The sequence below is a fragment of the Streptomyces sp. MUM 203J genome, assembly GCF_022414595.1.
Taxonomy (GTDB): domain Bacteria; phylum Actinomycetota; class Actinomycetes; order Streptomycetales; family Streptomycetaceae; genus Streptomyces.
The window spans coordinates 1-54,468 of sequence record NZ_JADWYO010000029.1 but is presented as its reverse complement, the minus strand read 5'-3'; the positions used below and the strand labels follow the sequence as shown (position 1 = coordinate 54,468).

The 54,468-nt window shown below is 69.8% G+C and carries 59 protein-coding genes and 3 tRNA genes (1 of these 62 only partly in view); 48 read left to right on the top strand and 14 right to left on the bottom strand.

Annotated elements, in window-relative coordinates; translation table 11 throughout:
* Both I3F58_RS16730 and I3F58_RS16725 read right to left on the bottom strand, forming a co-directional pair.
* Positions 1-237, bottom strand: partial view of an NAD(P)H-binding protein gene (locus I3F58_RS16730; RefSeq protein WP_240109411.1) — the 5' portion only. The gene continues 420 nt to the left of window position 1, outside the view; only the first 237 of its 657 coding nucleotides appear in the window; its start codon is at positions 235-237; the stop codon falls past the left edge of the window.
* 34 nt (positions 238-271) lie between these two features.
* On the bottom strand, positions 272-1,504 hold the full coding sequence (locus tag I3F58_RS16725) for an amidohydrolase family protein (protein ID WP_240109410.1): 1,233 nt from the start codon (positions 1,502-1,504) through the stop codon (positions 272-274).
* A 215-nt stretch (positions 1,505-1,719) separates the two neighbouring features.
* On the opposite strand from I3F58_RS16725, the gene I3F58_RS16720 reads away from it, so the two are divergent.
* The 6 genes from I3F58_RS16720 (at position 1,720) to I3F58_RS16695 (ending at position 4,278) form a co-directional block, all read left to right on the top strand.
* Positions 1,720-1,792, top strand: a tRNA-Thr gene (locus tag I3F58_RS16720).
* Positions 1,793-1,841: 49 nt separating this feature from the next.
* A tRNA-Met gene (locus I3F58_RS16715) sits at positions 1,842-1,914 on the top strand.
* Between the two features lie 89 nt (positions 1,915-2,003).
* Positions 2,004-2,168: a 50S ribosomal protein L33 gene (rpmG, locus tag I3F58_RS16710; protein WP_003948671.1), complete on the top strand. Its 165-nt coding sequence runs from the start codon at positions 2,004-2,006 to the stop codon at positions 2,166-2,168.
* 106 nt (positions 2,169-2,274) lie between these two features.
* Positions 2,275-2,727: a MaoC family dehydratase N-terminal domain-containing protein gene (locus I3F58_RS16705; RefSeq protein ID WP_240109409.1), complete on the top strand. Its 453-nt coding sequence runs from the start codon at positions 2,275-2,277 to the stop codon at positions 2,725-2,727.
* Positions 2,728-2,735: 8 nt separating this feature from the next.
* Entirely contained in the window at positions 2,736-3,164 is a 429-nt protein-coding gene (locus I3F58_RS16700) for a MaoC family dehydratase (RefSeq protein WP_240109408.1), read from the top strand.
* A gap of 58 nt (positions 3,165-3,222) precedes the next feature.
* Complete coding sequence (locus I3F58_RS16695; RefSeq protein WP_240109407.1) at positions 3,223-4,278, top strand: UDP-N-acetylmuramate dehydrogenase; 1,056 nt, start codon at positions 3,223-3,225, stop codon at positions 4,276-4,278.
* Here the strand turns inward: I3F58_RS16695 and I3F58_RS16690 are convergent.
* Positions 4,275-5,309 (bottom strand): adenosine deaminase, encoded by a 1,035-nt coding sequence (locus I3F58_RS16690; protein WP_240109406.1) that lies wholly within the window; start codon positions 5,307-5,309, stop codon positions 4,275-4,277. The two genes, I3F58_RS16695 and I3F58_RS16690, sit on opposite strands and share 4 nt — an antisense overlap.
* 127 nt (positions 5,310-5,436) lie before the next feature.
* The gene (locus tag I3F58_RS16685) at positions 5,437-6,669 is read right to left on the bottom strand and encodes a pyridoxal phosphate-dependent aminotransferase (protein ID WP_240109405.1); all 1,233 of its coding nucleotides are present in this window, start codon (positions 6,667-6,669) and stop codon (positions 5,437-5,439) included.
* A gap of 237 nt (positions 6,670-6,906) precedes the next feature.
* Here I3F58_RS16685 and I3F58_RS16680 point away from each other — a divergent pair.
* The 9 genes from I3F58_RS16680 to I3F58_RS16640 all read left to right on the top strand — a co-directional run bounded on the left by I3F58_RS16680 (position 6,907) and on the right by I3F58_RS16640 (position 19,183).
* Positions 6,907-6,979: transfer RNA gene (locus I3F58_RS16680), tRNA-Trp, on the top strand.
* A 102-nt stretch (positions 6,980-7,081) separates the two neighbouring features.
* A complete protein-coding gene (secE, locus tag I3F58_RS16675) occupies positions 7,082-7,369 on the top strand; it encodes a preprotein translocase subunit SecE (RefSeq protein ID WP_240109404.1) in 288 nt (95 codons plus the stop codon).
* A gap of 75 nt (positions 7,370-7,444) precedes the next feature.
* A complete protein-coding gene (nusG, locus tag I3F58_RS16670) occupies positions 7,445-8,281 on the top strand; it encodes a transcription termination/antitermination protein NusG (RefSeq protein ID WP_374207986.1) in 837 nt (278 codons plus the stop codon).
* Positions 8,282-8,460: 179 nt separating this feature from the next.
* Positions 8,461-8,895 carry a 50S ribosomal protein L11 gene (gene rplK, locus I3F58_RS16665; RefSeq protein WP_240109402.1) on the top strand — a complete coding sequence of 145 codons (435 nt, stop codon included), beginning with the start codon at positions 8,461-8,463 and terminating at the stop codon, positions 8,893-8,895.
* A 108-nt stretch (positions 8,896-9,003) separates the two neighbouring features.
* Complete coding sequence (gene rplA, locus I3F58_RS16660; RefSeq protein WP_240109401.1) at positions 9,004-9,726, top strand: 50S ribosomal protein L1; 723 nt, start codon at positions 9,004-9,006, stop codon at positions 9,724-9,726.
* A 406-nt stretch (positions 9,727-10,132) separates the two neighbouring features.
* Complete coding sequence (gene rplJ / locus I3F58_RS16655) at positions 10,133-10,660, top strand: 50S ribosomal protein L10 (RefSeq protein WP_240109400.1); 528 nt, start codon at positions 10,133-10,135, stop codon at positions 10,658-10,660.
* Positions 10,661-10,775: 115 nt separating this feature from the next.
* A complete protein-coding gene (gene rplL, locus I3F58_RS16650; RefSeq protein ID WP_240109399.1) occupies positions 10,776-11,165 on the top strand; it encodes a 50S ribosomal protein L7/L12 in 390 nt (129 codons plus the stop codon).
* A gap of 535 nt (positions 11,166-11,700) precedes the next feature.
* On the top strand, positions 11,701-15,186 hold the full coding sequence (gene rpoB, locus I3F58_RS16645; RefSeq protein WP_240109398.1) for a DNA-directed RNA polymerase subunit beta: 3,486 nt from the start codon (positions 11,701-11,703) through the stop codon (positions 15,184-15,186).
* Positions 15,187-15,283: 97 nt separating this feature from the next.
* Entirely contained in the window at positions 15,284-19,183 is a 3,900-nt protein-coding gene (locus I3F58_RS16640) for a DNA-directed RNA polymerase subunit beta' (RefSeq protein ID WP_240109397.1), read from the top strand.
* Positions 19,184-19,249: 66 nt separating this feature from the next.
* On the opposite strand, the gene I3F58_RS16635 is transcribed toward I3F58_RS16640, so the two are convergent.
* Both I3F58_RS16635 and I3F58_RS16630 read right to left on the bottom strand, forming a co-directional pair.
* The gene (locus tag I3F58_RS16635; RefSeq protein ID WP_240109396.1) at positions 19,250-20,722 is read right to left on the bottom strand and encodes a PQQ-binding-like beta-propeller repeat protein; all 1,473 of its coding nucleotides are present in this window, start codon (positions 20,720-20,722) and stop codon (positions 19,250-19,252) included.
* Positions 20,723-20,800: 78 nt separating this feature from the next.
* A complete protein-coding gene (locus I3F58_RS16630; protein WP_240109395.1) occupies positions 20,801-21,073 on the bottom strand; it encodes a hypothetical protein in 273 nt (90 codons plus the stop codon).
* A 448-nt stretch (positions 21,074-21,521) separates the two neighbouring features.
* Between I3F58_RS16630 and rpsL the strand changes: the two genes are divergently transcribed.
* From rpsL to tuf, 4 genes are all read left to right on the top strand, one after another.
* Positions 21,522-21,893 carry a 30S ribosomal protein S12 gene (gene rpsL / locus I3F58_RS16625; RefSeq protein WP_240109394.1) on the top strand — a complete coding sequence of 124 codons (372 nt, stop codon included), beginning with the start codon at positions 21,522-21,524 and terminating at the stop codon, positions 21,891-21,893.
* 2 nt (positions 21,894-21,895) lie between these two features.
* On the top strand, positions 21,896-22,366 hold the full coding sequence (gene rpsG, locus I3F58_RS16620; RefSeq protein ID WP_023587042.1) for a 30S ribosomal protein S7: 471 nt from the start codon (positions 21,896-21,898) through the stop codon (positions 22,364-22,366).
* Positions 22,367-22,405: 39 nt separating this feature from the next.
* Entirely contained in the window at positions 22,406-24,532 is a 2,127-nt protein-coding gene (gene fusA / locus I3F58_RS16615; protein WP_240109393.1) for an elongation factor G, read from the top strand.
* A gap of 159 nt (positions 24,533-24,691) precedes the next feature.
* Positions 24,692-25,885, top strand: coding sequence for an elongation factor Tu (gene tuf / locus I3F58_RS16610; protein WP_240109392.1), 1,194 nt, complete (start codon positions 24,692-24,694; stop codon positions 25,883-25,885).
* 92 nt (positions 25,886-25,977) lie between these two features.
* Here the strand turns inward: tuf and I3F58_RS16605 are convergent, their stop codons facing one another.
* On the bottom strand, positions 25,978-28,068 hold the full coding sequence (locus I3F58_RS16605; RefSeq protein ID WP_240109428.1) for a PIG-L family deacetylase: 2,091 nt from the start codon (positions 28,066-28,068) through the stop codon (positions 25,978-25,980).
* 247 nt (positions 28,069-28,315) lie between these two features.
* Between I3F58_RS16605 and I3F58_RS16600 the strand changes: the two genes are divergently transcribed.
* Positions 28,316-28,843: a MarR family transcriptional regulator gene (locus tag I3F58_RS16600; RefSeq protein WP_240109391.1), complete on the top strand. Its 528-nt coding sequence runs from the start codon at positions 28,316-28,318 to the stop codon at positions 28,841-28,843.
* 81 nt (positions 28,844-28,924) lie between these two features.
* On the opposite strand, the gene I3F58_RS16595 is transcribed toward I3F58_RS16600, so the two are convergent.
* The 3 genes from I3F58_RS16595 to I3F58_RS16585 are packed head-to-tail and all read right to left on the bottom strand — an operon-like array spanning position 28,925 to position 34,795.
* Complete coding sequence (locus I3F58_RS16595) at positions 28,925-32,179, bottom strand: poly(A) polymerase (RefSeq protein ID WP_240109427.1); 3,255 nt, start codon at positions 32,177-32,179, stop codon at positions 28,925-28,927.
* A 5-nt stretch (positions 32,180-32,184) separates the two neighbouring features.
* Positions 32,185-33,858 carry an RNA ligase family protein gene (locus I3F58_RS16590; RefSeq protein ID WP_240109390.1) on the bottom strand — a complete coding sequence of 558 codons (1,674 nt, stop codon included), beginning with the start codon at positions 33,856-33,858 and terminating at the stop codon, positions 32,185-32,187.
* A 13-nt stretch (positions 33,859-33,871) separates the two neighbouring features.
* Positions 33,872-34,795, bottom strand: coding sequence for an aminoglycoside phosphotransferase family protein (locus I3F58_RS16585; protein ID WP_240109389.1), 924 nt, complete (start codon positions 34,793-34,795; stop codon positions 33,872-33,874).
* Between the two features lie 105 nt (positions 34,796-34,900).
* Here I3F58_RS16585 and I3F58_RS16580 point away from each other — a divergent pair, with 105 nt between their 5' ends.
* On the top strand, positions 34,901-36,016 hold the full coding sequence (locus tag I3F58_RS16580) for a hypothetical protein (protein ID WP_240109388.1): 1,116 nt from the start codon (positions 34,901-34,903) through the stop codon (positions 36,014-36,016).
* Between the two features lie 56 nt (positions 36,017-36,072).
* On the opposite strand, the gene I3F58_RS16575 is transcribed toward I3F58_RS16580, so the two are convergent.
* Together I3F58_RS16575 and I3F58_RS16570 are read right to left on the bottom strand one after the other, a co-directional pair.
* Positions 36,073-36,318, bottom strand: a complete 246-nt coding sequence (locus I3F58_RS16575) for a hypothetical protein (RefSeq protein ID WP_308355031.1) — start codon at positions 36,316-36,318, stop codon at positions 36,073-36,075.
* 104 nt (positions 36,319-36,422) lie between these two features.
* Complete coding sequence (locus tag I3F58_RS16570; RefSeq protein WP_240109387.1) at positions 36,423-36,920, bottom strand: ATP-binding protein; 498 nt, start codon at positions 36,918-36,920, stop codon at positions 36,423-36,425.
* Between the two features lie 149 nt (positions 36,921-37,069).
* Between I3F58_RS16570 and I3F58_RS16565 the strand changes: the two genes are divergently transcribed.
* Both I3F58_RS16565 and I3F58_RS16560 read left to right on the top strand, forming a co-directional pair.
* The gene (locus I3F58_RS16565; protein WP_240109426.1) at positions 37,070-37,954 is read left to right on the top strand and encodes a helix-turn-helix transcriptional regulator; all 885 of its coding nucleotides are present in this window, start codon (positions 37,070-37,072) and stop codon (positions 37,952-37,954) included.
* Positions 37,951-38,166 (top strand): DUF397 domain-containing protein, encoded by a 216-nt coding sequence (locus I3F58_RS16560; protein WP_240109386.1) that lies wholly within the window; start codon positions 37,951-37,953, stop codon positions 38,164-38,166. Before I3F58_RS16565 ends, I3F58_RS16560 begins: the two co-directional genes overlap by 4 nt.
* A 202-nt stretch (positions 38,167-38,368) precedes the next feature.
* On the opposite strand, the gene I3F58_RS16555 is transcribed toward I3F58_RS16560, so the two are convergent.
* Positions 38,369-38,704: a YnfA family protein gene (locus I3F58_RS16555; RefSeq protein WP_240109385.1), complete on the bottom strand. Its 336-nt coding sequence runs from the start codon at positions 38,702-38,704 to the stop codon at positions 38,369-38,371.
* Between the two features lie 184 nt (positions 38,705-38,888).
* Entirely contained in the window at positions 38,889-39,509 is a 621-nt protein-coding gene (locus I3F58_RS16550; protein WP_240109384.1) for a hypothetical protein, read from the bottom strand.
* Between the two features lie 208 nt (positions 39,510-39,717).
* On the opposite strand from I3F58_RS16550, the gene I3F58_RS16545 reads away from it, so the two are divergent.
* The 25 genes from I3F58_RS16545 to map all read left to right on the top strand — a co-directional run bounded on the left by I3F58_RS16545 (position 39,718) and on the right by map (position 54,304).
* Positions 39,718-40,209, top strand: a complete 492-nt coding sequence (locus I3F58_RS16545) for a peptidylprolyl isomerase (protein WP_240109383.1) — start codon at positions 39,718-39,720, stop codon at positions 40,207-40,209.
* A 759-nt stretch (positions 40,210-40,968) separates the two neighbouring features.
* The gene (rpsJ, locus tag I3F58_RS16540) at positions 40,969-41,277 is read left to right on the top strand and encodes a 30S ribosomal protein S10 (protein WP_003948644.1); all 309 of its coding nucleotides are present in this window, start codon (positions 40,969-40,971) and stop codon (positions 41,275-41,277) included.
* Between the two features lie 13 nt (positions 41,278-41,290).
* Positions 41,291-41,935, top strand: coding sequence for a 50S ribosomal protein L3 (rplC, locus tag I3F58_RS16535; RefSeq protein ID WP_240109382.1), 645 nt, complete (start codon positions 41,291-41,293; stop codon positions 41,933-41,935).
* 8 nt (positions 41,936-41,943) lie between these two features.
* Complete coding sequence (gene rplD, locus I3F58_RS16530; protein WP_240109381.1) at positions 41,944-42,597, top strand: 50S ribosomal protein L4; 654 nt, start codon at positions 41,944-41,946, stop codon at positions 42,595-42,597.
* Complete coding sequence (gene rplW / locus I3F58_RS16525) at positions 42,597-42,920, top strand: 50S ribosomal protein L23 (RefSeq protein ID WP_240109380.1); 324 nt, start codon at positions 42,597-42,599, stop codon at positions 42,918-42,920. The genes rplD and rplW overlap by 1 nt, the downstream gene beginning before the upstream one ends.
* A gap of 41 nt (positions 42,921-42,961) precedes the next feature.
* Positions 42,962-43,798: a 50S ribosomal protein L2 gene (rplB, locus tag I3F58_RS16520; protein WP_240109379.1), complete on the top strand. Its 837-nt coding sequence runs from the start codon at positions 42,962-42,964 to the stop codon at positions 43,796-43,798.
* A gap of 12 nt (positions 43,799-43,810) precedes the next feature.
* Positions 43,811-44,092 (top strand): 30S ribosomal protein S19, encoded by a 282-nt coding sequence (gene rpsS, locus I3F58_RS16515; protein ID WP_240109378.1) that lies wholly within the window; start codon positions 43,811-43,813, stop codon positions 44,090-44,092.
* 43 nt (positions 44,093-44,135) lie between these two features.
* Positions 44,136-44,483 (top strand): 50S ribosomal protein L22, encoded by a 348-nt coding sequence (rplV, locus tag I3F58_RS16510; RefSeq protein WP_071281653.1) that lies wholly within the window; start codon positions 44,136-44,138, stop codon positions 44,481-44,483.
* Entirely contained in the window at positions 44,483-45,310 is an 828-nt protein-coding gene (gene rpsC, locus I3F58_RS16505; protein ID WP_240109377.1) for a 30S ribosomal protein S3, read from the top strand. The genes rplV and rpsC overlap by 1 nt, the downstream gene beginning before the upstream one ends.
* Before the next feature lie 5 nt (positions 45,311-45,315).
* Positions 45,316-45,735, top strand: a complete 420-nt coding sequence (rplP, locus tag I3F58_RS16500; protein ID WP_240109376.1) for a 50S ribosomal protein L16 — start codon at positions 45,316-45,318, stop codon at positions 45,733-45,735.
* Positions 45,735-45,959: a 50S ribosomal protein L29 gene (gene rpmC / locus I3F58_RS16495; protein ID WP_240109375.1), complete on the top strand. Its 225-nt coding sequence runs from the start codon at positions 45,735-45,737 to the stop codon at positions 45,957-45,959. Before rplP ends, rpmC begins: the two co-directional genes overlap by 1 nt.
* Positions 45,959-46,243: a 30S ribosomal protein S17 gene (gene rpsQ, locus I3F58_RS16490; RefSeq protein ID WP_240109374.1), complete on the top strand. Its 285-nt coding sequence runs from the start codon at positions 45,959-45,961 to the stop codon at positions 46,241-46,243. The genes rpmC and rpsQ overlap by 1 nt, the downstream gene beginning before the upstream one ends.
* A gap of 99 nt (positions 46,244-46,342) precedes the next feature.
* Positions 46,343-46,711, top strand: coding sequence for a 50S ribosomal protein L14 (gene rplN / locus I3F58_RS16485; protein ID WP_240109373.1), 369 nt, complete (start codon positions 46,343-46,345; stop codon positions 46,709-46,711).
* Positions 46,712-46,713: 2 nt separating this feature from the next.
* Complete coding sequence (gene rplX, locus I3F58_RS16480; protein ID WP_240109372.1) at positions 46,714-47,037, top strand: 50S ribosomal protein L24; 324 nt, start codon at positions 46,714-46,716, stop codon at positions 47,035-47,037.
* The gene (gene rplE / locus I3F58_RS16475; RefSeq protein ID WP_240109371.1) at positions 47,037-47,594 is read left to right on the top strand and encodes a 50S ribosomal protein L5; all 558 of its coding nucleotides are present in this window, start codon (positions 47,037-47,039) and stop codon (positions 47,592-47,594) included. Before rplX ends, rplE begins: the two co-directional genes overlap by 1 nt.
* Before the next feature lie 5 nt (positions 47,595-47,599).
* Entirely contained in the window at positions 47,600-47,785 is a 186-nt protein-coding gene (locus I3F58_RS16470; RefSeq protein ID WP_003956452.1) for a type Z 30S ribosomal protein S14, read from the top strand.
* 211 nt (positions 47,786-47,996) lie between these two features.
* Positions 47,997-48,395, top strand: a complete 399-nt coding sequence (gene rpsH, locus I3F58_RS16465; RefSeq protein ID WP_240109370.1) for a 30S ribosomal protein S8 — start codon at positions 47,997-47,999, stop codon at positions 48,393-48,395.
* Positions 48,396-48,416: 21 nt separating this feature from the next.
* Positions 48,417-48,956 (top strand): 50S ribosomal protein L6, encoded by a 540-nt coding sequence (rplF, locus tag I3F58_RS16460; protein WP_240109369.1) that lies wholly within the window; start codon positions 48,417-48,419, stop codon positions 48,954-48,956.
* 4 nt (positions 48,957-48,960) lie between these two features.
* Positions 48,961-49,344: a 50S ribosomal protein L18 gene (rplR, locus tag I3F58_RS16455; RefSeq protein WP_240109368.1), complete on the top strand. Its 384-nt coding sequence runs from the start codon at positions 48,961-48,963 to the stop codon at positions 49,342-49,344.
* Positions 49,345-49,384: 40 nt separating this feature from the next.
* Positions 49,385-49,990 (top strand): 30S ribosomal protein S5, encoded by a 606-nt coding sequence (gene rpsE, locus I3F58_RS16450; protein WP_240109367.1) that lies wholly within the window; start codon positions 49,385-49,387, stop codon positions 49,988-49,990.
* Positions 49,990-50,172 carry a 50S ribosomal protein L30 gene (rpmD, locus tag I3F58_RS16445; protein ID WP_010473936.1) on the top strand — a complete coding sequence of 61 codons (183 nt, stop codon included), beginning with the start codon at positions 49,990-49,992 and terminating at the stop codon, positions 50,170-50,172. Before rpsE ends, rpmD begins: the two co-directional genes overlap by 1 nt.
* Before the next feature lie 2 nt (positions 50,173-50,174).
* Entirely contained in the window at positions 50,175-50,630 is a 456-nt protein-coding gene (gene rplO / locus I3F58_RS16440; protein ID WP_240109366.1) for a 50S ribosomal protein L15, read from the top strand.
* A gap of 720 nt (positions 50,631-51,350) precedes the next feature.
* On the top strand, positions 51,351-52,670 hold the full coding sequence (gene secY, locus I3F58_RS16435; RefSeq protein WP_240109365.1) for a preprotein translocase subunit SecY: 1,320 nt from the start codon (positions 51,351-51,353) through the stop codon (positions 52,668-52,670).
* Positions 52,670-53,329, top strand: coding sequence for an adenylate kinase (locus I3F58_RS16430; RefSeq protein WP_240109364.1), 660 nt, complete (start codon positions 52,670-52,672; stop codon positions 53,327-53,329). The genes secY and I3F58_RS16430 overlap by 1 nt, the downstream gene beginning before the upstream one ends.
* Before the next feature lie 138 nt (positions 53,330-53,467).
* Entirely contained in the window at positions 53,468-54,304 is an 837-nt protein-coding gene (gene map / locus I3F58_RS16425; RefSeq protein ID WP_240109363.1) for a type I methionyl aminopeptidase, read from the top strand.
* Positions 54,305-54,468: the final 164 nt, after the last annotated feature.

Sequence of the window (54,468 nt, the reverse complement as noted above, 5' to 3'; positions counted from 1 at the left end):
GCCCGGGCCCGCGCCCGCCGCGAACACCGCGGCGTCGGCGCCCTGGAGCACCGCCGCCACCATCTCCACCGACGCCGACTCCAGGTCCATCACGACCGGCTCCGCGCCCGCCTCCCGCAGGTCGTCCGCCTGCTCCGGCTTGCGGATGACGCCCGCGACCTCGTGCCCGGCCGCCGCCAGCAGCCGTTCCAGGCGCAGGGCGATCCGACCGTGTCCTCCAGCGATGACAATGCGCATGCTCACGACCGTACGGCCTGCCACGCGAGAACGCTCACGGGCGCGTGTCCGGGCGTGCCTGGCGGGGGAGTTCGAGCGCCGCCGCCGAGTCGCAGTACTCGCGCACCGCGCTGGTCCGCGCCACCACCCGTCCCCGGTGGATCACGATCCTGCTGTACGCGAGGGACAGCACGCCCGGCAGCCCCTCCCCCCGCACCGCCAGCAGCTCCGCCGGGAACCCCGCCTCCACCCGCACCGCCGGCAGCCCCATCGCCTCCCGCGCCGCCGAGCCCACCGCCCCGTACGCCTCCTCCGGTGCCAGCCCGGCCTGCGAGGCCAGCAGGTACGCCGACTCCAGCGGGTCGCCCCGCCCCACCGGGTTCGCCACGTCCCGCAGCGCCCCGCTCCCCGCCGCCAGCCGCACCCCGGCCGCCCGCAGCAGGCGCGCCGGCGCCACCGCCCGCACCTCCGTCCCCCCGCACCCGCCCTGCGGCAGGCACACCACCGTCACGTCCGCCGCCGCCAACTGGTCCGCCACCCGGCTCCGGGCGTCCCCGGGCAGCCGCCCCAGCGCCCCGCACGGCCCGATCGCCACCCCCTGCCGCTGCCCGCCCGCCACCGCCGCCAGCCGCGCCAGCCGGGCCGGATCGTCCCCGTCCGTGTGCAGGTCCACCGGGCACCCGTGCTCGGCCGCCACCTCCAGCACCGCCTCCACGTACCCCGCCGGATCCGGGTCGAGGTCCGGACAGCCCCCCACCACCGCGGCGCCCATCTTCACCGCGTCCCGCAGCATCGCCAGTCCGTCCGCCCCCGCCACCCCCGTCAGCAGCCTCGGCACCGCCACCGCCGTCAGCTCCGTCAGCCCGCGCAGCGCCCGCCGCGCCTGGAGCACCGCCTCCAGCGACGCCAGCCCCTGCACGTCCCCGATCCGCACATGGGCGCGCAGCGCCGTCGCCCCGTGCCCGAGCTGGAGCAGCGCCGCCTCGGTCGCGCGGCGCTGGACGTCCTCCGGCGCGTAGGACACGGGTCCCGGCGGCTCGGCGCTGAGTGCCGTGTCCGGGTGGGCGTGCGGCTCGGCGGGGGCGGGGAGCAGCAGGTAGCCGGCCAGGTCCACCCGCGTGCCCCGCGCGTCGAGGCTGCCGGGCGTTCCGACCGCCTCGATACGGGCGCCCTTGAGTCTCACGTCGACGGTGCGGCCGTCCACGAGCCGGGCGCCGCACAGCAGCAGCGCGGTCGTGTCGGTGGTGGCGCCCTCGGGCCGCCGAGGCTGCTGGCTGTCGGAGGACATGGGGCTCCTCGCGGGAAGGGGGGAAGATCGCGGAGCGTGAGGCGAGCCTAGGCGCCGCCAGGCCGGGCTTCGAGGAGGAACGCAATAGTCGTACCGGCTCGGGCGTCCGGGGGAGGCCGGGATCCGGGCCGGGGCCGGGACCTGGATCGGGCCGGGGCCGGGCGGGAATCGGATTTGGGTGAACCGGCGCCGACCGTGTAATGTCTTCATCGCTCGCCCCAATAGCTCAGTCGGCAGAGCGTCTCCATGGTAAGGAGAAGGTCAACGGTTCGATTCCGTTTTGGGGCTCTGGTGTTGGGTGATCCTCACCTTCCGGTGAGGTGATCCGTGGCATCAAAGCGGTGTAGCTCAGTCGGTAGAGCAAGCGGCTCATAATCGCTGTGTCACCGGTTCAAGTCCGGTCACCGCTACTTTCAGTAGCCGATTGTGGGGTCGGTCCTTCGATCGGCTACTCTTTTCTGCGTTCCATCCGTCCATCCGTCCGTCAAGGAGCACTCACGTGGCTGCCACCGACGTCCGCCCGAAGATCACGCTGGCCTGCGTGGAGTGCAAGGAGCGGAACTACATCACCAAGAAGAACCGGCGCAACAACCCGGACCGTCTTGAGATGAAGAAGCACTGCCCGCGCTGCAACGCGCACACCGCGCACCGCGAAACGCGCTGAATCAGGCTCGCACACGAGGCCGTCCCCACCGGGGGCGGCCTCGTGTCGTTTCCCCGCAGATCACCGAGTACGGCTCACCGAGCAAGACCGCAGGAGGTACGCGTCCATGGCGCTCGACCAGTCCTTCGTGGGGCGGACCTACCCGCCCACCGCCCCGTACGAGGTGGGGCGGGAGAAGATCCGCGAGTTCGCGGAGGCCGTCGGGGACTCGAATCCCGCCTTCGTCGACAGGGAGGCCGCACAGGCCCTCGGCCATGCCGATGTGATCGCCCCGCCCACCTTCGTGTTCGCCATCACCTTCAAGGCCGCCGGCCAGGTCGTCCAGGACCCGCAGCTCGGGCTGGACTACAGCCGCGTCGTGCACGGCGACCAGAAGTTCGCGTACAGCCGTCCCGTACGGGCCGGGGACCGGCTCGCCGTCACCTCGACGATCGAGGCGATCAAGTCCCTCGCCGGGAACGACATCCTCGACATCCGCGGTGAGGTGCACGACGAGGCGGGCGAGCATGTCGTGACCGCGTGGACCAAGCTCGTCGCGCGCGCGGCAGAGGAGGCGTGAGACAGATCATGACCGCGAAGATCGCATTCGACGAGGTCGAGGTCGGTACGGAACTCCCGGCGCGGAGCTTCCCCGTGACGCGCGCCACGCTCGTGCAGTACGCGGGCGCCTCCGGCGACTTCAACCCGATCCACTGGAACGAGAAGTTCGCGCGGGAGGTCGGGCTGCCGGACGTCATCGCGCACGGCATGTTCACCATGGCCGAGGCGATCCGGGTCGTCACGGACTGGGTGGGCGACCCCGGCGCGGTCGTCGAGTACGGCGTGCGGTTCACCAAGCCGGTCGTCGTGCCGAACGACGACGAGGGAGCGGTGATCGAGGTCAGCGGCAAGGTCGCGGCGAAGCTCGACGACAAGCGGGTACGCGTCGACCTGACGGCCATGAGCGGCGGCCAGAAGGTGCTGGGCATGTCCCGCGCGGTGGTCCAGCTCGCCTGACCGCGGCCGCCCCGAGGGCGTGCACGCGTGCGGGCCCGCGCCCCTTAGGCTTGCACGCGTGCAGGAACTTCACGATGCTCCCCTCGCCCCGCTGACCACCTTCCGGCTCGGGGGGCCCGCCAACCGGCTGCTCACCGCCGCCACGGACGACGAGGTCGTCGCCGCCGTCCGCGAGGCCGACGCGGCGGGGGCACCGCTTCTGGTCATCGGCGGCGGGTCCAACCTGGTCATCGGGGACAAGGGCTTCGACGGCACGGCCCTGCGCATCGCCACCCGCGGTCTCACCCTCGACGGCACCCGCCTGGAGCTGGCCGCGGGCGAGGTCTGGACCGACGCGGTCGCCCGTACCGTCGAGGCCGGGCTCGCCGGAATCGAGTGCCTGGCCGGCATCCCCGGCTCGGCCGGGGCGACCCCGATCCAGAACGTGGGGGCGTACGGCCAGGAGGTCTCCTCCACCATCACCGAGGTCGTCGCCTACGACCGCCGCGCCGAGAGCGTCGTCACCCTCGCCAACGCAGACTGCGGATTCGGCTACCGGCACAGCCGGTTCAAGGCCGAGCCCGAGCGGTACGTCGTGCTGCGCGTCCGCTTCGAGCTGGAGGACGCCCAGGGCATGAGCGCGCCCGTCCGGTACCCGGAGACCGCCCGCGTGCTCGGCGTCGAGGCCGGTGACCGCGTCCCGCTCGCCACCGCCCGTGAGACCGTCCTCGGCCTGCGCGCGGGCAAGGGCATGGTCCTCGACCCCGACGACCACGACACCTGGTCCGCCGGGTCCTTCTTCACCAACCCGATCCTCACCGACAGCGCGTACGAGGAGTTCCTGGGGCGTGTGCGGGACCGGCTCGGGCCCGACGTCACCCCGCCCGCCTACCCCGCCGGGGACGGCATGACCAAGACCTCCGCCGCCTGGCTCATCGACAGGGCCGGATTCGCCAAGGGATACGGCTCCGGACCCGCGCGCATCTCCACCAAGCACACGCTCGCTCTCACCAACCGCGGCGACGCCACCGCCGAGGACCTGCTGGCCCTCGCCCGCGAGGTCGTCGCAGGCGTACGGGACGCCTTCGGCGTCACGCTCGTCAACGAGCCGGTGACCGTGGGCGTCAGCCTCTAACCGCCCGCCGGGGGCATCGCCAGCCAGTCGTCGATCCCGTCCAGCAGTTTCCGCTTCACGTCCTCCGGGGCCACCGAGCCCCGGACCGACTGCCGGGCCAGCTCCGCCAGCTCCCCGTCCGTGAAGCCGTGGTGCGTGCGGGCGATCTCGTACTGGTCCGCGAGCCGCGCTCCGAACAGCAGCGGGTCGTCCGCGCCGAGCGCCATCGGCACGCCCGCCTCGAACAGCGTCCGCAGCGGTACGTGACCGTGCTGCTCGTACACCCCGAGCGCCACGTTCGACGCCGGGCACACCTCGCAGGTCACGCCCCGCTCGGCCAGCCTGCGCAGCAGCCTCGGGTCCTCGACCGACCGCACCCCGTGGCCGATGCGGGACGCCTTCAGGTCGTCCAGGCAGTCCCGCACCGACGCGGGCCCGGTCAGCTCACCGCCGTGCGGCGCCGCCAGCAGCCCGCCCTCACGCGCGATCGCGAACGCCCGGTCGAAGTCGCGGGCCATCCCGCGCCGCTCGTCGTTCGACAGGCCGAAGCCCACCACGCCCCGGTCCGCGTACCGCACCGCCAGCCGTGCCAGCGTCCGCGCGTCCAGCGGGTGCTTCATCCGGTTCGCGGCCACCAGGACCCTGATTCCCAGGCCCGTCTCCCGCGAGGCCGTGTCCACCGCGTCCAGGATGATCTCCAGCGCCGGGATCAGCCCGCCGAGCCTCGGCGCGTACGAGGTCGGGTCGACCTGGATCTCCAGCCAGCCGGAGCCGTCCCGTACGTCCTCCTCGGCGGCCTCCCGCACCAGCCTCCGGATGTCCTCCGGGGCCCGCAGGCACGACCGGGCGATGTCGTACAGGCGCTGGAACCGGAACCAGCCCCGCTCGTCGGTCGCCCGCAGCTGCGGCGGCTCCCCGCCGGTCAGGGCCTCCGGCAGATGCACGCCGTACTTGGCGGCCAGCTCCAGGAGGGTGGCCGGACGCATCGAACCCGTGAAGTGCAGGTGGAGATGGGCCTTCGGCAGAAGTCTCAGATCGCGCACGTGCTCCATTCGGGGATCCTGCCGCACGAGGCCGCCCGACGGCAGCCCCTTTCTCCGAACGGGGAGATCTGGAACGAACATGCGAAGAGGCACCGACTCACGTGAGCCGGTGCCCCCCTGGTGTCCCGGAACCGCGTCAGTCCCGCGCCTCCGCCAGCAGCTTCTGCATCCGGCTCACGCCCTCGACCAGGTCCTCGTCGCCCAGCGCGTACGACAGCCGCAGATAGCCCGGGGTGCCGAACGCCTCACCGGGCACCACCGCGACCTCGACCTCCTCCAGGATCAGCGCGGCCAGCTCGACGCTGGTCTGCGGGCGCCTGCCCCGGATCTCCTTGCCGAGCAGGCCCTTCACGGACGGGTAGGCGTAGAACGCGCCCTCCGGTGTCGGGCAGACCACGCCGTCGATCTCGTTCAGCATCCGCACGATCGTCTGGCGGCGGCGGTCGAACGCCTCGCGCATCTTCGCGACCGCGTCCAGGTCACCCGAGACCGCCGCGAGAGCGGCGATCTGGGCCACGTTGGAGACGTTCGAGGTGGCGTGCGACTGGAGGTTCGTCGCGGCCTTCACGATGTCCTTCGGGCCGACGATCCAGCCCACCCGCCAGCCCGTCATCGCGTACGTCTTCGCCACGCCGTTCACCACGATGCACTTGTCCCGCAGCTCGGGGACCAGCGCCGGGAGCGAGGTGAAGACCGCGTCGCCGTACACCAGGTGCTCGTAGATCTCGTCCGTCAGCACCCACAGGCCGTGGTCCGCGGCCCAGCGGCCGATCGCCTCGGCGTCCTCGCGGGAGTACACCGCGCCGGTGGGGTTGGACGGGGAGACGAAGAGCACGACCTTCGTACGCTCCGTGCGGGCCGCCTCCAGCTGCTCGACGGACACCCGGTAGCCGGTCGTCTCGTCGGCCACGACCTCCACCGGGACACCGCCCGCGAGGCGGATCGACTCGGGGTACGTGGTCCAGTACGGGGCCGGGACGATGACCTCGTCGCCCGGGTCGAGGATCGCGGCGAACGCCTCGTAGATGGCCTGCTTGCCGCCGTTGGTCACGAGGATCTGGGACGGGTCCACCTCGTAGCCGGAGTCGCGGAGCGTCTTGGCGGCGATCGCCTGCTTCAGCTCCGGCAGGCCGCCGGCGGGCGTGTAGCGGTGGTACTTCGGGTTGCGGCAGGCCTCGACGGCCGCCTCGACGATGTAGTCGGGGGTCGGGAAGTCGGGCTCGCCCGCGCCGAAGCCGATCACGGGGCGGCCGGCGGCCTTGAGGGCCTTGGCCTTGGCGTCCACCGCGAGAGTCGCGGACTCGGAGATGGCGCCGATTCGGGTGGAGACCCGGCGCTCGGTGGGTGAGGACGGAGTTGCAGCGCTCATGGGTGCCATGCTTGCAGACCGGACCCCGGCCGTGTGGGGCCACCCGTCCGAGCGGGCCGCCTGTCCGGTGCGCCGCCCATGGGCACGACCGGGTCCCGGCGCGGGGCTCGCGGGCATTCTGTTCGACGTGGGGGCCATGACCACGTACACTCTCTGCTCGTTGGCCTTCACCGACCACGCCGCACGAGTACTCACGGAGCACTCCCGCGGATGCTGTAAGTTGGGGGAGAACCACAAAGGGTCGTAGCTCAATTGGTAGAGCACTGGTCTCCAAAACCAGCGGTTGGGGGTTCAAGTCCCTCCGGCCCTGCTACACACACCGCCAGGATGTGTGCGCAGGTATGTACTTCTTTGCACCGCCGTGCGGCTCCACCCGGGCGCGGCACGGCCGACCCGGAATCAGGTGAGAGACGTGACGGACGCCGTAGGCTCCATCGACATGCCTGATGCTGAGGACGAAGCACCCGAGTCGAAGAAGAAGACCCGCAAGGGCGGCAAGCGCGCCAAGAAGGGCCCGCTGGGCCGTCTCGCGCTCTTCTACCGCCAGATCGTCGCCGAGCTGCGCAAGGTCGTCTGGCCGACTCGCCATCAGCTCACCACGTACACGACTGTCGTGATCATCTTCGTGGTCATCATGATCAGTATGGTCACCGTGATCGACTTCGGCTTCACGGAAGCAGTCAAGTACGTCTTCGGCTGATTCCCGCGGAGGGCGCCCACCGGCGCCCCTTTTCGCATGTTCCACCCCATCTGTATCCAGGAAGAAGCAGCCACCGTGTCTGACCCGAACCTGAACGAGTCCGCCAAGGACGAGCTCGACATCGTCAAGGCGGCCGACGAGGACCAGGCGGAAGCTGCGGACGCCGCTGTCGACGAGACGGCCGAGGAAGCCGCGCTTCACGTCGAGGACGCCGAGGGCGTCGAGGCCGTCGTGGAGGGTGCAGGGGAGGAGGAAGCCGAGGAGGAGGCCGCCGAGGCCGAGCCCGAGGCTCCCGTCGACCCCGTCGCCGCGCTCCGCGAGGAGCTGCGCACCCTGCCGGGCGAGTGGTACGTCATCCACACCTACGCGGGCTACGAGAAGCGCGTGAAGGCGAACCTGGAGCAGCGTGCCGTCTCGCTGAACGTCGAGGACTTCATCTACCAGGCCGAGGTGCCCGAGGAAGAGATCGTCCAGATCAAGGGCGGCGAGCGCAAGAACGTCAAGCAGAACAAGCTGCCCGGCTACGTGCTGGTCCGCATGGACCTGACGAACGAGTCCTGGGGCGTCGTGCGCAACACCCCCGGTGTCACCGGCTTCGTCGGCAACGCCTACGACCCCTACCCGCTGACCCTGGACGAGATCGTCAAGATGCTCGCCCCGGAGGCGGAGGAGAAGGCCGCCCGCGAGGCCGCAGAGGCCGAGGGCAAGCCGGCGCCCGCCCGCAAGGTCGAGGTCCAGGTCCTGGACTTCGAGGTGGGCGACTCGGTCACCGTCACCGACGGTCCGTTCGCCACCCTGCAGGCCACCATCAACGAGATCAACGCCGACTCGAAGAAGGTCAAGGGCCTTGTCGAGATCTTCGGCCGCGAGACCCCGGTCGAGCTGAGCTTCGACCAGATTCAGAAGAACTGAAGCTGGTAGACGGCGCGCTCGCCCGCGTACTTCCGGACAGGTCAGAGGCTGGGGTTATCCCGCCTCTGACCTGCTCGGTTTTTGGACGTACACCGATACCCGTTATCGTTGTGCGGTATGCCTCCATCCGGATGATGCGGGTGGAAGCGGAAAACTCTCACTAGGACCCGGAGAGAGCAATGCCTCCCAAGAAGAAGAAGGTCACGGGGCTGATCAAGCTCCAGATCCAGGCCGGCGCCGCCAACCCGGCCCCGCCTGTCGGCCCGGCGCTGGGTCAGCACGGCGTCAACATCATGGAGTTCTGCAAGGCCTACAACGCCGCGACCGAGTCGCAGCGTGGCTGGGTCGTCCCGGTGGAGATCACGGTCTACGAGGACCGTTCCTTCACCTTCATCACGAAGACCCCGCCGGCCGCCAAGATGATCCTCAAGGCCGCCGGTGTGCAGAAGGGCTCCAGCGAGCCGCACAAGACCAAGGTCGGCAAGATCACGCCGGCTCAGGTCCGCGAGATCGCCACGACCAAGATGCCCGACCTGAACGCGAACGACGTCGAGGCCGCGGAGCAGATCATCCTCGGTACCGCTCGTTCCATGGGCATCACCGTCGAGGGCTGACCAGCTCCCTGAGTCACGCGGCGGTAGCCGCAGATCGAGCACAGCTCAGTGGCAGGACCAGGCGCTGGTCCGGACCACGACTCCATACCTGAAAGCACAGGAGAAGCAGTGAAGCGCAGCAAGGCTCTGCGGGCCGCGGACGCCAAGATCGACCGGGAGCGCAACTACGCTCCCCTCGAGGCCGTCCGGCTCGCCAAGGAGACCGCCAGCAGCAAGTTCGACGGCACCGTCGAGGTCGCCTTCCGCCTGGGTGTCGACCCGCGCAAGGCCGACCAGATGGTCCGCGGCACCGTGAACCTTCCGCACGGCACCGGCAAGACCGCCCGGGTCCTGGTCTTCGCGACCGGTGACCGTGCTGCGGCCGCGGAGGCCGCCGGCGCCGACATCGTCGGCTCCGACGAGCTGATCGACGAGGTCTCGAAGGGCCGTCTGGACTTCGACGCCGTCGTCGCCACCCCGGACCTCATGGGCAAGGTCGGCCGCCTCGGCCGTGTCCTCGGCCCGCGTGGTCTGATGCCGAACCCGAAGACCGGCACCGTCACCATGGACGTCGCCAAGGCCGTCACGGACATCAAGGGCGGCAAGATCGAGTTCCGTGTCGACAAGCACGCGAACCTGCACTTCATCATCGGCAAGGTCTCCTTCGACGAGGCCAAGCTGGTGGAGAACTACGGCGCGGCCCTGGAGGAGATCCTCCGTCTGAAGCCGTCCGCCGCGAAGGGCCGCTACATCAAGAAGGCGACCCTGACCACCACCATGGGCCCCGGCATCCCGCTGGACTCGAACCGCACCCGTAACCTCCTCGTCGAGGAGGACCCGGCCGCGGTCTGAGCCTGAGGCTCCGTCTGGTCGGACACCGGCTCCCACGCCTCTGAGGAGGCGTGGGAGCCGGTTCTCGTTGTCCGGTGAGGCCGCCGGGTGCCACCGGGGCGCCGCGGGTGCTGTGCGGCCCCTGGGCCGGTCCGGGATCGATTTGCCTGATGCGCGACCCGTCCCGTACGCTTCCACGGAAGCCAAAGACCGCTGGTCGCTGCTGTGCCCGTTTCGGGCGTGGCCGCCGAAGGATCCGCTAGCTGCGGACGGCCCGCGCAGGTGTTCATGGAAGTTTCTCCTGGGACGTTTTCGCGTTCTGGTCGAGTCACGCCCTGTGCGCCTGCGCCGGGGCGTTTCGTTTTGCCCAGTCCCTCCTTCATGCGATCCCCCGCGGTCCGAATCACCCGGAAGGAGGCCGAGGCTCATGGCGACGTCCGACAAGGTCGCAGCTGTTGAGGAGATCACGCAGAAGCTCCGTGACTCCAACGCAGCTGTGGTGACCTCTTACACCGGACTGAGCGTGGCGCAGCTCAAGAACCTGCGCCGTTCTCTCGGCGAGAACGCTCAGTACGCCGTGGTGAAGAACACGCTGACCAAGATCGCGGCCAAGGAGGCCGGGATCGAGCTGGACGAGCACCTCGCGGGCTCCACGGCTGTCGCCTTCGTGACCGGTGACCCGGTCGAGGCGGCGAAGGGTCTTCGTGACTTCGCCAAGGACAACCCCGCACTCGTCATCAAGGGCGGTGTCCTTGAAGGCAAGGTGCTGTCCGCCGACGAGATCAAGAAGCTTGCGGACCTCGAGTCCCGCGAGGTTCTGCTCAGCAAGCTGGCGGGTGCCTTCAAGGGGAAGCAGTCCCAGGCTGCTTCCGTCTTCCAGGCGCTCCCGTCGAAGCTCGTCCGCACCGTGGACGCTCTTCGCGCCAAGCAGGCCGAGCAGGGCGGTGCCGAGTAATTCGGCTCGCACATTGATCGCCGCCTGACCTAGGCGACGGTCGCAGCGGGCCAAACGTACGCCCGCCACACATGTACATCCCGGCACCAGCCGAATGAGTGGAAGGACCGCCATCATGGCGAAGCTCACCCAGGACGAGCTGCTCGCGCAGTTCGAGGAGATGACCCTCATCGAGCTCTCCGAGTTCGTCTCCGCCTTCGAGGAGAAGTTCGACGTCACCGCCGCCGCCGCCGCGCCGGTCATGGTCGCCGGCGGTGCCGCCGGTGGCGCTGCCGCCGAGGCCGTCGAGGAGAAGGACGAGTTCGACGTCGTCCTCACCGGCGCCGGCGACAAGAAGATCCAGGTCATCAAGGTCGTCCGCGAGCTGACCTCCCTCGGCCTGAAGGAGGCCAAGGACCTGGTCGACGGCACCCCGAAGCCGGTCCTGGAGAAGGTCAACAAGGAGGCCGCTGACAAGGCCGCCGAGGCCCTCAAGGGCGCCGGTGCCTCCGTCGAGGTCAAGTGACCTCTCACGGGTCCTCTGACTCGTACTGACGCCCCTTGGCGGGCGTGACGAAGGGCGATCACCCATCCGGGTGGTCGCCCTTCCGTCGTTGTGTGGCGGCCGGGTTGCACTGGGGCTCTGGGAGAGTATGGTGATCTTCGCCGTGCGCCCCGCGGGAGCCGGGGGCCTTGACGAACCGCACGCAGCGCGCAATTCTCAGGACGCGTCGGCACACGATCCAGGATCCGAGGCATGGATCGTTGACCGAACGGGCAGTATCGATGTGCGCTGGACGGCGCGAGGTGCGCGAAGTTGAGAACAACGAGGGTCGCGATCTACTCGCCCTGGACATCAGTGGGCCAAGTGGCTACACTGACCCTTTGCGCTGCCTGTTAGCTGCTCCCTGCCCGTCACCAGGGGCATCCCCTCGCAAGAGCACAGTTGACCGAGTGCCCTGACCTGGCCCTTTGGCTCCGTCAGGAACATTCCGTGTCGCTGGGCCCGGCTGGGAACCGGTACGCGCGTAGTGAGTCCGAGCCCTCGGAAGGACCCCCTCTTGGCCGCCTCGCGCAACGCCTCGACCGCGAATACGAACACCGGCGCAAGCACTGCTCCGCTGCGCATCTCCTTTGCAAAGATCAAGGAGCCCCTCGAGGTTCCGAACCTGCTCGCGCTGCAGACCGAGAGCTTTGACTGGCTGCTCGGCAACGCCGCGTGGAAGGCTCGTGTCGAGGCGGCTCTGGAGAACGGACAGGACGTTCCCACCAAGTCCGGTCTGGAAGAGATCTTCGAGGAGATCTCGCCGATCGAGGACTTCTCCGGGTCGATGTCGCTGACTTTCCGCGACCACCGCTTCGAGCCCCCCAAGAACTCGATCGACGAGTGCAAGGAGCGCGACTTCACGTACGCCGCGCCGCTCTTCGTCACGGCCGAGTTCACCAACAACGAGACCGGCGAGATCAAGTCCCAGACGGTCTTCATGGGCGACTTCCCGCTCATGACGAACAAGGGCACGTTCGTCATCAACGGCACCGAGCGTGTCGTGGTGTCGCAGCTCGTCCGCTCGCCGGGTGTCTACTTCGACTCGTCGATCGACAAGACGTCCGACAAGGACATCTACTCCGCCAAGATCATCCCGTCCCGGGGTGCCTGGCTGGAGATGGAGATCGACAAGCGCGACATGGTCGGTGTCCGCATCGACCGCAAGCGCAAGCAGTCCGTGACCGTCCTCCTCAAGGCGCTCGGCTGGACCACCGAGCAGATCCTGCAGGAGTTCGGTGAGTACGAGTCCATGCGCGCCACCCTGGAGAAGGACCACACCCAGGGCCAGGACGACGCGCTGCTCGACATCTACCGCAAGCTCCGTCCGGGCGAGCCCCCCACGCGTGAGGCCGCCCAGACGCTGCTGGAGAACCTCTACTTCAACCCCAAGCGCTACGACCTGGCCAAGGTCGGCCGCTACAAGCTGAACAAGAAGCTCGGCGCCGACGAGCCGCTCGACGCCGGTGTGCTGACCGTCGACGACATCATCGCGACGATCAAGTACCTGGTGCAGCTGCACGCCGGGGAGACCGAGACGGTCGGAGCCGCCGGCTCCACGATCGTCGTCGAGACCGACGACATCGACCACTTCGGCAACCGCCGTCTGCGCAACGTGGGCGAGCTCATCCAGAACCAGGTCCGCACGGGTCTGGCCCGGATGGAGCGCGTCGTGCGCGAGCGCATGACCACTCAGGACGTCGAGGCGATCACGCCGCAGACCCTGATCAACATCCGGCCGGTCGTCGCCTCCATCAAGGAGTTCTTCGGCACCAGCCAGCTGTCCCAGTTCATGGACCAGAACAACCCGCTGTCCGGGCTGACGCACAAGCGTCGTCTGTCCGCGCTCGGTCCGGGTGGTCTGTCCCGTGAGCGGGCCGGCTTCGAGGTCCGAGACGTGCACCCGTCCCACTACGGACGCATGTGCCCGATCGAGACCCCCGAAGGCCCGAACATCGGTCTGATCGGTTCGCTCGCCTCGTACGGCCGCGTCAACGCGTTCGGCTTCGTCGAGACGCCGTACCGCAAGGTCGTCGACGGCCAGGTCACCGACGAGGTGGACTACCTGACCGCCGACGAGGAGGACCGCTTCGTCATCGCCCAGGCCAACGCGCCGCTGACCGAGAACCTGCGGTTCGCCGAGCCGCGCGTGCTGGTCCGCCGCCGCGGCGGCGAGGTCGACTACCTCAGCCCCGAGGACGTCGACTACATGGACGTCTCGCCGCGCCAGATGGTGTCGGTCGCGACCGCCATGATCCCGTTCCTCGAGCACGACGACGCCAACCGTGCCCTCATGGGCGCGAACATGATGCGCCAGGCCGTGCCGCTGATTAAGTCCGAGTCCCCGCTCGTCGGCACCGGCATGGAGTACCGCTCCGCCGTCGACGCCGGCGACGTCGTCAAGGCCGAGAAGGACGGTGTGGTCCAGGAGCTGTCCGCGGACTACATCACCGTCACCAACGACGACGGCACCTACATCACCTACCGGCTGGCCAAGTTCGCCCGCTCCAACCAGGGCACCTCGGTCAACCAGAAGGTCGTCGTCGCCGAGGGCGACCGGGTCATCGAGGGCCAGGTCCTCGCGGACGGCCCGGCCACCGAGAACGGCGAGATGGCGCTGGGCAAGAACCTGCTCGTGGCCTTCATGCCGTGGGAGGGCTACAACTACGAGGACGCGATCATCCTGTCGCAGCGCCTCGTCCAGGACGACGTCCTCTCCTCGATCCACATCGAGGAGCACGAGGTCGACGCCCGTGACACCAAGCTGGGCCCCGAGGAGATCACCCGGGACATCCCGAACGTCTCCGAAGAGGTCCTGGCCGACCTCGACGAGCGCGGCATCATCCGTATCGGTGCCGAGGTCGTCGCCGGTGACATCCTCGTCGGCAAGGTCACCCCGAAGGGTGAGACCGAGCTGACCCCCGAGGAGCGCCTGCTCCGCGCGATCTTCGGTGAGAAGGCCCGTGAGGTCCGCGACACCTCGCTGAAGGTGCCGCACGGCGAGACCGGCAAGGTCATCGGTGTGCGCGTCTTCGACCGCGAGGAGGGCGACGAGCTTCCCCCGGGCGTGAACCAGCTGGTCCGCGTCTACGTGGCGCAGAAGCGCAAGATCACCGACGGTGACAAGCTCGCCGGCCGTCACGGCAACAAGGGTGTCATCTCCAAGATCCTGCCGATCGAGGACATGCCGTTCCTGGAGGACGGCACCCCGGTCGACATCATCCTCAACCCGCTCGGTGTGCCGTCCCGAATGAACCCGGGACAGGTCCTGGAGATCCACCTCGGCTGGCTCGCCAGCCAGGGCTGGGACGTCTCCGGCCTCGCCGAGCAGTGGGCCGAGCGGCTCCAGAGCATCGGCGCCGACCGCGTCGAGCCGGGCACCAACGTCGCGACCCCCGTCTTCGACGGCGCCCGCGAGGACGAGCTGGCCGGTCTGCTGGAGCACACCATCCCGAACCGCGACGGCGACCGCATGATGCTGCCGTCCGGCAAGGCGCGTCTGTTCGACGGCCGCTCCGGCGAGCCGTTCCCGGACCCGATCTCCGTCGGGTACATGTACATCCTCAAGCTGCACCACCTGGTCGACGACAAGCTGCACGCCCGGTCGACCGGCCCGTACTCGATGATCACCCAGCAGCCGCTGGGTGGTAAGGCTCAGTTCGGTGGGCAGCGCTTCGGTGAGATGGAGGTGTGGGCGCTGGAGGCGTACGGCGCCGCCTACGCCCTCCAGGAGCTGCTGACCATCAAGTCCGACGATGTCACCGGCCGTGTGAAGGTCTACGAGGCCATCGTCAAGGGCGAGAACATCCCCGAGCCCGGCATCCCGGAGTCCTTCAAGGTGCTCATCAAGGAGATGCAGTCCCTGTGCCTCAACGTGGAGGTGCTGTCCTCGGACGGCATGTCCATCGAGATGCGCGACACCGACGAGGACGTCTTCCGCGCCGCGGAGGAGCTCGGCATCGACCTGTCCCGGCGCGAGCCGAGCAGCGTCGAAGAGGTCTGACGGGTCCGGCCGGCCGGATGGCCCCCATCCGGCCGGCCCCGCCCAGCGACCCGTACAGACCATTGATTGACACAACCCTGAGAGGGATTGACGCATAGTGCTCGACGTCAACTTCTTCGACGAGCTGCGGATCGGCCTGGCCACCGCGGACGACATCCGGCAGTGGTCCCACGGCGAGGTCAAGAAGCCGGAGACCATCAACTACCGCACCCTGAAGCCCGAGAAGGACGGCCTCTTCTGCGAGAAGATCTTCGGCCCCACCCGGGACTGGGAGTGCTACTGCGGCAAGTACAAGCGTGTCCGCTTCAAGGGCATCATCTGTGAGCGGTGTGGCGTCGAGGTCACCCGTGCCAAGGTGCGCCGTGAGCGGATGGGCCACATCGAGCTCGCCGCCCCCGTCACCCACATCTGGTACTTCAAGGGCGTCCCGTCCCGCCTGGGATACCTGCTGGACCTCGCCCCGAAGGACCTGGAGAAGGTCATCTACTTCGCGGCGTACATGATCACGTACGTCGACGAGGAGCGCCGCCAGCGCGACCTGCCGTCGCTGGAGGCCCACGTCTCCGTCGAGCGCCAGCAGATCGAGCAGCGCCGCGACGCCGACCTGGAGGCCCGCGCCAAGAAGCTCGAGACCGACCTGGCCGAGCTGGAGGCCGAGGGCGCCAAGGCCGACGTGCGCCGCAAGGTCCGTGAGGGCGCCGAGCGCGAGATGAAGCAGCTCCGCGACCGCGCCCAGCGCGAGATCGACCGCCTCGACGAGGTGTGGAGCCGCTTCAAGAACCTCAAGGTCCAGGACCTGGAGGGCGACGAGCTGCTCTACCGCGAGCTGCGCGACCGGTTCGGCACCTACTTCGACGGCTCGATGGGCGCCGCCGCCCTGCAGAAGCGGCTGGAGTCCTTCGACCTCGACGAGGAGGCCGAGAAGCTCCGCGAGATCATCCGCACCGGCAAGGGCCAGAAGAAGACCCGCGCCCTGAAGCGGCTGAAGGTCGTCTCCGCCTTCCTGCAGACCTCCAACAGCCCCAAGGGCATGGTCCTCGACTGCGTCCCGGTGATCCCGCCGGACCTGCGGCCGATGGTGCAGCTGGACGGTGGCCGCTTCGCGACCTCCGACCTGAACGACCTGTACCGCCGTGTCATCAACCGCAACAACCGGCTGAAGCGGCTTCTCGACCTCGGCGCGCCCGAGATCATCGTCAACAACGAGAAGCGCATGCTGCAGGAGGCCGTCGACGCGCTGTTCGACAACGGCCGCCGCGGCCGCCCGGTCACCGGCCCCGGTAACCGTCCGCTGAAGTCCCTCAGCGACATGCTGAAGGGCAAGCAGGGCCGCTTCCGTCAGAACCTGCTCGGTAAGCGAGTCGACTACTCGGCCCGTTCCGTCATCGTCGTCGGCCCGCAGCTGAAGCTGCACCAGTGCGGTCTGCCGAAGTACATGGCGCTCGAGCTGTTCAAGCCGTTCGTGATGAAGCGCCTGGTCGACCTGAACCACGCGCAGAACATCAAGTCGGCCAAGCGCATGGTCGAGCGCGGCCGTACGGTCGTGTACGACGTGCTGGAAGAGGTCATCGCGGAGCACCCGGTTCTGCTGAACCGTGCGCCCACGCTGCACCGCCTCGGCATCCAGGCCTTCGAGCCGCAGCTGGTCGAGGGCAAGGCCATCCAGATTCACCCGCTCGTCTGCACCGCGTTCAACGCGGACTTCGACGGTGACCAGATGGCCGTCCACCTGCCGCTCTCCGCGGAGGCGCAGGCCGAGGCCCGCATCCTGATGCTGTCCTCGAACAACATCCTCAAGCCGGCCGACGGCCGTCCGGTCACCATGCCGACCCAGGACATGGTGCTCGGCCTGTTCTTCCTCACCACCGACGGTGAGGGCCGGCAGGTCAAGGGCGTGGAGCGGTCCTTCGCCTCCACCGCTGAGGCGATCATGGCGTTCGACGCCCGGGAGCTGTCGCTCCAGGCGCCGGTCGACATCCGCTTCCCGATCGGTTCGGTCCCGCCGCGCGGCTTCGTTCCGCCGGTCGCGGAGGAGGGCGAGCCCGAGTGGCAGCAGGGTGACGGCTTCCGGCTGCGGACCACCCTCGGCCGGGCGCTCTTCAACGAGCTGCTGCCCGAGGACTACCCGTTCGTCGACTACCAGGTGGGCAAGAAGCAGCTCTCCGAGATCGTCAACGACCTCGCGGAGCGCTACCCCAAGACGATCGTCGCCGCCACGCTCGACAACCTGAAGGCCGCCGGTTACCACTGGGCCACCCGCTCCGGTGTCACCGTCGCCATCTCGGACGTCGTCGTGCCCGAGGCGAAGAAGACGATCGTCGCCGGGTACGAGGCCCAGGACGAGAAGGTCCAGAAGCAGTACGAGCGCGGTCTCATCACCAAGGACGAGCGCACCCAGGAGCTCATCGCGATCTGGACCAAGGCGACCAACGAGGTCGCCGAGGCGATGAACGACAACTTCCCGAAGACGAACCCGATCTTCATGATGGTCGACTCGGGCGCCCGAGGAAACATGATGCAGATGCGCCAGATCGCGGGTATGCGTGGTCTGGTGTCGAACGCGAAGAACGAGACCATCCCGCGTCCGATCAAGTCGTCCTTCCGTGAGGGCCTGTCCGTGCTGGAGTACTTCATCTCCACGCACGGTGCCCGTAAGGGTCTGGCCGACACCGCTCTGCGTACCGCCGACTCGGGTTACCTCACCCGTCGTCTGGTCGACGTCTCCCAGGACGTCATCATCCGCGAGGAGGACTGCGGCACCGAGCGCGGTCTGCGGCTGCGGATCGCGTCCAAGGACGAGGCCGGAGTCCTGCGCAAGGAGGACGACGCCGAGACCAGCGTGTACGCGCGCTGCCTCGCGGAGGACGTCGTCGTCGACGGCAAGGTGCTGGCCCCGGCCGGTGTCGACCTCGGTGACGTGCTCATCGAGCAGCTGGTCGCGGCCGGTGTGGAGGAGGTCAAGACCCGCTCGGTCCTGACCTGTGAGTCCGCCGTCGGCACCTGCGCCATGTGCTACGGCCGCTCCCTGGCCACCGGCAAGCTGGTCGACATCGGTGAGGCGGTCGGCATCATCGCCGCCCAGTCCATCGGTGAGCCCGGTACCCAGCTGACGATGCGTACCTTCCACACCGGTGGTGTGGCCGGTGACGACATCACCCAGGGTCTGCCGCGTGTCGTCGAGCTCTTCGAGGCCCGTGCCCCCAAGGGCATGGCCCCGATCGCGGAGGCGGCCGGCCGCGTCCGTATCGAGGAGACCGAGAAGACCAAGAAGATCGTCATCACCCCGGACGACGGCAGCGACGAGACGGCCTACCCGATCTCGAAGCGCGCCCGTCTCCTGGTGGGCGAGGGCGACCACGTCACCGTGGGCCAGAAGCTCACCGTGGGTACCGAGAACCCGCACGACGTGCTGCGCATCCTCGGCCAGCGGGCCGTCCAGGTCCACCTGGTGGGCGAGGTGCAGAAGGTCTACAACTCGCAGGGTGTGTCGATCCACGACAAGCACATCGAGATCATCATCCGGCAGATGCTGCGCCGCGTGACGATCATCGAGTCCGGCGACGCCGAGCTGCTGCCGGGCGAGCTGGTGGAGCGCTCGAAGTTCGAGACCGAGAACCGTCGTGTGGTCCAGGAAGGCGGCCACCCGGCCTCCGGCCGTCCGCAGCTGATGGGTATCACCAAGGCCTCGCTGGCGACCGAGTCGTGGCTGTCCGCGGCGTCCTTCCAGGAGACGACCAGGGTTCTGACGGACGCGGCGATCAACGCCAAGTCCGACTCCCTGATCGGCCTCAAGGAGAACGTCATCATCGGTAAGCTCATCCCGGCCGGTACGGGTCTGTCCCGCTACCGCAACATCCGGGTCGAGCCGACCGAGGAGGCGAAGGCCGCGATGTACTCGGCGGTCGGGTACGACGACATCGACTACTCGCCCTTCGGGACGGGGTCGGGTCAGGCCGTGCCGCTGGAGGACTACGACTACGGTCCGTACAACCAGTAAGGCGCAGGTTCGACCGAAGGGCGGCCACCCCGTGGGGGTGGCCGCCCTTCGGCGTTCCCGCATCCGCTAGCGGAGCAGCTGGACGGCGGGCCGCCTGTCGCCGGTCTGCTCGTGCACGACGACGTACCGGCCGCCGCCCGCGATCCACAGGTCGGCCGGTGCGTACGTCTGTACGCCGGGTGTCGTCAGCTCCTCCTCCAGAGCGCCCGTTTGCGGTGCTGTCCGGGCCAGGCGGTCCATCGCGGCCGTCCACACCCGGCCGTCGTGCTCGGTGACCACCTCCACCTCGTCGTCCAGCTCGGTGGTCCACAGGTGGCGGCCGTCGGTGAGCGAGTACCCGACGAGCCGGCCCCTGGTGTCGATGTACGGGCGCCCGTTGTTGCCGGAGGTCCAGCGCCGGTCGCCGTCACGCACGCCCGAGGCGACGAGTACGTCACCGACGACGGCCGCCGAACGCACCGGGCGGGCTGCGAAGGCCGGGAACCCGTGGCTCGTCCCGCCGGGGAGGATCGCCACCTCGTGGTCCTGGCCCAGGGTCGGGATCGTGGTGGTGACCTCGCCCTCCGCGTCGTACACGAGGACGGCGTGGGTGCCCCGCCGCTCCTGTTCGTGGATCCAGACGGTGAGCGGGGCGGTGGCCAGGACGGCGGCGTGCCGCGGGTAGCCGGTGGCGGGCAGCCGGGCCCGGAGACGTTCCGCGCCGGTCGCCGCGGCGAGGGCGCGCAGGACCGGGGCGGTGTCCCGGCCGCAGTCGGAGACGGTGACGACCGTGGTGGCGGAGCCGTCGGCCAGGCCCGGGCGGCAGCCGGGGTGACCGGGGGCCGTCCAGCGTTCCCGGCCGTCGGCCAGACCGTGGGCACGCCAGCCGGTGCCGTGCGGCAGGACGGCGAGGTCACCGGCGACGGTGACGAGGCCGGGGCGGGGGAGGCGGTGCTCCAGGACGCCCTCAAGGACCTGGCCCTCCGGGGCGGTGACCGGCTGGGTCCACCGGGTGTGGCCGGTCGCCAGGTCCAGGGCGGCGACGCTCCCGCAGGTCCCGCCCTCCGGGGCGTGGCCCAGCAGTCCGGTGCGGGCGCCGGTGCGGCGGCTCATGGCACAGACGACGTCCTGGCGCGGCGGCTGCCAGGTCCAGGCAGGAGTCCCGTCGGCCAGCCGGTACGCGGTGACCTCCTCGGGGCGGACGCGCACGACGACCTCGCCGTCCTGCCAGCTGCCGAGGGCGGAGCTCCCGGCGACGCGGTCCTGGGGCACGGCCCATTCCTGGGTGACGGTGTCACCCACACAGAGCAGTCCCCAGGCGACCGCCGAGGCCGCGCCCAGGCAGGCGCCGGCCACAGCCGCGGGCCTGCCCCCGCCCGGGGAGACCAGCGCCGTGAGGACGAACCCGCCGAGGAGGCAGACGAGACCCCCCACCACCAGCGTGGCGAGCCCCCGCCCGCCCTGTCCGGTGAAGGCCAGCACCGCCCCGAGCGGAAGGGCGGCGGCTCCCGCCCCGACCGGCAGGGCGAGCGCGGCGGTGACAAGCCGTGTCCTGGACATCCGCATCCTGTTCGTCGGAGGGCGTTCGCCCCGGCGGTGCGGGCCTGCGCCCAGCGGGCGTGCCCCGGAGCAGGCCGGTCAGCGGGAGAGTCCGAGGTGGACCCTGCGCAGGGCGCGGGCGCCCACGGCCAGGAGGGGCGGGACGTCCTCGGCGGGAACACGGCGGGCCAGGGCCAGCACGTCCACGGCCGTCGCGTAGTCGTCGACGACCGACGCGGACGCGTTCGGCGCGGTCGCCGCAGTGGCGTATTCGGCCAGGATGTCGCCGTACTCGATGACGGCCAGCCGGACGTCGGTCTCGACGGCGTCGGTTGCGAGGTGCCGGAAGGTGTGCCGCTGCTCCTGCGCCATGACGTACCCCCGTAAGTCGAAAAGCGGTGATTTCATTGTCCGGGCGGCGTGATGAGGGCGGCAGGGGGCGGGAACGCCGTTTCGGCGGAGGTTCGTTGCCGGGTCCCGGCATATCGCGCCGTGACGGGGCGGCCGGTTCCCCGGCTTCTCGGGGCGCCTTCCCCTCGTGCGGCCGTCGGCTGGGGTGCTGTTCCCCGGCCGGTTCGTGGCGTGGCATTTGTTTTGACCGGAGTCCGTGCGATAGGTACGCTCAGACCTTGTGCCTGGGGTGTGCCTGGGCTCCTGTGCGTGTCTTCAGCCGCACGAACGGAGTCGATGACGGGCCACCGCGATCTGCGTTCCTCTCCGCCGTCCGGCGGGAGTCCGCAAGATTCGACACACCCGACCGCGTGGGTCGGCAAAGTTCCAGGTTAGCTTCACTACACGGCACACAGAAACCGGAGAAGTAGTGCCTACGATCCAGCAGCTGGTCCGCAAGGGCCGGCAGGACAAGGTCGAGAAGAACAAGACGCCCGCCCTCGAGGGTTCCCCTCAGCGCCGCGGCGTCTGCACGCGTGTGTTCACGACCACCCCGAAGAAGCCGAACTCGGCCCTGCGTAAGGTCGCGCGTGTGCGTCTGACCAGCGGTATCGAGGTCACTGCTTACATTCCGGGTGAGGGACACAACCTGCAGGAGCACTCCATCGTGCTCGTGCGTGGTGGCCGTGTGAAGGACCTGCCGGGTGTTCGCTACAAGATCATCCGCGGTTCGCTTGACACGCAGGCTGTCAAGAACCGCAAGCAGGCCCGCAGCCGCTACGGCGCCAAGAAGGAGAAGTAAGAATGCCTCGTAAGGGCCCCGCCCCGAAGCGCCCGGTCATCATCGACCCGGTTTACGGTTCTCCTCTGGTGACCTCGCTGATCAACAAGATCCTCCTCAACGGCAAGCGCTCCACCGCCGAGCGCATTGTCTACGGCGCCATGGAGGGTCTCCGCGAGAAGACCGGGCAGGACCCGGTCATCACGCTGAAGCGCGCCCTCGAGAACGTGAAGCCCGCTCTCGAGGTCAAGTCCCGCCGCGTCGGTGGTGCCACCTACCAGGTGCCGATCGAGGTCAAGCCGGGCCGCGCCTCCACCCTCGCCCTGCGCTGGCTGGTCGGCTACTCCCGCGCCCGCCGCGAGAAGACCATGACCGAGCGCCTGATGAACGAGCTGCTGGACGCCTCGAACGGCCTCGGCGCCTCGGTCAAGAAGCGCGAGGACACGCACAAGATGGCCGAGTCCAACAAGGCCTTCGCGCACTACCGCTGGTAGTCGCAACCCCCATCGAGACCGAGAGAAGACTGAAGCCTTATGGCTACCACTTCGCTTGACCTGGCCAAGGTCCGCAACATCGGGATCATGGCCCACATCGACGCGGGCAAGACGACCACCACCGAGCGCATCCTCTTCTACACCGGTGTTTCCTACAAGATCGGTGAGGTCCACGACGGCGCTGCCACGATGGACTGGATGGAGCAGGAGCAGGAGCGCGGCATCACCATCACGTCCGCCGCGACGACCTGCCACTGGCCGCTCGAGGACGTCGACCACACCATCAACATCATCGACACCCCGGGTCACGTGGACTTCACGGTCGAGGTGGAGCGTTCGCTCCGCGTCCTCGACGGTGCCGTCACCGTGTTCGACGGTGTCGCCGGTGTGGAGCCGCAGTCCGAGACCGTGTGGCGTCAGGCCGACCGCTACGGCGTGCCGCGCATCTGCTTCGTCAACAAGCTCGACCGGACCGGCGCCGAGTTCCACCGCTGCGTCGACATGATCTCGGAGCGCCTGGGTGCGCAGCCGCTGGTCATGCAGCTGCCGATCGGTGCCGAGGCGGACTTCAAGGGCGTCGTCGACCTGGTGACCATGAAGGCCTTTGTGTGGTCCGCCGAGGCCACCAAGGGCGAGATGTACGACACCGTCGACATCCCGGACACCCACGCCGAGGCCGCCGAGGAGTACCGCAACAAGCTCGTCGAGGCCGTCGCGGAGAACGACGAAGAGATCATGGAGCTGTACCTGGAGGGCCAGGAGCCTTCCGTGGAGCAGCTGTACGCCGCGATCCGTCGTATCACCATCGCCTCCGGCAAGAGCTCCGGCACCACGGTCACCCCGGTGTTCTGCGGTACCGCGTTCAAGAACAAGGGCGTCCAGCCCCTGCTCGACGCGGTCGTGCGCTACCTGCCGTCCCCCGTCGACATCGAGGCCATCGAGGGCCACGACGTCAAGGACGCCGAGACGGTCGTCAAGCGCAAGCCGTCCGACGAGGAGCCGCTGTCGGCCCTCGCGTTCAAGATCATGAGCGACCCGCACCTCGGTAAGCTCACCTTCGTCCGCGTGTACTCCGGCCGCCTGGTGTCCGGCACCGCCGTGCTGAACTCGGTGAAGGGCAAGAAGGAGCGCATCGGCAAGATCTACCGCATGCACGCGAACAAGCGTGAGGAGATCGAGTCGGTGGGCGCCGGCGACATCGTCGCCGTCATGGGTCTGAAGCAGACCACGACCGGCGAGACGCTGAGCGACGAGAAGAACCCGGTGATCCTGGAGTCCATGGACTTCCCGGCGCCGGTCATCGAGGTCGCCATCGAGCCCAAGTCCAAGGGTGACCAGGAGAAGCTGGGTGTCGCCATCCAGCGTCTCGCGGAGGAGGACCCCTCCTTCCAGGTGCACACCAACGAGGAGACCGGCCAGACCGTCATCGGCGGTATGGGCGAGCTTCACCTCGAGGTGCTCGTCGACCGTATGAAGCGTGAGTTCAAGGTCGAGGCCAACGTCGGCAAGCCGCAGGTCGCGTACCGCGAGACCATCCGCAAGACGGTCGAGCGCGTGGACTACACCCACAAGAAGCAGACCGGTGGTACCGGTCAGTTCGCCAAGGTGCAGATCGCGATCGAGCCGATCGAGGGCGGCGACGCCTCGTACGAGTTCGTCAACAAGGTCACCGGTGGCCGCATCCCGAAGGAATACATCCCTTCGGTGGACGCGGGCTGCCAGGAGGCCATGCAGTTCGGTGTCCTCGCCGGCTACGAGATGACGGGCGTGCGCGTCACCCTGATCGACGGTGGCTACCACGAGGTCGACTCCTCCGAGCTGGCCTTCAAGATCGCCGGTTCGCAGGCCTTCAAGGAGGCCGCGCGCAAGGCGTCCCCCGTCCTGCTCGAGCCGATGATGGCCGTCGAGGTCACCGCGCCCGAGGAGTACATGGGCGACGTCATCGGTGACATCAACTCCCGCCGTGGCCAGATCCAGGCCATGGAGGAGCGTGCCGGTGCCCGTGTCGTCAAGGGCCTGGTGCCGCTGTCGGAGATGTTCGGCTACGTCGGCGACCTCCGCAGCAAGACCTCGGGTCGCGCAAGCTACTCGATGCAGTTCGACTCCTACGCCGAGGTTCCGCGGAACGTCGCCGAGGAGATCATCGCGAAGGCCAAGGGCGAGTAACTCCCGCGAGTTCACGCTTTAGGCTTGTCACCGGATACTCCGGGGCACGTCGGTACGATCCACCAGATCCGTGTCGCGTGCCCCGGGACCGGCATCCCAGCAAAGATCACCTGGCGCCGATGAGTAAGGCGTACAGAACCACTCCACAGGAGGACCCCAGTGGCGAAGGCGAAGTTCGAGCGGACTAAGCCGCACGTCAACATCGGCACCATCGGTCACATTGACCACGGTAAGACGACCCTCACGGCCGCCATTACCAAGGTGCTGCACGACGCGTACCCGGACCTGAACGAGGCCTCGGCCTTCGACCAGATCGACAAGGCTCCTGAGGAGCGCCAGCGCGGTATCACCATCTCCATCGCGCACGTCGAGTACCAGACGGAGACCCGTCACTACGCCCACGTCGACTGCCCGGGTCACGCGGACTACATCAAGAACATGATCACCGGTGCCGCGCAGATGGACGGCGCCATCCTCGTGGTCGCCGCCACCGACGGCCCGATGCCGCAGACCAAGGAGCACGTGCTCCTGGCCCGCCAGGTCGGCGTTCCGTACATCGTCGTCGCCCTGAACAAGGCCGACATGGTGGACGACGAGGAGATCCTGGAGCTCGTCGAGCTCGAGGTCCGTGAGCTGCTCTCCGAGTACGAGTTCCCGGGCGACGACGTCCCGGTCGTCAAGGTCTCGGCGCTGAAGGCGCTCGAGGGCGACGCCGAGTGGGGCCAGTCGGTCCTGGACCTGATGAAGGCCGTCGACGAGTCGATCCCGCAGCCGGAGCGCGACGTCGACAAGCCGTTCCTCATGCCGATCGAGGACGTCTTCACGATCACCGGTCGCGGTACGGTCGTCACCGGCCGTATCGAGCGTGGTGTCCTGAAGGTCAACGAGACCGTCGACATCATCGGCATCAAGACCGAGAAGACCACCACCACGGTCACCGGTATCGAGATGTTCCGCAAGCTGCTCGACGAGGGCCAGGCCGGTGAGAACGTCGGTCTGCTGCTCCGCGGCATCAAGCGCGAGGACGTCGAGCGCGGCCAGGTCATCATCAAGCCGGGCTCGGTCACCCCGCACACCGAGTTCGAGGCGCAGGCCTACATCCTCTCCAAGGACGAGGGTGGCCGCCACACGCCGTTCTTCAACAACTACCGCCCGCAGTTCTACTTCCGTACCACGGACGTGACCGGCGTGGTGACCCTCCCCGAGGGCACCGAGATGGTCATGCCGGGCGACAACACCACCATGTCGGTCCAGCTGATCCAGCCGGTCGCCATGGAGGAGGGCCTCAAGTTCGCCATCCGTGAGGGTGGCCGGACCGTCGGCGCCGGCCAGGTCACCAAGATCGTCAAGTGAATCTCCTGACTGTCTGACCTGGTAGCTCTGCGAGCACCGGAAGGGCCCCGCACCGAGAGGTGCGGGGCCCTTCTCGCGTTCTCGCCGTGTCGTCAGATCGCGTCGCTGTGGGAGGCCCACGACCACGGGTACGCGTCCGCACCGAGCCCCACCGCCAGCGCCCCCTGCGGCCCGAGGTGCAAGGTGGCCGCCTCCAGCGGGACCACCCCGTGCGCCCGTGTCACCGACCGCCCGGCGACATGCAGCTGGACACGCCCGCGCAGGTCGCGCCCCAGCAGCACCGGCCCGTGCGGCGTTCCGGCCGCGCCGACGCGCCCGTACCCGTCGAACCGCGGGCGCGCGTGGGCGGGTGCGCCGTCCAGTCTTATCGCCGTCAGTTCCTTGCGGGTCGGCCGCCGGTAGTACAGCTCCAGTGAGCCGTCGGGCGCCGCGGCGAGCGCGACCGGCCCGCCCGGCTCGGGCAGCCCCGATTCCGGCCGCCAGGTGACGGGGTGCCCCGGCGCGTCCTGCGTCCAGTGGTGCACACTTCCGCGCCCCGGCGCGCACAGATGGACCCGCCCGCGCCCGTCCACCGCCGTGGCCAGTCCGTCCTGCACCTCGGCACCGCCCAGATCCAGCCACGGCCCCCAGGTTCCGTCGGTCTCCCGTACCCGGGAGCTGACGCCCTTGTCCGCGTTCCGTACGAACAGATGCACCCGTCCGTCCGGCGCGGTCACCGCGACCGGAACGCCCAGCCGGCGCCCCCGGTCGTCGACGCGCTCCGGGTTGCCGAGACCCCGCCACGCGAGGAACGGGCCGCCCGCGGTGCGCTGCTCCAGCACGACGATCTCCCGCTCGTTAGCGGCGTGGTGCCCGGCGAGCGCCGAGAATCGCAGTGCGAACAGCAGCTGACGGCCGTCCAGGAGGGTCGTGGCCGCCAGGCCCGGGGCGAGGGGGCCGCCGCCGAGGTCGTCCGGCGAGCCCCACTGGCCGCTGCCCGGCTCGGTCTCCCGCCAGCGCACGGCACGCAGCCCGAGCACCCCGTACACGGTGGTCCGCCCGTCCTGGCCGGTGGTGACGACCGGTCCGGCGCCCGGGTAGCGGTAGTGGGTGGAGCGCACCCAGCCCTTCTTGTTGGTGAGTGGCCGGATCCCGCCCACCCCGTAGTCTCCGCAGCCACTGGGGTTGCCGCACTCCCAGTCGGGGTCGCCGCCGTACGGGACGAGGTTCGCCGCCTTCCGCTGGAGCACCGCCTCCGGGAGGTTCTTGGGCCAGTGGCGGTTGTAGTACGCGCGGAAGGCGGTGGCGACGAAACCGGGTATCGCGCCGCCGCCCTCGGTGGCCTCCGCGACCCAGCGGACCATGGCGGCCCAGCTGAAGCAGGCGACGGCGGTGTGGTCGGCGTGGTCCGAGTAGCCCTTCTGCTCGGAGTCCTTCTTCCGCTTCACCTCGGTGCTGTGCTGGATGTCCGGGTCCGGGTCCAGCGTGTGGACGACGGTCGGCTGGTAGCGCTCCATGAGCCCGACCAGGGTGTCGACCAGCCCGTCGTAGTCGTACGAGGAGGAGCGGTGCACCGGGGAGTCGGCTGCCACCACGGAGGGGACGGTGAGCGCGCGCTCGTTCCACAGGTCGGGTATCGCGTAGTAGCGGCGAGGGATGTGCATGGCGAGGTTCAGGAAGACCAGCTCGACGCGGCGGTTGCCGTTGGTGAGCGTGTTGATCTCGGCCTGGCGGTCGCCGCGCAGGGTCATCACACCCTTCCGCCAGGGCGTGAACTTGTCGAGCCCGAGCATCGCGGCGTACGCCTGGCGGAGCCCCTGGTGGCGTGCGGAGGAGTAGGCGGCCTTGTCGGCCTTCGGCGGGGTCCTGTCGCCGGGGACGGGGTTCTTGCCCATGTGCTCGCCCGCGCTGACGTAGACGCAGACCAGCGGGACGCCGGAGTCCACCATCTGCCGGCAGTCGGGGTTCATGAAGTACAGATCGTCGTCCGGGTGGGCCATGATCTGCATGAGCTGGGCGCGGCGCGAGCTGGTGATCGGCATGCCGGGGGCGGGGTCGGCGGTGGGACCGGTGCGGCGTGGGGCGGGCACGGTGCAGCCGGAGAGCCCGGCCGCCGCGACGGTGACGCCCGCCGCGGCGGCGGTCGCGGACGCGAGGAACCGGCGGCGCCCGGGCCGGAAGGAGCCGCCGAGCGCGCGCAGCATGGAACCCCGTATGTCGTTCACTTGTCCCCCCGTACCGAGAACCGAGAAAGCCGAGAATGCGGCGGAAGACAGAACCGCCCTGGTCAGGGGGGTGTGCTCCGCGATCGGCTAGACGGCGACGTGCCAAGGGGGGTTGCGTAAAGGGGTATGTGATGTTCAAAACGTAATCGAACGGGCAGGGAGTGCCGGGGAGCCGCGAAGGCGCTGTTTGACCTCAACTGCACTTGAGTTTCTAGGCTCTTGAGCCATGACGCGGACAGTGAACACTCAGACAGCGCACACACAGACGAAGCCGGTCACCCGGCAGAGCCCCGCCAACCCGGCGGCCACCGACGACGAACTGGCGTCGCAGCCCGTCGGCTACTGGACGGGCGTCGCCCAGAGGGCGGTGGTCGGGTACCTCCGGGACTCCCTGGCCAGGCTCGATGTCGCCCAGCCGATGTGGTGGACGATGAACCAGGTGCTCGCGGCGGGGGAGCGGGGCATCGGCCGGGAGACGGTGGCCGAGCGCCTCGCCGACGTGGCGGACGACGCGTACGCGGTGCCGCGCGCCGTCGACCAGCTGCTCTGCCGCGGCTGGCTGACGGCCACCGGCCCCGACGGGACGCTGCACCTGACGGAGGCGGGCCTTGAGGCACACGCCCGGATCAAGCGCCGGGTCGACGAGATCCGGGCGGAGGTGCACGAGGGCGTGACGGACGAGGAGTACGTGGCAGCGCTGAAGGTGCTGCGGCGGATGCAGGCGAACGTGGCGAGGGTGCGGACCGGGGCCTGAGCGAGAGCGCGGGGCCCGGGAGCCGGAGCCCCCGGCGCGGCGGTCGTCGGACGGCCTGGAAAGCGGCACGGCCCTGCGCGCTCAGGCCGGGTCCGGCACCTCCCCGCCCTCCGCCCACTGCAGGGTGACCCCGCGCAGCCCCCGCAGCCAGCCGGAGGCGATCGTGTCGAGCGCCGCACGGTCCGGGGGTGAGGTGCCGAGCCCGACCGCGTACGTCAGGGCGCCGGCGTCCGCCGCGAAGGGCCGCGGCCACGCGTGCGCGTCCGGGACGCCCGCCTTCTCCAGCGCGGCGAGCAGCGCGTTCGCCCGCCCCCGGGTGCGCCCTTCCGCCGCACCGACGGGCACGGTGAGCAGGGCCCAGGCAGCGTGCCGCCGGTGCAGCGGAGGGGCAGCCCGCAGCCCGGCGGGGTCCCGGTCCTCCAGCAGCTCCCAGGCGCGGTACAGCTCCTGGACCAGGAGGTCACGGAAGCCGCCGGTGACGTGCGGGGTGCAGGAACGGACGGGGGCGGTGGGCGTCAGCACCGTGACCGGCGCGGGGGCGGTGGGGGACGCCTGACCGGTGAGACCCACGGGCCGGGCCCAGTCCCAGGCGGCCCAGCTCCCGAAGAACTCCCGCAGGAGGGCGTCGGGCCGCAGGTCGTCGGCGTCCCGCACGGTCCGGGCGGCCAGCACCGCCCAGGCCAGCCCGGGCAGCCCGCCGAACGGCGCCGAGTCCAGCCCCTTGCTGCGGGCCCAGCCCTTGACGTCCCGCGCGAGGCGGGCGAAGGCGTCGTGCCGCTCGCGCACGTGGGCGGCCACGGCGTCGGCGTCGCTCACCGCGCTGAGCGCGACCGCCGCGGCGTCGCCCAGCTCCGCGCGCCGCTCCAGGGCCTCCGGCGGCGGCAGGTCCCCGCTCGGAACGACGACGAGATCGACGGCGAGAGGCGCCGTCCCCGGTCCGGTCATGCGGAACCTCAGCCCGGGCACCCGGGCCCCCGTGACCTCGCGGAACCGCCCGGCCTCCGGCAGCCCTGCCCCGACCCGCGCCCGCACCTCACGCAGGCTCCCGGGCCCGGGGACGACCGCCACCAGATCCAGGTCGGCGTCCGGCGACGCACACCCCATCCGCCGCGACCCGGCCACATGAACCGTGGCGCCGGGAAGCGCCCGGGCGACCAGCCGCGCGACCCGCGCACCGGCCTCGTTCCGCCCGGCCGGTCCGGCGGGCTCCCCCACCGGAAGGACCAGCCCGGACACGCCACCGCCACGGATGCTTCCCGGGCGCGGACCACCGTCCGTCGCCACCGCCTCCGACGGCCCGGCCCCCGTCGCCGTGCCCTCGGGGCGCGGGGCCGCTCCATGCTGCGCACCGGCCCTCGCCGGCCGCGGCGGGGGACCCTCCGACGGGGCTGTGCGCGGCGCCGGTTGCCGGTCCTGCGGGCCGGTGCCGGGTGTCGTGCGGAACGCCGAGGCCGCAGCGCGCGGGGCACGGTCCGAGGCCGTCGCCTCGGACGGCCGGGTCCTCGTCGCCGAGCCCTCGGGGCGCGGGTCACCGTCCGAAGGCGCTCCCAGCGGCTCGGGGCCCTTCCCGGCGGGCGGGCGTCCCGTGACCCGGGCCCATGCGCCCGGCGGCGTCCCGCCCGGTGCCGGTCCCGTGCCGCCGGGGTTCAGGTCCGGCGCCGGTCCCGTGTCGCCGGGCCCCTCGCCAGGCGGGGGCTCGTCCGCCCAGCGCGTCTCACCCGTCCCCAGCTTCACCGTCGCCCGCACCCGCATCGGCCCGTCACCGCGCCGGGACAGCAGGGCCACCTCGCCCACCCGGGCCTCCAGCGGGCCGCCCAGCCGGGACTCGCACTCCGCCACCACCGCCAGGGGCTCGGCCGTGCGGCCCAGGCTCAGGTGCGGGGTGAAGCCGTGGTGGTGGCCCCGGCAGCGGGGGAAGCGGGCTTCCAGCAGCCGCCGCAGCTCCGCCCACGGCTCGGCGCCGCCCGCCGCCGGGTCGAGCCAGACCGTGGCGTACTCGCGGTGGCCGAAGCTGTGGACCCCGTCCAGCAGCGCGTCGAACGGTGCCAGCTCCCGTACCGCCTCGGACACCAGCCGCGCCGCCGCCTCGAAGCGGGCCTCCGGGACGAACCCGTACAGCAGGTTCACATGCGGGGGCCAGCGGTGGATCTGCGGGTCGTGGTCCTGGCGGACGGCCTGCACCGGCGGCCACAGCTCGCCCGGCGGCAGCCACGCCAGCGCCGTGCGCACGGTCGGGTCCTCGTCCAGGACCTCCAGGGAATCCCGGACGTCCAGCTCGGCCAGGACGCCGAAGTGGTCGGAGGCGTAAAGGCCGTTCCGCCCCGGGGCGTCGCCCACCAGCCGTGCTTCCGCCACCCGCAGTCCGTCCGCCCTCAGCAGCACCCGGTCCAGCCGCGCCGCCCGCCCCGACAGGGACGCCAGCGCCGCCAGCGGGTTCACCCCCGGATCGAACGTCGGTGTCGTGTCACCCCGCCCGTGCGCCTCGCTCCACGCGTCCCGCAGGCCGAGCGAGGTCTCCGGCAGAGCGGTGCCGTCGTTGAAGTCGCCCACCAGCACGACCCCCGCCTCCACTCCCGCGAACGCCTCGGCGATCCGCGCCAGTTCGGCCTCCCGCCGCGCCGCGCCGTCCTCGGAGTGGTCGCTGCTCAGGTGGGTCACCGCGACCACCAGCGGCTCCGGCGCGGTCTCCAGGACCACCGCCGCCACGGCCTTGTGCGGCCCCAGCGCCAGCACCCCCGCCTCCCGCACCGGCACCCTGCTGAGCAGCAGCAGGCCCGTGTCGTCCACGTCCCGCCCGGCCGGGTCCGTGCCCGTCGTGTACTCCCGCACCCACCCGGCGTCCAGCAGCATCCGCAGCAGCTCCGGCTCGACCTCCTGGAGGGCGATCACGTCCGCGTCCGCCTCGCGCAACGCGTCCAGCAACAGCGGCCGGCGCTCGGCCGTGGCGATGCGCTCGCTGTCGTACCGGTCCCAGAGGGTGTTCCAGGTCAGGACGCGCAGCCCGTCCACGTGCGCCGGCCCCTCCGCCGTGCCCGCGCCCGGGCCCCACGGCCGCCGCGCCTCGAAGAACGGCGCCCGCAGCAGCCGGACCTCCCTCACCCGCCCCGCCTCGGACTCGTCGAGCAGGTCGACCCCCGACCGCCGGTCCCAGACGAGCTCCCCGTCCGCCTCGAAGAACAGCACCCGGTGCCACGGAATGTCCCCGCCCGGTACGAACGAGGGCAGCGGCACCCGCTCGGGCTCCGCGCCCCTCTGCATCACGCCCACCACGAACCGCGCGGGGTCGAACCGCCCGTCCCACCGCACCCGGTGGTAGACCTCGTCACTCGTACGCACCGCGCTCACGCCTCCTCTTCCACGGTCTCACGCGCCCCGATGTACCAGGTGCGGTGCACCTGACCCGGGTACGGCGGAACGAACCGCCGAAGCTGCGCGGCCAGCACGTCACCGGGCACCCGGTGCTCGCGCACCGCGTTCCGCCGCAGCAGCTCGTCCTCGTCCACCAGCACCACGGCATGCGTGATCAGCGCGTCCCGCCGCCGGGCGACCGCGTGCACGAGCGACCGCTGGTGCGGGGTGAGCGAGGTGGCGTCCCACACGACCGTCCCCCCGGTGGAGGCACCGGCCAGCGCCGCGTCCAGCCGGGCCAGCCCCTCCCGCAGCACGTCCCCGTTCGCCCGCTGGTCGGCACGGTCGCCCCGTTCCTCCCGGATCCCGTCCAGCGACACGTACGCGCAGATCCCCGGCAGCCCCCGCGCGAACGCACTCTTCCCGCTGCCCGACGGGCCCACCAGCTGCACCAGCCGGGGAAAGCGCCCGTCGCGCCAGCGCCAGGTCGCCGCCACGGCCTCCTCCGGCACCGAGATCCGGCCCTCCGCGTACGCGATGCGGGCCTCGCCCCGGCAGCGAGCGGCCACGTCCCCCTCCAGGTCCCCGAAGGCACCGTCGGTCACCCCCGCCCCCACCTCCTCCGCGAACAGCCCCGACCACTCCACCTGCTCCCGTGCCTCCTCGTCCGGCGCGGTCGCCGCCGCCACGGCGTGCAGCACGTCCAGCTCCACGGCGTACGACATCCGCACGAGCCCCGCGCGCCGCTCGTCGTCGGGGTACGGCCGCTGGAGCGCGCCCCGCAGCCCCACCAGGTCGGCAGCCCGCCGCGCGAGCGGCAGCCCCAGGGCCGGCGCGAGCCGCCCCGGGAGCGTCCCCCGGGGCTCCCGCCACAGCAGCCCCGCCAGCACCCCGGCGAGCCGGACGTCCCCGTGCCCGCCGACCCGAGCCCCCACCTCGGAGGCCGCCCCCGCGTCACCCTCCGCAACGCCCAGTGCCGCCAGCAGCGCGTGCGCGTCGGGCCCGGCGCCCGACCGCACGTCCCACAGCGCGGCCCCCGGCCCCAGCCCGTTCGGCGTCACGGCGGCGTGCATCCAGTGCGTACCGGTCTGTACGTGCCCGCCGCGCACCCACTTGGCGACCCGCCGCCCGAACTCCTCACCGGGGAACCCGTCGACGGTCCGCACGACGTACCCCTCCTGCCGCGAGGTGTCCACCCGCAGCCGCCGCAGCGCCCGCTCGTCGAACACCCCGCGCCACAGCACGGGCGGGGTGGGCACCCCGAGCCCGCGCAGAAACGTCACGGTCTCGTCCCACCCCAGACAGCCGCCGCGCCCGTCCCACACGGAGAACCCGTAGAAGTAGCTCTCCAACTCGTCATAGGGGAGGGAGTGCCGCGCGTACACGTTCTCCCCGCACACCCGCCACCCGGCGGGAATCCGCGCCCCGATCCGCCCCTGCAGCGCCTTCACCCAGGCCCGCGAGGGATGGTGCGCCGAGTCCAGCGACCGCGCGTGCAGCCCGTCCGCGTACAGGGTGGTGTTCTCCCCGTCGAGCTTCTCGGTCACGACGACCTCGCGCCCGGCGAACCCCGCGAGCCCCCCGGCCCGCACGTCGTCCGGGGCCGCCCCGGGTGACCACGGCAGATGTGCCGTCCGCGGATAGTGCGTCCGCCCGCCCTCGCCCATGATCGACCGTCCCCTAACCCGCGTCGGCCGCACGCCCCGCGGCGTCCGAGAGGACCGCCCGGAGCCGTGCCCGGCACTCCGAGACGAACGCCGGACAGGTGTGCCGGTAGTACGAGATGCCGCTCGCGGCCACCGCGATCGCCCAGGCGCGGGCGCGGGTCCAGGTCGCTTCGTCGAGGCCCAGGGCGTTCCAGTAGGCCTGCCGTGCCTCGGGCGGGAGGTCCCAGACGGTGGCGTGCTCGGCGTCGGGGAGGCCGACCGAGAGGCCCCCGAAGTCGATGACCGCGTGCAACCGCCCCTCCCGGACCAGGAGGTTGGTGGGCTTGAGGTCGCCGTGCAGCCATACGTGTCGCGCGGAGGACTCGGGCAGCGCGAGCCCGGCTCGCCACAGCCGCTCCAGGGTGTCGACGTCCAGTTCCGCCCCGACCTCGGCCCTGCAGTCCCGGAGGCTCTCTCCGACCCACTCGTCGCAGGCCCGCAGGCCGCCTCCGCGGTACCAGCCGAGGTCGTCCCTGCGGGTCGCACCCATGAGGTCCAGGCCGTGCAGTTCCCGTACGAACGCCGCGAGGTCGGTGCCGAAGGCGGCCCAGTCCCGGACGGTGGCCGGACCGGGCTCGGCGCCGTCGATCCAGCGGTAGACCGACCAGTCGACGGGGAAGGCGCCGGTGGGCGTCCCGGCGTGGACGGGCTCGGGAACGCGGCAGGTGAGGAGAGGCGCGAGGCGGGGCAGCCACTCCTGCTCCTTCCGCACGGCCCGCGCGTTGCCGACGGTGCGGGGGAGGCGTACGAGCAGGTCGGCGCCGAGCCGGAACATGGTGTTGTCCGTGCCCTCGCCCGCCCGGGTCAGCGGCAGGCCGGCCCACTCCGGCCGCTGCGCCTCCAGCAAGGACCTGACGAGTGTTCCGTCGACGCGGATCTCATCGTGATGAAGTGCCACGCCGAGCAGTGTCCCGGCCGGACGGCAGGGGGGCCAACGACTTTCCGCCGTGGCCCCCCTGATTACATGCTCATGTCGTTAACGCGGGACGAACGGGCGAGGGCAGTGGGCACCAGGACACCGTCGGACGAGGAATGGGACGACTTCCTGCGCAGGGCCGCGCAGGAGGGCGACGCGGGCGCTCCGAAGGAGCCGTCCGCGCGTGCCCGGGAGGTGAGTGCCCGGCTGCGGAACACGGGGGAGCCGGAGGGCTGGCGGACCTGGCCCGCGTCGCGGGTGACGAACGGCACGGCCCGCGGGCGGCGGCGCAAGACGTGGGCGGCGGTGGGCGTGCTGGTCGCGCTGGGCCTCGCGGTGGTGGCCGTGAAGCCGGACCTGGTGACCGACCGCCTGCCGGGCGGGGGCGCCGAGGCCGCTGCCGCCGATCCCCTCCCCGCGGAGACTGCCCGCCCCGGCACCGCGCCGCCCGAGGAGCTGCTCCCGGACCTGCCGACCCTGGAGGAACCGTTCCGCGGCTCGCCCGCGCTGCGCTGGGCCGACGGCGCCGAAGGGATCGAGGTGCCCGCGGCGAAGGCGGTCGGCGGCCTGACCGAGGAGCAGGTCGCGGCGGCCCTGGGCACCACCCGGGAGCTGCTGATCGCCGCGAACCTGGACCCGGGCGTGCGGCGGGGCGAGCACCCCGAGAAGGCGCTGGAGCTGTTCGACCCGCACCAGGAGAAGGGCGCCGACACGCTGCGCGAGGCCCTGAGCAAGCCACGGAGGGACCTGGACCCGACGACCATGTTCAGCCGCTTCGACCCGTCGGAGGTACGGCCGGTCGGTGATGTCGTCAAGACGCGGGGCCGGCTGACGTACGAGGCGGACAAGAGGCCCGGCGGGGTGCTGGTGCACGCCGACTACACGTTCGTGTACCCGCTCCGCCAGGCCCGGCCGGGGGCGACGGAGGTCGCCCGGGCGGTGGTACGCCGGGAGATGACGGTCGCCTTCTACGACCCCGCGCGGTACGGGACGACACCGGGCAAGCTGTTCCTGATCACCTGGAACTCCGCCTCCGGCAACAACGACTGCGCCCGCCCCGCGGACGGTCACCTGCACCCGATGTTCCAGTCCGACCTCCTGGCGAGCCCCCAGCCGACGAAGGGCGAGCCCATCGACCCGTACGACCGCAGCAAGCCGCTGGACGCCCTCCCGAAGGAATGCAGGCCGGCGACGAGGACGTGACCCCGCGCCTCGCGGGGGTCGGCCGTTTCCCGGCGGGCCGACCCCTGCGGGCCTGACTACTGCTCCCCGAAGATCTCTTCGGCGTGGGTCGCGGTGATCGCCCGGTCGAACCACACGACCATGGCCTCCGGGTCCTCACACCCGGTCACCCGCTCGCGGACGCTGTCGGGGACGGTGACACCCCGCCGCTCCAGCAGCCGCAGGATGTCCTGCGCGCGGCTCTCGGCGCGGGCCTCGGCGCGGGCCTCGTCACGGATCTCTTCCACGAGGTACGACTCGTAGAACGAAAGGTCCACGGCCACCAGGTTCCTCCAGAGTTGCGCGGCCGGGCGCCTGCCCAGGCCTTGTGCGGCGCATGCCGCGACAGTGTCTCGGGGCCTGTGCCGCGGCACGGTGGACAGGGCCTTCAGTATCCGTCTGCCCCGTGGGAAAGGCCGCCGGGCGTACCGGAACCCGGCTGCCCGCGTTCCGGTACGAGGTCAAGCTCGGCCCACACCGTCTTGCGCGGTGGCGGCCCGGCCGTGACGCCCCACCGGCTGGCCAGCCGCGCCACGAGCAGCAGCCCGCGGCCCGACTCGGCGTCGGGGCCCGGTGCGTGCGGCGTTGCCGGAGGCACGCGGTCGGCCCGCGTGTCCGTCACCTGGACGCGCAGCGCCCGGTCGCCCTCCGTCACGTGCAGCTCCACGAGGAAGTCCCGCCCCGGGACCCGGCCGTGCAGCGCGGCGTTGGCGGCCAGCTCGGCCACGAGCTGCACGGCGGTCTGCGCGACGGGGCGGGTCGCGTGCCTGTCACGCAGCCAGACGGCGGCCAGCTCGCGGGCGAGGCGGGCGCCCTGCCGGGACGGGTGCATCCGAATGCTGAAGTCCCGTGTCGGAGCAAGTGATTGAGTGGCGTTGTGGCTCATGTCACACAATCCTGGGCGGGCAGCCTCTGTGGCTACCAGTGCTTTGCCGGTTGCGTACAGTCACTGTCCATGGCTTGTCCGTCGCCGTCCGGCCTGTCCGGAGGGGTGTGCGGGCAATGAGCGCACGGGTGTGGTGGTACGTGGAGGTGATGCAGTTGACGGCAGAAGCGGACAGGGCCCAGCGCCCCAAGAGCGATGCGGACGAGCCGGGTTGGGACGTGGATCCCAGGGATGAGTCGGGTGCGGCAGTCGTCGCGACGGTTGCGCGCCAGCTCAAGCTGCGCCGGGAGGCCCTGGGGCTGAAGGTCGCGGAGTTCGGTGACGCCATCGGGTACGGCGAGGACCTGGTCTACAAAGTGGAGGCGGGTAAGCGGATTCCCCGGCCGGAGTACCTGGACAAGGCCGACAGGGTCCTGCGGGCGGACGGCCTGATCGCCGCCATGAAGAAGGATGTGGAGGAGGTCCGCTACCCGAAGAAGGTCCGGGACCTGGCGAAGCTGGAAGCGCGAGCCGTCGAGATCGGGGTCTACGCGGGCCTTGGTATCCATGGCCTACTGCAAACGGAGGGTCACGCGAGGGCGTTGCTGGAGGCGCGGCAACCACCGTACTCACAGGACGAGGTGGAGCGAGGTGTGGCGGGCCGAATGGCTGCGCGGGCCGTCTTCGAGCGGTCACCGGCCCCATCGCTGAGCTTCGTCCAGGAAGAGTCGGCGCTGCGGCGCCCGATCGGGGGCAGAATGGAATGGCGTCGGCAGCTTGAACGACTTCTGGAAATCGGGCAGTTGCGGAACGTCTCGCTTCAGGTGATGCCGACGGACGTCGAGGCCCATCCCGGGCTGGACGGTGGGATCGAGGTGCTGAAGTTCGGAGACGGCACAGCGATCGGGCGCTCCGAAGGCGCGTTCAACGGTCGCGCAGTGTCGGCCCCGAAGGATGTTCGAATCCTTGAACTCCGCTATGGCATGATCCGGGCTCAGGCTCTCACGCCTCGGGAGTCACTGGCCTTCATCAAGCAAGTGCTGGGAGACACATGATGCGCAAGGCGCCTGTCGAACGCGGCTCCTCACTGGAGTGGTTCAAGAGCAGCTACAGCCGCAGCGGCAACGAGGCCGACTGCGTCGAGGTCGCCACCACCCCCGCCGCCATCCACATCCGCGACTCCAAGACCGCCCCCGACGGCCCCCGTCTCGCGGTCACCCCGCAGGCCTGGGGCGGCTTCCTCGGCTACGCCGCCCAGCAGGGCTGACCCTCCGAACACCGCGCCCCGCGCTCGGCCGGTCCGGGCGCGGGCCGCACCTCCGCGCTCAGCGCATGTCGTACTCGTCGACGTCCAGGACCGTTCCCGTCGCAGCCAGAGAAGCCGACGTGTTTCCGTCCGGGCGCGCTCGCCGGACAGCGAGAAGTACACGCACTGATCAAGACCCGTCCCGGGACGGCACCCGCGCAGGTCAGTGGCCGCGCGGGGCGTACATGATCACCGCCATACCGGCGAGGCACACCAGCGCGCCGATGACGTCGAAGCGGTCGGGGCGGTAGCCGTCGGCGGCCATGCCCCAGGCGATCGACCCGGCGACGAAGACCCCGCCGTACGCGGCCAGGACACGCCCGAAGTTCTCGTCGGACTGGAAGGTGGCGACCACGCCGTACAGGCCGAGGGCGATGACGCCGCCGCCGATCCAGGCCCAGCCCCGGTGCTCGCGGAGGCCCTGCCAGACCAGCCAGGCGCCTCCGATCTCGAACAGCGCGGCGACGAGGAACAGGGCGACGGAGCGGGCGACGGTCACGGTGCGGATCTTTCTTGCGGGCGACGGAGGCAGGGTATAGGCCCCGCCGTCCGGAGCCGGGCGACTCCAGGCGGGCCCTCCGGCGCACGGAGCCGTCCGCCGTGCCGCTGCCCGACGTCACACTCGGCTGGTCGTGGGCTGCCGAAACCGACCACGCGCGAGGGCGGGGTGCCGCTGCCGGGCCTCACGAACGGAACCCGATCACACCGAATCCCGGCCGCCGCGCCGCGTGCCGCATCCAGCCGAGGCACTGCATGACGGCCTCCACCACCTCGGGTTCCAGCGGCGGCGCCTCGCCCGACGCGTCGACCGCCCGCTTCGTGGTCTCGAACTGCTCCAGCGCCCGCGCGACGGCCTCGGGCGTCCACTCGCCGCAGCCGGGGGTGTAGGCGTACGGCAGGGGCGTGGGCAGGGAGCCGAAGCTGAAGTCCTCGACGGACACGGCCGTGACGCCCAGGGCCCTCAGGCCCTCGTCGACCACCGACAGCCAGTCGCCCCGGTGCGGTGTGAAGCAGTCGTTGTCCAGGAGCGAACCGGTGAGCGAGCACAGCCGCCGGTACGCGTACCCGTACTGGAAGGCGTGCTCCTTGTCCTCGCTGAAGGGGCCGCCGTGGACGACCGCGCGCAGCGCCTCGTATGCCGTGGGGGCGCCCCGGCCGATCGCATGGCTGAAGTAGTCGTCGTCGCGGGCCAGATCGTCCCCGAAGCTGTCGCGGATCACCTCCAGCAACTGCTCGTCGCGGGACCCGACCAGCGCGCGCGTGGCGGCGACGTCGAGCAGGTAGACGCTCAGTGAAGAACTCATGCGAGCGAACCTAGGGGCAGCCACTGACAGCGACTGTTCGGTGAGGGCGCTCCGGAAGGCTTCCGTGGGGGCGCGGGTTCCGGGGCGTGCCGGTGGTCCTTCGGGTTACGGTGGCACGGCGTGCGCCGACGGTCCGGTCCGCCCGTGGGGCCACCGCTCGACGGTGGCCCGTCGCGCCGCCTCCGTCACCGTGTGTCATGATCGGTTCATGAGCGACAACGTCTTCTTCGACATCACCATCGACGACCAGCCGGCCGGCCGGATCGTCTTCAAGCTGTACGACGACATCGTGCCCAAGACCGCCCGCAACTTCCGCGAGCTGGCGACCGGCGAGCACGGTTTCGGCTACGAGGGTTCTTCGTTCCACCGGGTGATCCCGGACTTCATGCTCCAGGGCGGTGACTTCACCCGCGGCGACGGCCGGGGCGGCAAGAGCATCTACGGCGACCGCTTCGAGGACGAGAACTTCACCCTCAAGCACTCCAAGCCCGGCCTTCTGTCGATGGCCAACGCGGGCAAGAACACCAACGGCTCCCAGTTCTTCGTCACCACCGTCGTCACCTCCTGGCTGGACGGCGCGCACGTGGTCTTCGGCGAGGTCGTCGAGGGCATGGACCTGGTGAAGCAGATCGAGGGACTCGGCTCGCGCAGCGGCGCGACCAGCAAGAAGATCACCATCGCCAAGTCGGGCACCGTCTAGGGGACGGTCCGCGGGTTCCCTCCCGTCACGCCTCCACCCCCGGTGGGCCGGAATCAGGGCTCACCGGGGGTGTCGTGCTCGCAGGGGCACAGGCCACCCCGGCGCCGTGGTCTCGAAGGCCGTGGGGCTGCGTGCCCTCTCCGGCCGACCTCAGTCCCCCCGTACGGCCTCGTGGTCGCCGGGGTGGCGGCGCCGGAGCTTCTCCTCCAGCAGGCGCGCGGTCTCGTCGTGGCCGAGGCGGGCGAGGGGCCGGACGGGACCCCAGACGGGTACGCGGACACCCCGCCAGGACCTGACCGGCCCTGCCGGGCACCCGGCGCGGACAGGCCGTCGGTGCGCGCGCCTGTTTGATCGCGCATCGGCCCGGGGTATTCTCTTCGGCTCGATTGGCGGCGATGCCGCCCCGTATGGCAGACTGTCCGGGTTGCTCGGTTGAGTGCCGATGCTGCGCGCCTCCCGCCGGGAGGACCGGAAGCGAGTCCCACAGTACTCGTCGTCCCTGCGTGGGGCGGACGTACGGGAATCTTCCGGGAAGCGTGGGCGGGGCCCTCACCAGGCACCCGGTGGGCCCCGCTGGGTACGGAGACGTACGCGGTTCCCCCGGCTTCGCGGACCTGGGTCCGTGCCCCCTTGGTTGGGATCTTCCGCATGGGAGATCTGCGTAGAGGGAGCGCGACACGCCCGACCGCGTGGGTCGGAGGATTAAGGGTCACCCACCTGGTTCCAGAGCGTTACGAGAGACAGGACTACTGAGTAGCCATGGCGGGACAGAAGATCCGCATCCGGCTCAAGGCCTACGACCACGAGGTCATCGACTCCTCGGCGAAGAAGATCGTCGAGACGGTGACCCGTACCGGTGCGTCGGTCGCGGGCCCGGTGCCGCTGCCCACTGAGAAGAACGTGTACTGCGTCATCAAGTCGCCGCACAAGTACAAGGACTCGCGCGAGCACTTCGAGATGCGTACGCACAAGCGCCTCATCGACATCCTCGACCCCACGCCGAAGACCGTCGACTCGCTCATGCGTCTCGACCTGCCGGCCGGCGTCGACATCGAGATCAAGCTCTGAGGTGACGCGCGAGATGGCTAAGAACATTAAGGGCGTCCTGGGCGAGAAGCTCGGCATGACCCAGGTCTGGGACGAGAACAACCGGGTCGTCCCGGTGACCGTCGTCAAGGCCGGGCCCTGCATCGTCACCCAGGTCCGCACCAACGACACCGACGGCTACGAGGCGGTTCAGATCGCCTTCGGCGAGATCGACCCGCGCAAGGTGAACAAGCCCCTCAAGGGCCACTTCGCCAAGGCCGACGTCACCCCGCGCCGCCACCTGGTGGAGATCCGCACCGCTGACGCCTCCGAGTACACGCTCGGCCAGGAAGTCACCGCCGAGGTCTTCGAGGCGGGCGTCAAGGTCGACGTCACCGGCAAGAGCAAGGGCAAGGGCTTCGCCGGTGTCATGAAGCGCCACAACTTCCGTGGTCTGGGCGCCGGTCACGGCACCCAGCGCAAGCACCGCTCGCCCGGTTCCATCGGTGGCTGCGCCACCCCGGGCCGCGTGTTCAAGGGCCTCCGCATGGCTGGCCGCATGGGCAACGAGCGGGTCACCACCCAGAACCTGACCGTCCACGCCGTTGACGCGGAGAAGGGTCTGCTGCTCATCAAGGGCGCGGTTCCCGGTCCGAACGGCGGCCTCGTCCTGGTCCGTACCGCGGCCAAGGGGGCCTGAGGTAACCGATGAGCACCATTGACATCCTTTCGCCGGCTGGCGAGAAGGCCGGGACCGTCGAGCTCCCCGCGGAGATCTTCGACGCGAAGGTCAGCATCCCGCTGATCCACCAGGTCGTCGTCGCGCAGCAGGCCGCTGCCCGCCAGGGCACGCACAAGACCAAGACCCGCGGCGAGGTCCGTGGCGGTGGCAAGAAGCCGTACCGCCAGAAGGGCACCGGTCGCGCCCGTCAGGGTTCGACCCGCGCGCCGCAGTTCGCCGGCGGTGGCGTGGTCCACGGCCCCGTGCCGCGTGACTACTCGCAGCGCACCCCGAAGAAGATGAAGGCCGCCGCCCTGCGCGGTGCCCTCACCGACCGGGCGCGCAACTCCCGCATCCACGTCGTCACCGGCGTGATCGAGGGCGAGGCGCCGTCGACCAAGTCCGCCAGGACCCTGTTCGGCAAGATCAGCGAGCGCAAGAACCTGCTCCTGATCGTCGAGCGGGCCGACGAGGCCGCGTGGCTCTCCGCCCGCAACCTGCCCCAGGTGCACATCCTGGAGCCGGGCCAGCTGAACACGTACGACGTGATGCGATCCGACGACGTGGTCTTCACCAAGGCCGCCTTCGAGTCCTTCGTGTCTGGCCCCAAGGCCGTTGAGACCGAAGGGAGCGCCGCCTGATGTCTGAGGCGACCGTTACCAGCAAGACCTTCACGGACCCGCGTGACATCCTCGTCAAGCCGGTTGTCTCCGAGAAGAGCTACGCGCTGCTGGACGAGAACAAGTACACGTTCGTCGTCGACCCGCGCGCGAACAAGACCCAGATCAAGCAGGCCGTCGAGGCGGTCTTCTCGGTCAAGGTCACCGGGGTCAACACGATCAACCGGCAGGGCAAGCGCAAGCGCACCCGCACCGGTTACGGCAAGCGTGCCAACACCAAGCGCGCCATCGTGACCCTCGCTGAGGGCGACCGTATCGACATCTTCGGCGGTCCGACCGCCTAAGGGCGGTCCGGATCGTCCGAATATCGGACGAGGACTGAGAAATGGGTATCCGCAAGTACAAGCCGACGACTCCTGGCCGTCGTGGCGCCAGCGTCGCCGACTTTGTCGAGATCACGCGGTCCACGCCGGAGAAGTCGCTGGTCCGCCCCCTGCACAGCAAGGGCGGCCGTAACAACACCGGTCGTGTGACCGTCCGCCACCAGGGCGGTGGCCACAAGCGCGCCTACCGAGTGATCGACTTCCGTCGTCACGACAAGGACGGCGTGCCGGCGAAGGTCGCGCACATCGAGTACGACCCCAACCGCACCGCGCGCATCGCGCTTCTGCACTACGCGGACGGCGAGAAGCGCTACATCATCGCCCCCAAGGGCCTCAACCAGGGCGACCGGATTGAGAACGGCCCCGGTGCCGACATCAAGCCCGGTAACAACCTGGCCCTCCGCAACATCCCGGTCGGTACCACGATCCACGCGATCGAGCTCCGTCCCGGTGGCGGTGCCAAGTTCGCCCGCTCCGCCGGCGCCTCCGTGCAGCTGCTCGCGAAGGAGGGCGCCATGGCCCACCTCCGCATGCCGTCCGGTGAGATCCGCCTGGTCGACGTCCGCTGCCGCGCCACCATCGGCGAGGTCGGCAACGCCGAGCAGTCGAACATCAACTGGGGCAAGGCCGGCCGCAAGCGCTGGCTGGGCGTCCGCCCGACCGTTCGCGGTGTGGCGATGAACCCGGTTGACCACCCGCACGGTGGTGGTGAGGGCAAGACCTCCGGTGGTCGCCACCCGGTCTCCCCCTGGGGTCAGAAGGAAGGTCGTACTCGTTCTCCCAAGAAGGCGAGCAACAAGTACATCGTCCGCCGCCGCAAGACGAACAAGAAGCGCTAAGGACGGGTTGAGATGCCTCGTAGCTTGAAGAAGGGGCCCTTCGTCGACGACCACCTGATGAAGAAGGTGGACACGCAGAACGAAGCCGGCACCAAGAACGTCATCAAGACCTGGTCCCGTCGCTCGATGATCGTGCCGGCCATGCTCGGCCACACGCTCGCGGTGCACAACGGCAAGACCCACGTCCCGGTGTTCGTCACCGAGTCGATGGTCGGCCACAAGCTCGGCGAGTTCTCGCCGACTCGCACCTTCCGCGGCCACGTCAAGGACGACCGGAAGTCGAAGCGCCGCTGAATCGCGGAGTGGAACGACTATGACTTACACCGAAGGGACAACCATGGAAGCCAGGGCCCAGGCGCGGTACATCCGCGTCACGCCCATGAAGGCCCGCCGCGTGGTGGACCTCATCCGTGGCATGGATGCCACGGAGGCTCAGGCGGTCCTGCGTTTCGCCCCGCAGGCCGCGAGCGTGCCGGTCAAGAAGGTGCTCGACAGCGCCATCGCCAACGCCGCGCACAACAACAACCACACGGACGCCTCGTCGCTGTTCATCAGCGAGGCGTACGTGGACGAGGGCCCGACCCTGAAGCGGTTCCGTCCGCGCGCCCAGGGCCGTGCCTACCGGATCCGCAAGCGGACCAGCCACATCACCGTGGTCGTCAGCAGCAAGGAAGGAACCCGGTAATGGGCCAGAAGGTAAACCCGCACGGGTTCCGGCTCGGCATCACCACGGACTTCAAGTCCCGCTGGTACGCCGACAAGCTGTACAAGGACTACGTCAAGGAAGACGTCGCCATCCGTCGGATGATGACGTCCGGCATGGAGCGCGCCGGCATCTCCAAGGTCGAGATCGAGCGCACCCGTGACCGTGTCCGCGTGGACATCCACACGGCCCGCCCGGGCATCGTCATCGGCCGCCGTGGCGCCGAGGCCGACCGCATCCGCGGCGACCTCGAGAAGCTCACCGGCAAGCAGGTCCAGCTGAACATCCTCGAGGTCAAGAACCCCGAGGTCGACGCTCAGCTCGTGGCCCAGGCCGTTGCCGAGCAGCTGTCCTCCCGCGTCTCCTTCCGCCGTGCCATGCGCAAGAGCATGCAGTCGGCCATGAAGGCGGGCGCCAAGGGCATCAAGATCCAGTGTGGTGGCCGTCTCGGCGGCGCCGAGATGTCCCGCTCGGAGTTCTACCGCGAGGGCCGTGTGCCGCTGCACACCCTGCGCGCGAACGTCGAGTACGGCTTCTTCGAGGCCAAGACCACCTTCGGCCGCATCGGTGTGAAGGTCTGGATCTACAAGGGCGACGTCAAGAACATCGCTGAGGTTCGCGCCGAGAACGCCGCCGCCCGCGCCGGCAACCGTCCGGCCCGTGGCGGCTCCGACCGCCCGGCCCGCGGTGGCCGTGGCGAGCGTGGCGGTCGCGGTCGCAAGCCGCAGCAGCAGGCTCCCGCCGCCGAGGCCCCCAAGGCCGAGGCCGCCGCCGCTGCTCCGGCTGAGAGCACCGGAACGGAGGCCTGACCGACATGCTGATCCCCCGTAGGGTCAAGCACCGCAAGCAGCACCACCCCAAGCGGAACGGTATGTCCAAGGGTGGTACGCAGGTCGCGTTCGGTGAGTACGGCATTCAGGCCCTCACTCCGGCGTACGTGACCAACCGCCAGATCGAGGCGGCTCGTATCGCGATGACCCGCCACATCAAGCGTGGCGGCAAGGTCTGGATCAACATCTACCCGGACCGCCCGCTGACCAAGAAGCCCGCCGAGACCCGCATGGGTTCCGGTAAGGGTTCCCCCGAGTGGTGGGTCGCGAACGTCAAGCCCGGTCGGGTGATGTTCGAGCTGTCCTTCCCGAACGAGAAGATCGCGCGTGAGGCCCTCACCCGTGCGGCTCACAAGCTGCCGATGAAGTGCAAGATCGTTAAGCGCGAGGCAGGTGAGGCGTGATGTCGGCCGGTACCAAGGCGTCCGAGCTGCGCGAGCTGAGCAACGAGGAGCTTGTCGGCAAGCTCCGCGAGGCCAAGGAAGAGCTGTTCAACCTCCGCTTCCAGGCGGCGACCGGTCAGCTCGAGAACCACGGTCGGCTCAAGTCCGTCCGTAAGGACATCGCCCGGATCTACACCCTGATGCGCGAGCGCGAGCTGGGCATCGAGACGGTGGAGAGCGCCTGATGAGCGAGAGCAACGTGACTGAGCAGAAGAACGAGCGCAACGCCCGGAAGACCCGTGAGGGTTACGTCGTCAGCGACAAGATGGACAAGACCGTCGTCGTCGCCGTCGAGGACCGCGTGAAGCACGCGCTGTACGGCAAGGTCATCCGCCGTACGAACAAGCTCAAGGCGCACGACGAGCAGAACGCCGCCGGCGTCGGCGACCGCGTCCTCCTGATGGAGACCCGGAAGCTGTCCGCCTCCAAGCACTGGCGCGTCGTCGAGATCCTCGAGAAGGCCAAGTAATCACTTGAAGGGGTAACCCTTCGAGTTCGTTCCGCCAGGCTCGGCGCCCGTGGGTTCGCCCACGGGCGCCGGGAACCGGCAGACAATCAGGAGATAGACGTGATCCAGCAGGAGTCGCGACTGCGTGTCGCCGACAACACTGGTGCGAAGGAGATCCTTTGCATCCGTGTGCTCGGTGGCTCCGGTCGCCGCTACGCGGGCATCGGTGACGTCATCGTCGCCACCGTCAAGGACGCGATCCCCGGTGGCAACGTGAAGAAGGGTGACGTCGTCAAGGCGGTCATCGTTCGCACCGTCAAGGAGCGCCGCCGTCCGGACGGCTCGTACATCCGCTTCGACGAGAACGCCGCGGTCATTCTCAAGGCCGACGGCGACCCTCGCGGCACCCGTATCTTCGGCCCGGTCGGCCGTGAGCTGCGCGAGAAGAAGTTCATGAAGATCATCTCGCTCGCGCCGGAGGTGCTGTAAGCATGAAGATCAAGAAGGGCGACCTGGTCCAGGTCATCACCGGCAAGGACAAGGGCAAGCAGGGCAAGGTCATCGCGGCCTACCCCCGCGAGGACCGCGTCCTGGTCGAGGGTGTCAACCGGGTCAAGAAGCACGTCAAGGCGAACCAGCCGGGCCGCGCCTCCCAGGCCGGCGGCATCGTCACGGTCGAGGCCCCGATCCACGTGAGCAACGTTCAGCTCGTCGTGGAGAAGGACGGCCAGAAGGTCGTGACCCGCGTCGGCTACCGCTTCGATGAAGAGGGCAACAAGATCCGCGTTGCCAAGCGGACCGGTGAGGACATCTGATGACGACCACCACCACTCCGCGCCTGAAGACGAAGTACCGCGAGGAGATCGCGGGCAAGCTGCGTGAGGAGTTCTCGTACGAGAACGTCATGCAGGTGCCCGGCCTCGTCAAGATCGTGGTCAACATGGGTGTGGGCGACGCCGCCCGCGACTCCAAGCTGATCGAGGGTGCCATCAAGGACCTCGCCACGATCACCGGTCAGAAGCCGGCCGTCACCAAGGCCCGCAAGTCCATCGCGCAGTTCAAGCTGCGTGAGGGCCAGCCGATCGGTGCCCACGTCACGCTCCGTGGCGACCGCATGTGGGAGTTCCTGGACCGCACCCTGTCGCTCGCGCTCCCGCGCATCCGCGACTTCCGTGGTCTGTCCCCCAAGCAGTTCGACGGCCGTGGCAACTACACCTTCGGTCTCACGGAGCAGGTCATGTTCCACGAGATCGACCAGGACAAGATCGACCGCGTCCGGGGTATGGACATCACCGTGGTCACCACGGCGACCAACGACGCTGAGGGCCGCGCGCTCCTCCGTCACCTCGGCTTCCCGTTCAAGGAGGCGTGAGCGAGATGGCGAAGAAGGCTCTGATCGCGAAGGCTGCTCGTAAGCCCAAGTTCGGCGTGCGTGCGTACACCCGTTGCCAGCGCTGCGGTCGTCCGCACTCCGTGTACCGCAAGTTCGGCCTCTGCCGCGTGTGCCTCCGTGAGATGGCTCACCGCGGCGAGCTGCCGGGCGTCACCAAGAGCTCCTGGTAATCACCCCAGTTGGGGTTGATGCCAGGCTCTCGGTAAGCATCTGGACGGCAGGGGCCCCACTCCGCATGCCTTAGGCTTGTGGGGTTGGGCGCCCTGCCGCCCTTACGACTTACTACGCCGTAGGTCCCCGCGCCGCACCCGTCCCGCCCCTGTGCGGGGAGAGGGATGGCGCATACAGGAAACCCCGGCGAGAGAGGCCCAAGGCCAATTCATGACCATGACTGATCCGATCGCAGACATGCTCACGCGTCTGCGTAACGCGAACTCGGCGTACCACGACTCCGTCGTGATGCCGCACAGCAAGATCAAGTCCCACATCGCGGAGATCCTCAAGCAGGAGGGCTTCATCACGGACTGGAAGGTCGAGGACGCCGAGGTCGGTAAGAACCTCGTCCTCGAGCTGAAGTACGGTCCGAACCGCGAGCGCTCCATCGCGGGCATCAAGCGGATCTCGAAGCCCGGTCTCCGGGTCTACGCGAAGTCCACCAACCTGCCGAAGGTCCTCGGCGGTCTCGGCGTGGCGATCATCTCCACGTCGCACGGCCTCCTGACCGGCCAGCAGGCGCAGAAGAAGGGCGTGGGTGGGGAAGTCCTCGCCTACGTCTGGTAATCGGGAACGGAGGAAAAGCCAATGTCGCGTATCGGCAAGCTCCCCATCTCGGTTCCCGCCGGTGTGGACGTCACCATCGATGGCCGTACGGTGCAGGTGAAGGGCCCCAAGGGTTCCCTGTCGCACACCGTCGCCGCGCCGATCGAGATCGTGAAGGACGAGGAGGGCACCCTGCGTGTCACCCGTCCGAACGACGAGCGTCAGAACAAGGCCCTGCACGGCCTGTCCCGCACGCTGGTGGCCAACATGATCACCGGCGTGACCCAGGGGTACACCAAGGCGCTCGAGATCAGCGGTGTCGGTTACCGCGTCGCCGCCAAGGGCTCCAACCTGGAGTTCCAGCTCGGCTACAGCCACCCGATCCTGGTGGAGGCCCCCGAGGGGATCTCCTTCAAGGTCGAGTCGCCGACCAAGTTCTCGGTCGAGGGCATCGACAAGCAGAAGGTCGGCGAGGTCGCCGCGAACATCCGCAAGCTGCGCAAGCCCGACCCGTACAAGGCCAAGGGCGTGAAGTACGCGGGCGAGGTCATCCGCCGCAAGGTCGGAAAGGCTGGTAAGTAAAGCCATGGCATACGGCGTGAAGATTGCCAAGGGCAAGGCCTACAAGGGCGCCGCTATCAAGCGTCGCCACATCCGCATCCGCAAGAAGGTCTCGGGTACCCCGGAGCGTCCGCGTCTGGTCGTCACCCGGTCCAACCGTGGGATCACCGCCCAGGTGATCGACGACATCGCGGGCGTCACGCTCGCGTCGGCGTCGCACCTGGACGCGTCCATCCGCGGCGGCGAGGGCGACAAGTCGTCCAAGGCGAAGCAGGTCGGCCAGCTCGTGGCCGAGCGTGCGAAGGCCGCGGGCGTCGAGGCTGTCGTGTTCGACCGTGGCGGTAACCAGTACGCCGGGCGCATCGCCGCCCTGGCGGACGCCGCCCGCGAAGCCGGCCTGAAGTTCTGAGCCGCTTCCGTAGCTAGCGGAGAAGAGAGAGGTAATTCCAATGGCTGGACCCCAGCGCCGCGGAGGCGGTGCCGGTGGCGGCGAGCGGCGGGACCGGAAGGGCCGTGACGGCGGCGCTGCTGCCGCCGAGAAGACCGCGTACGTTGAGCGCGTCGTCGCGATCAACCGTGTCGCCAAGGTTGTGAAGGGTGGTCGTCGCTTCAGCTTCACCGCGCTGGTCGTGGTGGGCGACGGTGACGGCACCGTGGGTGTCGGTTACGGCAAGGCCAAGGAGGTGCCGGCCGCGATCGCCAAGGGCGTGGAGGAGGCCAAGAAGCACTTCTTCAAGGTCCCCCGCATCCAGGGCACCATCCCGCACCCGATCCAGGGCGAGAAGGCGGCCGGTGTCGTCATGCTCCGCCCGGCGTCCCCCGGTACCGGTGTGATCGCCGGTGGCCCGGTGCGTGCCGTGCTCGAGTGCGCCGGCGTTCACGACATCCTGTCGAAGTCGCTCGGCTCCGACAACGCGATCAACATCGTGCACGCGACCGTGGAGGCCCTGAAGGGTCTGCAGCGTCCCGAGGAGATCGCGGCCCGCCGCGGTCTGCCGCTCGAGGACGTCGCCCCCGCGGCCCTGCTGCGTGCGCGTGCGGGGGCGGGTGCGTAATGGCTCGCCTCAAGATCACGCAGACGAAGTCGTACATCGGCAGCAAGCAGAACCACCGCGACACCCTGCGGTCCCTTGGTCTCAAGGGCATCAACACGCAGGTCGTCAAGGAGGACCGCCCCGAGTTCCGCGGCATGGTGCACACCGTCCGCCACCTCGTGACGGTCGAGGAGGTCGACTGATCATGGCGGAGCAGAACCCGCTGAAGATCCACAACCTCCGTCCCGCCCCGGGCGCCAAGACCGCCAAGACCCGTGTCGGTCGTGGTGAGGCGTCGAAGGGTAAGACGGCCGGTCGTGGTACTAAGGGCACGAAGGCCCGTTACCAGGTTCCGGAGCGCTTCGAGGGTGGCCAGATGCCGCTCCACATGCGCCTCCCGAAGCTGAAGGGCTTCAAGAACCCGTTCAAGACCGAGTACCAGGTCGTGAACCTGGACAAGCTCGCCTCCCTCTACCCCGAGGGTGGCGAGGTGACGGTCGCCGACCTGGTCGCCAAGGGTGCGGTTCGCAAGAACCAGCTCGTGAAGGTGCTGGGCCAGGGCGAGGTCTCCGTGGCGCTGCAGGTGACGGTCGACGCCGTCTCCGGCTCCGCCAAGGAGAAGATCACCGCCGCCGGCGGTACGGTCACCGAGCTCGTCTGAGCCTCGCGCTGATTGACTGTGGCCGCGGCCCGGCAGGCCGCGTTCCCCCTCCGGGGGGTGCGCGCCTGCCGGGCCGCGGCCCTTTTCCGTGCGCGGGGGTACGACGGGAAGGGGCATGGGCGGGCCTTGCCCGACTCCGCCTCTTCCGGGCGCGGAGGCCGCGGGCGGGGCCGCGTTCCGGCCCGTCCGCGGGTGCGAGGGGCCGTCGAGGTGTGACGGGCGCGGGCGGGCTTCGGCCCGGTCGGTGTCCGGGACCGCGCCTCGGCCCGTCCGGGGTCCGGGCACGAGCGCCGTGCTGCGGGTTCCCTGTGGGGGTGCCGTGCGAGGGCTGAGGGCCGGGGGACCGGCCCTTGAGGCGCCGGGGTGCGGGGACGGTCCGGGGCAGGGGCGCAGGCCCGTGTCGCTCCAGGGAGGTGCCCCGGGAGGTGCGATAGGGGGTTTCGGGGCGGAATCCGGGGCTACCGGGACGTGTGGGGCGTTCCGGGGTTCGCGCTTGGGGGTGAACATGCGGGGGCGGAGGGAGGCCCGTGGTCAGCGCGGAGGGCCCGGTTCCGGGGCGGGGGCGGGCTGCAGATGTTTCCCGTGGCGCGCAACGCCGGGTAGGGTGGCGCCATTAATCTTCGGGCGGCCTGTGCGCGCACAGTGCCGCCTTGCCAGGTAACCGCTGATTCTTTTACCCGTCGCCTCTGACGCGCTAGCTCGGGGGTCGCAGGAGGCACCGTGCTCACCGCGTTCGCCCGGGCGTTCAAGACGCCCGACCTGCGTAAGAAGCTGCTCTTCACGCTCGGCATCATCGTGCTCTACCGGCTCGGTGCGCACATCCCCGTTCCCGGTGTGAACTACGAGAACGTACAGATCTGTGTCAACCAGGCGCAGCAGGGCAACAACAACCTGCTCGGCCTGATGGACATGTTCAGCGGTGGTGCCCTGCTGCAGATCACCATCTTCGCGCTCGGCATCATGCCGTACATCACGGCGAGCATCATCCTTCAGCTGCTGACCGTGGTCATCCCGCGGCTCGAGGCCCTCAAGAAGGAGGGCCAGAGCGGCCAGGCGAAGATCACGCAGTACACGCGCTATCTGACCGTCGCGCTCGCCATCCTCCAGGGCACCGGCCTGGTCGCCACCGCCAAGAGCGGTGCGCTGTTCAGCGGCTGCACCGTCGCACGGGACATCGTCCACGACCCGACGATCTTCACGATCATGGTCATGGTCATCACGATGACCGCCGGTACCGCCCTCGTCATGTGGCTCGGTGAGCTGATCACCGACCGCGGCATCGGCAACGGCATGTCGATCCTGATGTTCATCTCGATCGCCGCCGGCTTCCCCGGTGCCCTCTGGGCCATCAAGGAGAGCGGCAAGCTCGCCAAGGGCTGGATCGAGTTCGGCACCGTCATCCTCATCGGCTTCGTGATGGTCGCCCTGGTCGTCTTCGTCGAGCAGGCCCAGCGCCGCATCCCGGTGCAGTACGCGAAGCGCATGATCGGCCGCCGGTCGTACGGCGGCACCTCGACGTACATCCCGCTGAAGGTGAACCAGGCGGGTGTGATTCCCGTCATCTTCGCTTCGTCGCTGCTCTACATCCCGGTTCTGATCGTCCAGTTCGCGGGCGCCTCGACCTCGGGGTGGTCTGCGTGGATTCAGCAGCATTTGGTCGACGGCAAGCCGATCCATACCGCGATCTACTTCCTTCTGATCGTGTTCTTCGCCTTCTTCTACGTCGCTATCTCCTTCAACCCCGAAGAAGTGGCCGACAACATGAAGAAGTATGGTGGTTTCATCCCGGGTATCCGGGCTGGTCGACCTACTGCCGAGTACCTGAGCTACGTGCTGAACCGGATCACCTGGCCGGGCTCGCTGTACCTGGGTCTGATCGCTCTCGTGCCGACAATGGCGTTGGCGGGCTTCGGTGGGGCTAACCAGAACTTCCCGTTCGGCGGGACGAGCATCCTGATCATCGTGGGTGTCGGGCTGGAGACCGTGAAGCAGATCGAGAGTCAGCTCCAGCAGCGCAACTACGAAGGGTTCCTCCGCTGATGCGAATCGTCCTCGTCGGGCCGCCCGGTGCCGGCAAGGGAACGCAGGCCGCGTTCCTCGCCAAGAACCTGTCGATCCCTCACATCTCCACGGGCGACCTCTTCCGGGCCAACATCAGCCAGGGCACCGAGCTGGGCAAGCAGGCCAAGGCCTACATGGACGCCGGCAACCTCGTTCCGGACGAGGTGACCATCGGCATGGCCAAGGGCCGCATGTCCGAGGCCGACGCCGTGAACGGCTTCCTGCTCGACGGCTTCCCCCGCAACGTGGCCCAGGCCGAGGCGCTCGACGCCATGCTGGAGGCCGAGGGCATGAAGCTGGACGCGGTCCTGGACCTGGAGGTCCCCGAGGACGAGGTCGTCAAGCGGATCGCGGGCCGCCGCATCTGCCGCAACGACAGCGCGCACGTCTTCCACGTGACGTACACCCCGCCGAAGCAGGACGGCGTCTGCGACGCCTGCGGCGGCGAGCTCTACCAGCGCGACGACGACTCGGAGGAGACCGTCCGTACGCGCCTGGAGGTCTACCACACGCAGACCGAGCCGATCATCGACCACTACAAGGCTCAGGGCCTCGTCGTGACGATCTCGGCGCTCGGCAAGGTCACCGAGGTGACCGACCGGGCCATGTCGGCGCTGCGCGGCGAGCAGGCCGCGTAACCTTCACCCTTCGTTCTTCGCTGTCGCTTCGGCCGCGGTGCCCCGTGCGGGGTGCCGCGGCCGAGGCGTTGGCGGGCCGCATACGCCTTTATGGTGGTAGCGGGAGTCCCAACTGTCTTTAGAAAGGCGTCAGCCGTCATGGTGGAGATCAAGACCCCGGACCAGATCGCGAAGATGCGCGAGGCGGGGCTGGTCGTCGCCGCCATCCACGAGGCGACGCGGAAGGTGGCCGTTCCCGGCGCCAGCACGAAGGATCTCGACGAGGCGGCACGGAAGGTGCTCGCCGAGCACGGTGCCAAGTCGAACTTCCTCGGGTACGGGGGCTTTCCGGCGACCATCTGCACGTCGGTGAACGAGGTCGTCGTCCACGGCATCCCGAGCGAGGAGGTCGTCCTCAAGGACGGGGACGTGATCTCCATCGACGCGGGCGCGATCGTGGACGGGTGGCACGGGGACGCCGCCTACACCGCGTTCGTGGGGTCCGGGCACGCACCGGAGCTGCTGGAGCTGTCCCGGGTGACCGAGGCGTCCATGTGGGCCGGTATCGCGGCCATGAAGAACGGGAACCGGCTGGTCGACATCTCGCGGGCCATCGAGACGTACATCAAGCGGCAGCCGAAGGCCGGCGGCGGCCGGTACGGGATCATCGAGGACTACGGGGGCCACGGGATCGGGACCGAGATGCACATGGACCCGCATCTGCTGAACTACGTGGCCCGCAAGCGGGGCAAGGGGCCGCGGCTGGTGCCGGGCTTCTGCCTGGCGATCGAGCCGATGGTGTCGCTGGGGACGGCGAAGACGGAGGTGCTGGAGGACGACTGGACCGTCATCACGACGGACGGGACCTGGTCCTCGCACTGGGAGCACTCCGTGGCGCTCACGGAGGACGGTCCGCTGGTGCTGACGGCGCCGGACGGGGGCAAGGCCAGGCTCGCGGAGCTGGGTGTCACCGCCGCGCCGGACCCCCTGGGGTGAGCGTCGGCCCGGGGCGGCCTCCCTCGCTGTGATTCCGGCCGCAGATCCCGGGTGCGTCCCGCCCGCCCCGTCGGCGTGCGGTCGCGGTATGGCGGAGGGGGACGCGCGGGGGAGCGGCACCGCCGCGCCCGGCGGCGTGATCGCGCCGCGCGGGGGGCCGCGGG

What these genes read in the sequence shown, in the direction of transcription:
- I3F58_RS16725 (WP_240109410.1), bottom strand. Translation starts at nt 1,504, where the DNA reads ATGTCCTCCGACAGCCAGCAGCCTCGGCGGCCCGAGGGCGCCACCACC.
- I3F58_RS16705 (WP_240109409.1), top strand. Translation starts at nt 2,275, where the DNA reads ATGGCGCTCGACCAGTCCTTCGTGGGGCGGACCTACCCGCCCACCGCC.
- I3F58_RS16700 (WP_240109408.1), top strand. Translation starts at nt 2,736, where the DNA reads ATGACCGCGAAGATCGCATTCGACGAGGTCGAGGTCGGTACGGAACTC.
- I3F58_RS16690 (WP_240109406.1), bottom strand. Translation starts at nt 5,309, where the DNA reads ATGGAGCACGTGCGCGATCTGAGACTTCTGCCGAAGGCCCATCTCCAC.
- I3F58_RS16685 (WP_240109405.1), bottom strand. Translation starts at nt 6,669, where the DNA reads ATGAGCGCTGCAACTCCGTCCTCACCCACCGAGCGCCGGGTCTCCACC.
- rplK (WP_240109402.1), top strand. Translation starts at nt 8,461, where the DNA reads ATGCCTCCCAAGAAGAAGAAGGTCACGGGGCTGATCAAGCTCCAGATC.
- rplJ (WP_240109400.1), top strand. Translation starts at nt 10,133, where the DNA reads ATGGCGACGTCCGACAAGGTCGCAGCTGTTGAGGAGATCACGCAGAAG.
- rplL (WP_240109399.1), top strand. Translation starts at nt 10,776, where the DNA reads ATGGCGAAGCTCACCCAGGACGAGCTGCTCGCGCAGTTCGAGGAGATG.
- I3F58_RS16635 (WP_240109396.1), bottom strand. Translation starts at nt 20,722, where the DNA reads ATGTCCAGGACACGGCTTGTCACCGCCGCGCTCGCCCTGCCGGTCGGG.
- I3F58_RS16630 (WP_240109395.1), bottom strand. Translation starts at nt 21,073, where the DNA reads ATGGCGCAGGAGCAGCGGCACACCTTCCGGCACCTCGCAACCGACGCC.
- rpsG (WP_023587042.1), top strand. Translation starts at nt 21,896, where the DNA reads ATGCCTCGTAAGGGCCCCGCCCCGAAGCGCCCGGTCATCATCGACCCG.
- fusA (WP_240109393.1), top strand. Translation starts at nt 22,406, where the DNA reads ATGGCTACCACTTCGCTTGACCTGGCCAAGGTCCGCAACATCGGGATC.
- I3F58_RS16605 (WP_240109428.1), bottom strand. Translation starts at nt 28,068, where the DNA reads ATGCTGCGCGCGCTCGGCGGCTCCTTCCGGCCCGGGCGCCGCCGGTTC.
- I3F58_RS16600 (WP_240109391.1), top strand. Translation starts at nt 28,316, where the DNA reads ATGACGCGGACAGTGAACACTCAGACAGCGCACACACAGACGAAGCCG.
- I3F58_RS16590 (WP_240109390.1), bottom strand. Translation starts at nt 33,858, where the DNA reads ATGGGCGAGGGCGGGCGGACGCACTATCCGCGGACGGCACATCTGCCG.
- I3F58_RS16570 (WP_240109387.1), bottom strand. Translation starts at nt 36,920, where the DNA reads ATGAGCCACAACGCCACTCAATCACTTGCTCCGACACGGGACTTCAGC.
- I3F58_RS16565 (WP_240109426.1), top strand. Translation starts at nt 37,070, where the DNA reads ATGCAGTTGACGGCAGAAGCGGACAGGGCCCAGCGCCCCAAGAGCGAT.
- I3F58_RS16560 (WP_240109386.1), top strand. Translation starts at nt 37,951, where the DNA reads ATGATGCGCAAGGCGCCTGTCGAACGCGGCTCCTCACTGGAGTGGTTC.
- I3F58_RS16550 (WP_240109384.1), bottom strand. Translation starts at nt 39,509, where the DNA reads ATGAGTTCTTCACTGAGCGTCTACCTGCTCGACGTCGCCGCCACGCGC.
- I3F58_RS16545 (WP_240109383.1), top strand. Translation starts at nt 39,718, where the DNA reads ATGAGCGACAACGTCTTCTTCGACATCACCATCGACGACCAGCCGGCC.
- rpsJ (WP_003948644.1), top strand. Translation starts at nt 40,969, where the DNA reads ATGGCGGGACAGAAGATCCGCATCCGGCTCAAGGCCTACGACCACGAG.
- rplC (WP_240109382.1), top strand. Translation starts at nt 41,291, where the DNA reads ATGGCTAAGAACATTAAGGGCGTCCTGGGCGAGAAGCTCGGCATGACC.
- rplD (WP_240109381.1), top strand. Translation starts at nt 41,944, where the DNA reads ATGAGCACCATTGACATCCTTTCGCCGGCTGGCGAGAAGGCCGGGACC.
- rplW (WP_240109380.1), top strand. Translation starts at nt 42,597, where the DNA reads ATGTCTGAGGCGACCGTTACCAGCAAGACCTTCACGGACCCGCGTGAC.
- rplB (WP_240109379.1), top strand. Translation starts at nt 42,962, where the DNA reads ATGGGTATCCGCAAGTACAAGCCGACGACTCCTGGCCGTCGTGGCGCC.
- rpsS (WP_240109378.1), top strand. Translation starts at nt 43,811, where the DNA reads ATGCCTCGTAGCTTGAAGAAGGGGCCCTTCGTCGACGACCACCTGATG.
- rplV (WP_071281653.1), top strand. Translation starts at nt 44,136, where the DNA reads ATGGAAGCCAGGGCCCAGGCGCGGTACATCCGCGTCACGCCCATGAAG.
- rpsC (WP_240109377.1), top strand. Translation starts at nt 44,483, where the DNA reads ATGGGCCAGAAGGTAAACCCGCACGGGTTCCGGCTCGGCATCACCACG.
- rplP (WP_240109376.1), top strand. Translation starts at nt 45,316, where the DNA reads ATGCTGATCCCCCGTAGGGTCAAGCACCGCAAGCAGCACCACCCCAAG.
- rpmC (WP_240109375.1), top strand. Translation starts at nt 45,735, where the DNA reads ATGTCGGCCGGTACCAAGGCGTCCGAGCTGCGCGAGCTGAGCAACGAG.
- rpsQ (WP_240109374.1), top strand. Translation starts at nt 45,959, where the DNA reads ATGAGCGAGAGCAACGTGACTGAGCAGAAGAACGAGCGCAACGCCCGG.
- rplX (WP_240109372.1), top strand. Translation starts at nt 46,714, where the DNA reads ATGAAGATCAAGAAGGGCGACCTGGTCCAGGTCATCACCGGCAAGGAC.
- rplE (WP_240109371.1), top strand. Translation starts at nt 47,037, where the DNA reads ATGACGACCACCACCACTCCGCGCCTGAAGACGAAGTACCGCGAGGAG.
- I3F58_RS16470 (WP_003956452.1), top strand. Translation starts at nt 47,600, where the DNA reads ATGGCGAAGAAGGCTCTGATCGCGAAGGCTGCTCGTAAGCCCAAGTTC.
- rpsH (WP_240109370.1), top strand. Translation starts at nt 47,997, where the DNA reads ATGACCATGACTGATCCGATCGCAGACATGCTCACGCGTCTGCGTAAC.
- rplF (WP_240109369.1), top strand. Translation starts at nt 48,417, where the DNA reads ATGTCGCGTATCGGCAAGCTCCCCATCTCGGTTCCCGCCGGTGTGGAC.
- rplR (WP_240109368.1), top strand. Translation starts at nt 48,961, where the DNA reads ATGGCATACGGCGTGAAGATTGCCAAGGGCAAGGCCTACAAGGGCGCC.
- rpsE (WP_240109367.1), top strand. Translation starts at nt 49,385, where the DNA reads ATGGCTGGACCCCAGCGCCGCGGAGGCGGTGCCGGTGGCGGCGAGCGG.
- rpmD (WP_010473936.1), top strand. Translation starts at nt 49,990, where the DNA reads ATGGCTCGCCTCAAGATCACGCAGACGAAGTCGTACATCGGCAGCAAG.
- rplO (WP_240109366.1), top strand. Translation starts at nt 50,175, where the DNA reads ATGGCGGAGCAGAACCCGCTGAAGATCCACAACCTCCGTCCCGCCCCG.
- I3F58_RS16430 (WP_240109364.1), top strand. Translation starts at nt 52,670, where the DNA reads ATGCGAATCGTCCTCGTCGGGCCGCCCGGTGCCGGCAAGGGAACGCAG.
- map (WP_240109363.1), top strand. Translation starts at nt 53,468, where the DNA reads ATGGTGGAGATCAAGACCCCGGACCAGATCGCGAAGATGCGCGAGGCG.